Genomic DNA, 57,671 nt, shown 5'->3' with positions numbered 1-57,671 from the left:
ATATGGATTGGAATAGATGAGGATTTACTTATCCGTCAATTACACGATAAACTCGATGGGGAATTTTCCAAATTAGGTTTTGACAAGGACAGAAAATTCTCAACACACCTTACAATTGGTCGTATGAAATCCGCTAAAAACAAAAACCAGGTTAAATCAATAATTGAAGAACTTAAGGATATTGAAATTGGTGAGATGATTGTTGATAAAATCAGCTTAAAAAAATCCACACTAACACCATCAGGACCAATTTATGAAGATTTAAAAGTATTTGAATTGTGATTTCATGGACTATAATCTAATTTTAAATGAAATAAAACCAACACTTGATGAAACAAAACAAATCAATGAAGTTTCATCAAAAATAATTAATTTTTTACAAGTCTTATGTGATAAGAGCAATATCGAGGCTAAAGTTAACCTTGTAGGTTCTGTTGCTAAAAACACTGCACTTAGAGGAAAATCCGACATTGATATTTTTATAGCATTCCCGTTAAGTACAGACAAGAAATTCTTAAAAGAAACTGGTCTTGATTTAGCACATAAATGCTGCAGCGAGTTTAAAAGCACTCCAGAACATCATTTTGCATCACATCCTTATGTAACTACTCATATTGAAGGCTATGAAGTGGATATTGTTCCATGTTATGAGATAAATGATGGAAGCGAGCTTAAATCTGCAGTAGACAGAACAATATTGCACACCAGATATGTTAAAGCCAATTTAAAAGAAGGCCAGGAAGACGAAGTTTTACTTCTTAAACGTTTCATGGCAATGACTGGAACATACGGCTCTGAATTTAAGGTTGGCGGGTTTGCAGGATACTTATGTGAACTTCTAATTATTAAATACGAAACATTTGAAAACACCTTAAAATCAGCTATTAACTGGAAATATGGTCACAGTATTGATCTTGAAGATTATGGAACTTCTAAATTATTCAATGATCCGTTAATTGTAATTGATCCAACAGATATGAATCGTAATGTTGGAGCAGCACTAAGGCTTAACAAATTATCAGAATTTATCCAGTCAGCACGTAATTACATATTCTCAGATAATAAAATGGATTATTTCTATCCAATTAAGCGTGATTTAAATAAAGTTGATATAATTGAGCAGTTTAGTCAAAGAAATAGTGATATTATAGCTATTAAATTCAATATTCCAGATATTCCGTTAGATACTCTACATCCTCAGCTTAAAAAGACAACAGAAGCTCTTGAGCGTAAATTAAATGATGAGGAGTTTAATGTATTTAAGGCAGACTACTGGAGTGATGAGATTTTAAGTTGTGTAATTTTACTTGAAATGGCTTCATCAACCCTAAACAATGTTAAAGTCAATGTAGGGCCTAAAGTATTTATTACTAAGGCATGTGAAAACTTTGTTGCTAAATATGGTCGTGAAAACTGCTATATTCAGGATGATTTTTTAGTTCATATGCAAGAAAGACAGTTCAACAATGCTAAAAGCTTAATTGAGCATATTTTCACAAAACAGCATATTAGCCTTATTAAGGTAGGTAAAAACCTTAAGAAAAATATTATTGACACTTATGAATTCATTGATGTTGGCGAAATTGCAAGTGATGAATTTTTAGATGATTTCATCCACCCAGGTCAGCACATCATAAGATAAAATCTACTTTTTTTATTTGTAACGGATATTATCTTCTGTTATTTAGAAACTTTTATTATATTGATTAATCAAATAATTAATCATGTCAGAGATTGTAAAACTAACTGCAGATGTTGATGTTGAGGAGTATTTTGAAAAGTACGTTGATTTTGAGAAGTTTTCAAAACTTTGCATTGAAGAACAAGAACAAGTTGGATATAACTGGAACTATCCTCCATATGATTTTGATGTAGAGGAGTTATGGAAATCCTACAATAAACTTAAAATTATTGCATTTAAAATCGATTTTTCAAAAGAAGAACTTGAACACACATTTGAAGAAAGGGAATTAGAGTTTATTTTAAAGAGATTTGAGCGTGTAAAAGGAAGATTAATGAATGACATTTATATGCTTGAAAATGAAGATTCTCTTGGTTTATATCTCGGTAAATGTAATCTCTGTATGAGATGTACAAGAGACTTTGGCATGCCTTGTAAAATGCCTGTAAAAATGAGATATGCTATTGAAGGATTAGGTGCTGATGTAGACAGGACTATTGAAGACCTTTTCGGATATAAAATACTTTATGCTAAAGATGGGAAATTGCCTGAATACTTGATATTTGTCGGCGGTTTACTTTATGATAAAAAATAGGTGAGAAAATGATTGTAAGTATTATTGGTGGAACCGGACCTCAAGGACTTGGAATTGCTGAAAGATTAGCTATTGAAGGTGTAGAAGTAATTGTAGGTTCAAGAAAAGAAGAAAAAGCTCTTGATGTAGTACAAAAAGCTAAAGAAGAATTAGCAGACTATGACTTAAACATGACTGGTATGGCAAACGAAGATGCTGCAAAAAACGGTGATGTTTTAATTATCACAGTACCATTATCTGCTCAAAAACCAACTCTTGAAGGAATCAAAGAGTTTTGTAAAGATAAAATCGTCATGGATGCAACTGTACCTTTAGAAACTGCAATTGGTGGAAAACCATCCAGATTCATTGACTTAATGGAAGGATCAGCTGCTGAGAGATGTGCTGCTATTTTGGAAGGAACCGGTGCAAAAGTAATCTGTGCATTCTGTAACATTTCAAACTCACACTTTGCAAACATTCCAGAAGAAATCGACTGTGACTGTCTTATTGCAGGAGATGACGTTGAAGCTAAAAAAACCGCAGCAGAAATCATTGACAAAATCCCTGGAATTAAAACAATCGACTGTGGTGTTTTAGAAAAATCACGTATTATTGAAAAAATCACCCCATTATTAATTGGATTAAACATCAAATACAAATCCCATTATGGTGGATTAAGAATTACTGGAATTCCTGCACTCGACAAGGAATAAACTGATTAATATGAATTCATTTGAGGAATTAATAGGCAAAAACATAAATGATGTCTCCTTAAATGATTCATCAACTTTTTTTATTGCAACACTACCTTATTTTACAAAACACTGCGGCAAAAGATATCCTGCTTTGAAATTCAAGCTCGCAGACATAGACTATTTTAATTTAATATCTTTTGTAGATTTATTTAAATATGAATCAATCTTAATAATCTGGTATAATGAAGATGAAATAATAACAGATTTGGAGTTATATTACCTAAGTAATGATTTTGACGTGTTATTTAAGGATTATTACTTTATTAAAAAAGCTATTGATAATGGTGAGGCTCACAAACTAACTGAAGGTGACACAAAATACCTGGGAGCTGCAAGACTAAATGAAAAAGTCCCACAGCCAAACTCACAAAAAATGGCTAATAAGAGAGAATTTGTTTTAAAAAAGAAATATCTTCAAAAAATTATCAATGAATTAGGATATGATTGTAGAAAATAATCCTTTTTTTAGAAAAAATTAAAAAACTATTTTTAATCCAAAATACATATTTTATTGTAATATATAATTTTAAATTGGATTGAATAAATATGGATATTGGAAAACTAGTTGGAAATACTCCAATGATAAAAATTGATTATGAATATGAAGGAAAACTAAGAAGCATATACTCAAAATTAGAATTCTACAATTATTCTGGAAGTATAAAAGACAGAATTGCAGCACATATTATCAAAACAGAAAAAGAAAACGGCAATTTAAAAGACGGAGAAGCTATTGTAGAAGTAACAAGTGGAAACACAGGAATTGCATTTAGTGCAATGGGTGCGCTTTTTGGCCATGAAGTTCATATTTTCATGCCAGACTGGGTATCAATTGAGAGAAGAAAACTTATCCAGATGTATGGAGCTCATGTTCATCTAGTTTCAAAAGAAGAAGGTGGATTTAAAAAGGCATTGGAACTTGCAGAAGACTTTGCTATTAAAAACGATGCATACAGACCACTTCAATTTGACAATCCATTAAACGTAGAAGCTCAATTTAAAACCGGTGAAGAAATAATAAAAGATCTTCCTGATGTAGATGCATTTGTCTCAGGTATTGGAACCGGCGGAACACTTATGGGAATTGGTAAAAGATTAAAACAGCACAATCCAAATTTTAAATTATATGCTCTTGAACCATGTACATTATCAATTCTTAAAATGGGAATGGAAGAAGGAAGTCACATGATTGAAGGAATTGGAGATGACTTTATTCCTGGAATTGTTGAAGAAGATTTAATTGATGATATTGTATTAATTGATGATGTAGATGCAATTAATATGTCTAAAAGAATTGCAAAAGAGTTTGGTTTAGGAATTGGAATTTCCAGTGGAGCTAATTTCCTTGCAAGTGTATTGGTAAACAAGGATGATATTAAAGTAGCTACAGTATTTGCTGATGATAATAAAAAATACATTACAACCAAATTATCCGAACCAATCGATGATGATGAAAACTTAATATCAAATAAAGTAAAACTCATCAGTTTTGAAGTAATTTAAAAAAAATAAGTGGAGTATTTAAACTCCAGAAGATGTTAAAATAGTGATAGTTTCATTGTATAATGGAGTTGTTGATGAAGCAGAGTCAACAACTTTAAGTTCTGCTTTTACAGGCTGTGTTTTACCAAAATACATTGCTGAAATCTTATAGGTTTTTCCACTTTCAGGATGCAATTCATTCCAGCCTATTGTTGAGTCAATAATTTTTCCAGTACTGTCATAAAAATCAACATCAACAGACAAGTAATCAAAATTACTGTCTACCCTAATATCACCGTTTATTTCACCATTATAATATCCATAACCGTCATCAGTTATGTTTTGACTTATATTTCCAACACTTACTGAATTTACAGCGCTAAACTGATATAATGCTCCACCAGCCATTATAAGAACAAATATCAATACAATAGTAGCTATTGGCACAGCAAACAATTTTTTGTTATTTGCATGATGTCCTTTAAAGTATAATGTAGCAACAGCTGTAATTATAAACAATATAAGAGAGATATCACCAAATCTTGCAATAAAAATATAAATTAATCCTCCAGTTACAATAAACTCCATTGCAGCAACTAAAGGCTCATCAAATCTCTCCATTAAAACAATACCAACTACTCCTCCAATAATTCCAAGAACTATTGCAGCCATAATAGCTTCTTCACCCATTAAAATAGGGGTGGTTAATCCTTCAACACATACAATTGTGGAAATAATAGCTAAAACTAAAGGTAATTTACTAAGAAATGCACTTTTATCGGTTTTTGTTTGAACTGGAACTGATCTATTTTCTTTTGGAAGTTCTCCGTCAAGTTCAAATCCGCATGCATCACAAAACTTAACATTATCGTCAAGCTGTTTTCCACATTTCCTACAATATTGAACCATAAATTAATTCCTTCTGTTTAATTGTTTATATTTTGAGTTAAATATTAGTTTTGATAATAAGATGAGGTAATGATGTTAATTTATTAAATTTAATATATTACTTGAAATAAAATTATTATTAAAACAATTTAATATTGATGTTGTTATTTTAGATATGAAAGGTAGTAGTATGTCATCTCAAAGTGAAGCAGTATTGGAAAATAATCTTATTAAAAGATTATCTGAAAATGGATATGAAAGAGTTAAAATTAGAAATGAAAGTGAATTATTATCTAATTTTAGAACTCAATTGGATAAACTAAATAAATGCCAATTAACTGATGAAGAATTTGAAAAAGTAGTATTATTTTTAGAACAGGGTTCTATTTTTGATAAAGCAAAAAAGTTAAGGGACCATTTTTTTATTGAACGTGGAAAATGATTCTTTTTATATTAAGTTTCTAAATCAGAAAGATTGGTGTAAAAACATCTTTCAGGTGACTAATCAGATTGATATTACCTTAGAAAATAAAACAGTTTGTCTTAAAGTGTATACTTTAGCAGATGATTCTAAAATCATAACTAAAGATATTTCTGTTGATTATCTTGGTGGATCTTACTTTACTGCTCAAGTTTTAAGTGCAGACGGTCATGCAGTTGTTGGCGAGACTGTTAAATTTACAATAGCTGGAAAAACATATACCATTAAAACAGATGCAAACGGAATAGCTAAATTAAAAATTAATCTTATTCCAAATAAATACTCAATTGTCACGGAATTTAACGCTAAAAAGGTGAAAAATACAGTTACTGTAAAACAGGTGCTTAAAGTTTATTCTTTAACTGTTAAGAAAACTGCAAAATCATTTACCTTAAAAGCTAGTCTTAAAATCAACGGTAAAATGGTAAAAGGTAAAGTAATAACCTTTAAATTTATGGGAAAAACTTACAAAGTTAAAACTGACTCTAAGGGTATTGCTAAGAAAACATTAGGCAAAACTATTATTAAAAAGCTTAAAATAGGAAAAACATACACAGTAAAAGCACTGTACTGCAAAACTTCTGTTAAAACAACTTTGAAAGTTAGATAGATGATTTAATAATCATCTACTTTTTTTTATTTTTTTATCTATAATTATAAAATTCATCAAATTTTTAACCAGTTAGTATATATACTAATTAAAAACATATCTTAAATCATTAATAGATTTATTTTATTTAAATGAAGGTTTGATAATATGGTTAGATTTTCACAAACTCTTGATGATAAACACTCAAAAAGTAGGGAAAAACCTTATGTTCAAGTTAGGGAGAATCCTTATCATGTATATGAGGATAGACAATCTTACAGTGTTCAAAATCAGGATGAATTTTATAAACAACCCTCTAGACAACAAAGATATCCTGAAGAGGACTTTTATGCACAAAAAGATGAAGTTGTCTATGAAAGACCTGTTTATGAAAGAGAATCTATCCAGCATGATTATTCAAAACCTGAATTAAATTTCCCTGCTGATCAAAATATTCAGTTTGGTGTTGAATATTCTCCAAATTCAAGACCTCCTGTAATTGGTAACAACTACACAATCAGGTCAAATTCAATTATCTATAATGATGTTGTAATTGGAGATAATTTTAGAACAGGACACAATGTTGTTATTCGTGAAAATACCAATATTGGAGATGATGTTTTAATTGGAACCAATACTGTAATCGAAGGGGATGTAATTATTGGAAATGATGTTAGTATTCAATCTAATGTTTATATTCCAACTAATTCTGTAATTGAGGATAATGTATTTATCGGGCCTTGTGCCTGTTTTACTAATGATAAATATCCTGTAAGAATTAATTATGAACTTCAAGGACCTAAAATCAGACGTGGTGCTTCAATTGGTGGTAATACTACATTTTTATCAAATGTTGAAGTAGGTGAAGGAGCTATTGTTGCTGCAGGAGCTATTGTAATACACTCTGTTCCACCATTCTATTTGGCTATTGGAACACCTGCACGTATTAAACCGCTTCCTGATCACTTGAAAGTTCCAAATAAATTTTAATGAGGTTTTTTTATGGCTCAATATATGTGTAAAATCTGCAGATATGTCTTTGATGAAGATAATGTTGAAGAAGGATTAGGTATTGACAATGGAACTAAATTTGAAGACTTACCTTCCTCATTTAAATGCCCAAAATGTAAAATGTCAAAAGGCATGTTTGAAAAAATAGATTAATTTATATATTAAAATGAATATACTATTATTAATTAAATGTATTTAGGAGAATTAAATATGGCTAAATTCAAATGTAAACTTTGTGGATATGTAACTGATGAATTCGAAGAACTCCCAGAAGACTACAAATGTCCAATGTGCGGTGCAAACATCGATATGTTTGAAAAAGTAGAATAGGTGGTTTAGAATGGCTTATATTTGTAAAGTTTGTGCATTCGTTTTAGAAGAAGACGAATTACCAGAAGATTACGTATGCCCAGTTTGTGGTGTACCTGCAGCTAACTTTGAAGAACAATAAGTTCTTCAATAATATTTTATTTTTCTAAAAATTGTTTATTTTTAAATTCAACACTAATTTTTCCAAGGTATTTTTCAAAAATCTTTAAAATATCTCTATTGTCTTTTGATACAACATCATAGCTTACCTTATCACTATAATCTTTAGCAATTACTTCTAATTTATTGTTTCTAACTTCTCCATCAACTGTTTTAATGTCACTATATTCAAAATTAAGATTGTAAACATCATACTGTTCAATTTCGAGAATTTCAGCTTCTCCAATAGCTTCCATTACTGATTTTGAGTATGCTCTTACAAGTCCACCAGCACCAAGTTTGATTCCACCAAAGTATCTGGTAACAACTGCAGTAACATTATGAATCTCATTTTTTCTTAAAACATTAATCATAGGTTTTCCTGCTGTTCCACCAGGTTCTCCATCATCATCAAAGCCTTCTCCGTCACTTACAATGTATGCAGTACAGTTGTGTGTTGCATCATTGTATTTTTCATTGAATTTACGAATAACTTCCTTGGATTCAGCTTTTGTCTTAGTTGGAACTAATGAACAGATAAATTGGGATTTTTTAACATTAATTTCAATTTGAATTGCTTTTTTAATAGTTTTCATTGTATCAATATTTATTTATATTAGTGTTAACATATTATTTTTAATAATTTTATTGGAGTGATATTTTGTCTAAAAGTAAGTCTGCTGTATGTTTAGTGGTTTTTGTAGTATCAATTGTAGCTTTTTGTCTTGCTTGTGTTTGTGCATCAATGACTGGACAAATATCAATTTTACCAGATGACAATACAACTAATGAGTTTATGGACAATGTTACAAATATTACTGAGGATATGATTAATAGAGATGATAATAGTTATGATGATTATAGCTATTCAGATTCTAACGATTATTCTGATTCTCAAGTGGAGACTACTGTTGATGATAATAGTCATGATAATTCTGATTCAAAACAGGAATCTGAATCTGGGCATGATCAAGAACAGGATACTCCTCAACATGATGAAAAATCTGAAAAAACTGTTTAGAAATCTAATAACTTTTCAACATCTAAAAGTACGGAGCTAATGGCTAAATCAAAGAGTCTTTTTCCGTACTCTTCATCTATATAAACACCATTTTCTTCAACGTCTCTTGCACCTGCTTCAATGTTAGGGTCATCATGGCGTGCTTGTTTAAAACCATATAGGCCAATCTCTTCATATTTGTTAACATCTGACTGATTTTTAAGTTCTTCTTCATTAACAATACCTAAGACTTTTGCCATTGACAACTCACCGCTTCCACCGTGAGGGCCTTCTGAAGAAATCACTTTATTGTTAAATACAACATACATGTCAGTTCTATCTTCGATATCCCATAATTCATGCATTAAAGGAATATTTCCACCATGTGAATTAACAATGATTACTTTTTCAACATCTAAAAATTTTTTAGCATTAATTAGTGTTTTTACAACTTCTTCTTTTAGTGTTTCAAGAGAAACATGCACTCCATGGTCAATTGTATCCAATTCATGAGCAGGATACATAATTCCTAAAAATTTAGCTCCACTTTGAAGTGCTGATTGAAATGCAATGTGTGCTCCGATTTTAGCATCAGTATCGATTGGAAGAGCTGGTCCATGGTTTTCTAAATGTGATCCAAGTGCAATTATTCCAATTTTATGAACTTCAGGATTTCTTATGTTTCCAGCTCTGTATCTTAATTCAGCCATACTATCACGTTATAATTCAAAGTTCCAGATATCATCACCAACATAATGTTTGGTTTCAACTGCTTTTCCAGAATCATTTTCAACCATTTCTTCACCGGAAAGTAAACTTACTCCAATAGCTAATGGTTTTCCATGTGTTTCATCGATAATTAAGACAACATCTCCTGCTTCAACGCCTTTAGATGCATCTACAATTCCAGGACTCATAATATCTGCACCATTGGTTACAAATCTGATTGCACCCATGTCTACAGTTACGGTTTTGGATTCAATCTCATTTGCAAGTGCTGCTTTGAGTGTTGGGAATGGTTTTCCATCAATTAATATAATATATGGTTCACCATCAACTAAAATAAAAGAATTTGGTTCTGCTTCAAGTATTTCAACATTTTTCTTTCCTTGAAGTAAATTTCCGTATTCGCCTAATTCTGCTTTTATTTCTTTAATCTTTTTCTTTTTTAAAAAATTTCTTTTTTTAACTTTTACAACCATATTAATACCATTAACTGTTTATTTAATAATAATTATTATTTTTAAAATAAATAAATTTTTGTCTTAATTACTTTTTAATAAAAGAATAGTTGTCATTTCTACAAAATACATATCTGTAATCTATAACATCTCCAAAATCTGCAATATGTAATGGAGGATCTTTTATTGCATATTTTGTTATTGTACTTGCGTTATTTTCACTTAATTTATCAATTGATTTGTTGATTACTCCAAGCTCATCTATGCTAAATTTAAACTGAGGGATAGTTGTAAGGTAGTATCTGTTTATGATTCTGTGATAATACTGCTCTTTTCTTAAAAATAACTTCTTATTTGCGATTAATTCATTTGTAACTTCATTGAAATGCTTAGGTTTTATGCCCGTTTTTGATTTAATATAGGTTTCATTGGTTAGAAATGTCCCGTAGAGCTCATAATAGTTAAAATCAATGAAATACAGTATGCTGCACAGTACGGTTTTTCCCAAATTAGGTTTTGAGTAGCATTTAATAAGAATATACATTATTATGTCAATATATTTTTCACGGTTGAAATTCATGGTATGGCCTATGATGGTTGGTTAGAGTTAGTTATGTTCTTGTTTATTTTTAAGAAAAGTCTAAGAGCATTTGAAAAATAATTTAAATAGTAGTTTACTTAATATTTAGTATGACTATTATTTTTTAATCTTTTTTATGGAATTAAAGTAACATTTATATAGTAGATAAACTATAATTAATAGTATTAGTTTTAATTAGGTTTTGTCTTATCTTAACTTGATTATATTATGTCTAAAATGAGTATTTAACTCAATTCATATTAAAAACTATAAAAATTGTAATAATATAAGGTGATATAATGAGCGGACAAAATGTTCAAAGACCACTTGACGCATTAGGAAAATCTGTGGATGCTCCTGTTTTAATCAAACTCAAAGGAGATCGTGAATTTAGAGGCATACTTAAGAGCTTTGATTTACACATGAATTTAGTTCTTAATGATGCAGAAGAGTTACAAGACGGAGAAGTTACTAGAAGACTCGGTGTTGTGCTCATTAGAGGAGACAATATTGTTTATATTTCACCATAAATATTATTCAATACTTTCTAGATTATAATTTTATGATAAATAAGGGGAGGTGTATCAATGTCAAAGGGAACTCCATCAATGGGTAAAAAGAATAAAAAGACCCATATCAGATGCAGAAGATGTGGTAGAAACAGTTACCACATACGTAAAAAAGTCTGTGCTTCTTGCGGATTCGGTAAATCCAAAAAGATTAGAAGATACAGCTGGCAAAACAAAAAACCTACTACTAGACAAAGATTAGTATAGGTTTTTATCCATGTACTTTTAATAGTACTTTTTAAATTATTTGGGATAATAAACGCATATTATCTCAAAAATCTCAACTATTTTTAAAAAAAATATTATTTATAATTTTTAATTTGGATTCTAATTGCTCAATATTTAACCTAGTTAACTACATTTCTTTTTTCATTATTAAGATATGCTTTAAGGTTTTTTGAAACTTCACTTACAAGTCTTTTTCTTGCATCAACACTTGCCCATGCCATGTGAGGTGTTATTATAATGTTTTTAGCATTAAGTAAAGGATTATCTTCTACCATAGGTTCTTCGCAAATTACATCAACTCCTGCAGATAATACCTTTCCACTGTTTAGTGCATCTGCAAGATCCTGTTCATTTACTAGTCCACCTCTAGAAACATTGATTATTCTAACTTCATCTTTCATTTTGTCAATGTTTTGTTTTCTTATGATTTGCTTTGTATCTTCGGTAAGTGGGCAGTGAAGTGTAATAATATCTGATTTTGCAAAAAGTTCATCTTTTTCAACAAAACTAATCTCATCGGCGTATTTTTCAGGATGTGCAGTATTTACAATAACATCCATTCCAAAGCCTTTAGCAATATTGGCGACTTTTCTTCCGATATTTCCATATCCAATAATACCTAAGGTTTTTCCTGCAAGTTCAGTAATTGGTTTTAACCAGTAGCAGAATGTTTCAGACTTTATCCAGTCTCCTTCTTTTACGCTTTTATCATGAAGGCTTAAATTACAGGTTTGTTCTAAAATAAGTGCCCATGTAAGCTGAACAACACTGTCTGTACTATATGCAGGTACATTTGTAACAGTAATATTTCTTTTTCTTGCAGCTTCTATATCAACAACATTGTATCCTGTAGCACAAATTCCAATATATTCAATATTCGGACATTTTTCAAATACTTCTTCATCCATTATAATTTTATTGTCAAATATAATCTGTGCATCACCAATATGCTCATATTTGTCTTCTTCGGTTGTATTTTCATAGATTGTCAAATCAACATCCTGTGAAAGTTCACTTAAAGATATATCTCCGTTGTTAATTGCTCCTGCTTCAAGTAGTACTGCTTTTAATTTCATAATATTCACGCAAAAAAATAGTTTTTTAAAAAAATATATTGTAGATGGTATTTAAACCATCTTAAAAAATTAGTCTAATAAATCGGTTACTTGACCAAGAAGTGTTTCAAAGTTTACTCCACGATCTTGGAAGTTTGGTTGTTTTGAAGATACAATTATTGCATCATGAGTAATGTTACCTGCAAATTCAACAGCACTTGCCATGTCTTTACCAACCATGACTGCTGCTAAAAGGGAACTTGCGTATAAATCTCCGGTACCGTGTAACATGTATGGTAAAAATTCATTGGATGCTTCTGTAATTTCCATGTCTTTACCACCTACAAAGTTACGGATGATGCCATCTTCTCTTTGAATACCTTTTAATACAACGTATTTAGCTCCAAGGTCTAAAAGAGCGTTTAAAATACGGTGTGCTTCTTCATCATCAATATTGGAACCTCCCCATTCATCACCGATTGGTTCTCCTAAAATAATAGCTGCTTCGGTAAGGTTAGGAGTAAGAATGTCAGCATCACATGCAAGACTTGCCATTGCTTGGCATAATTCTTCGGTATATGTTGGGTATACTTGACCATGGTCTGCCATAACTGGATCTACGATTTTAAGAGCATTAGGATATGTTTCGTAAACACTTCTGATAATGTCAACTTGCTCCTCTGAACCTAAAAATCCTGAGTATATTGCATCAATATCAACATCAATTCCTTTCCATGCGTTTAAGTAATCATTGAGAATTTCTGTTGTGTCATGCATATGCCATTCAGGAAATGCAGTGTGATTTGAGAATAATCCTGTAGGAACAGGACAAACGTCACATCCTGCTGCAGATAATACTGGAATAGCTACTCCAAGGGAACATTTTCCGTATCCACATAAATCATTGATTGCTGCAATACGAGGGATGTAATCTTTTTCTCTGTTGTAAAGAACTATTTCGTTGTTAGTCATATTTTTTACCTCTAATTAGTTTTAATGTAATTCTTATATTAAATATTTTGTTAAATTATATTTCATTGGATTTGACCAATAATGATAATGCAAGTATTGTAATTATAATTCCAATCATATTAAGGATACTTGGATATTCTGCAAAAATTAATGCTCCAAATATAGTAGCCGCAATAGGCTCAGCACCGCCGTATAATATTGTAGCTTCTCCATTATCCATGTATTTTAATGCATAATTAAATAAGAAATATGGAAGCACTATTGTAATTATTGCATAAAAAACAATACCCAGTATATTCTCTAGTGTATTTGTAGCAGTATATGTTATAAATAAATCCCACTGTGTAAATGGTATTAGAAATACGGAACATATAAAGAAATTGTAAAAGAGAATTGTTAATGTAGAATAATTCTTTTTAATAGCTATTTTTGAGAATACTCCATAAATAGCCCATGTTAGTGCAGATAAAAGCCCTGCTATAATTCCCCATCCTGACCATTTAAATCCTGATGTTTCCAATACTCCACTTACAAATAAACAACCAATTAGTGCAATAACCAAACAGAATATTTTTCTTGAAGTTAGTTTTTCTTTAAATAATACTACTGATATAATTAGTGCAAATACTGGAGAAAGACCCAGTAATAATGCAGCTAGTGAAAGAGAAACATTAAGTAATGATTCATTATAAAATACACTAGATGGTAATGTTGCAATCAAACCGGTTCCAATAAACACCCAAATATCTTTAATATCAATTTTTAGTGATTTTTTATCATAAATCAATAGCATAATAAATAATAATATTGTAGCAGGAATTACTCTTGATGCGAAAATTGAAAGAGTGTGAAATCCAAAATCATTGAATGCTCTTACAAAAATTCCACCAGATCCCCATAAAATTCCAGCAATTACTGGAAAAAATACTATTAATTTCTTATCAAATCCCATGTATTATATTTTATTTTTTCATCAATAAAAATTATATTCTTATTTGTCAATATAATAGTAATAATGGTGATTTTATGTTGAATTTTGGGCTTTCAGATTATATTACATTGACTAGAACTAGAACAAATGATTCTATCAAATTAGATCAAAGAAATGTTAAAATTAGAGAAAATGAAAATGGGTTGATGGCTATAAGTTATATTGCTCCAATATTTGAAATAAGTGATATTGAAAACTTTTTTGATGATGTTATTTCATCTGAGAAAATAATGATGGATATTGGACAAACAGGAGAATTTCGTGTAAGTTTTAGAGGAATAATTGATGGTAAGGGAAAAAATTATCCTCAAAATATAGACCATAAAATTATTCTATTACAACAACCTACCTGTTTGGATAATAGGATTAACGTCCAGGAAACCGGTTTTTCAAAGTTTGTATTGAAAAAATAGCTTTTTTAAAGCTCGTCTTCAACAGCATCCCATAAATCAACAGCCCATGTGCTGGTTCCGTCAATTACCATATCAAGTAATCTTAATTTACCATCTCTAATACGAAATAGTCTGTAATCCTGTTGTACTTTTCTTCCATTTTTTTCTTTATTACAGTCAAGATATAATCCTTCATCGTATTCTTCTTCATAATCACCTGCTTTTACAAAGTCACCTACAAGTGAGTATCCGTTTTTAACACTTTTGTCTAATTCTTCAACTGTTTTTAACCATCCGCCTTCAGCTCTAAATTTCATTTCAGGGTCGATTTTTTTCATTTCTTGTTTCCAATTAATAATCATGCTATCTAATCCTCTTTTATTTTTAATTTGGTTCTAATTAACATATAAATAAAGTGAGGGAGCATTTGAAAACAAATAATTAGTTATGTATATATAACTAAAAAATCATAACTAATTATGTTATTAACTTAATTTGGGATTTATCTATGAATTTGTTTGAAAAATTTGGCATAAAAACAGATAATAAGATTTTATATGAAACTGCATTTTCTCATGGTTCATATTCAACAATACATGGTTTGGATTATAACTATGAACGTTTGGAGTTTTTAGGTGACTCTGTTTTAAGTGTCATTGTTTCAGAATATCTTTATGAAAAATACCCTCAGTATGGTGAAGGTAAATTAACAAAATTAAGAGCAAATTACGTTTGTCAATTTGCATTAATCCATTATTCTGAAGAATTGGGCCTTGATGAGTATTTACACGTCTCTGCTCAGGAATCAAACCTTACAAAAAATGAATTGATGTCTATAAAAGCAGATATTGTTGAGTCATTTTTAGGTGCAATGTTTTTAGATCAGGGTTGGGATTTTGTAAAGAATTTTGTTGCTGAGAATATATTTAAATTCATTGATAAAAAAGTAGTTTTCTTTGCTGATTACAAGTCAACCATGAAAGAATATGGTGATGCAAACGAAATGGACGTATCATATGAAATATTAGAGGAATATGGAGTTCCTCACGATAAGACATTTATCATTGCAATAATGGTTGATGGTAAAGAAATGGGTGTTGGAAAAGGTAGAAATAAAAAAGAAGCAGAACAAGCAGCTGCAAAAATAGCTATTGAAAAATTGAATATAAAAGGGGTATAAATGAATAAAGAATCTGTTGGTATTGTTGAGACAAAATACCTTGATATATCCGATCCAATTGTATTAGATAGTGGAAAAACTCTTGAAGAAGTTACTGTAGCATATGAAACCTATGGTGAGCTTAATAAAGAAAAATCTAATGCTATTTTAATTTGTCATGCATTAACTGGTGATGCTCATGCTGCTGGATGGCATAATGGCGATAGAAAACCAGGATGGTGGGAAATGGTAATAGGTCCTGGAAAAGCATTAGATAGTGAAAAATACTTTATAATATGTTCCAATGTATTAGGTGGATGTAAAGGAACTACTGGTCCAAGCTCAATCAATCCTAAAACCGGTAAAGAATACGGTTTGGATTTTCCTGTAATTACTATTAATGATATGGTTAAAGTTCAAAAGAAATTAGTTGATTCTTTTGGAATTGACCAATTAGCTGCCGTTGTTGGTGGGTCAATGGGAGGAATGCAGGTCCTTGAATGGATTGTATCTTATCCTAAAATGATGAAAAAGGCTATTGCAATAGCTACTACTGGAATGTCTTCACCTCAACAAATTGCATTTAATGCAGTAGGTCGCCAGGCAATATTTTCAGATCCTAGTTGGAATGATGGAAATTACTATGATTCTTGTGAAATTCCAAGTAATGGATTGTCCATTGCACGTATGATTGCACATATTACTTATTTAAGTGATGAATCAATGGATATCAAATTTGGACGTGGCCTTCAGGACAAAGACGAAATTAGTTATGACTTTTCAGTTGATTTCCAGGTTGAAAGTTACTTAAAACACCAAGGAGAATCATTTGTAAAACGTTTTGACGCTAATAGTTATTTATTCATCACAAAAGCAGTTGATTTATTTGACTTATCTGTTAATGACTCATTAATTGATGGATTTAAAGATGTTGAAGCAAATGTGAAGATTATTTCTGTTGATACGGACTGGTTATATCCAACAGATCAATGTATGGAAATTGTAACTGCTCTTAATGCAAATAATGTTGATGTTTCATTTTCAGAAGTAAAATCCAACTATGGACATGACGCATTTTTACTTGAAAAAGGCCAGCTTAATTATATTTTTGCTAATTTCCTATCAGAAAATGTTGTTGATGATTTAATGATGGAAAAAATAGCTAAAATTAAAGAAGGTTCTGATGTTGTAGAAGCAGCTAAATTAATGTTGGATAAAAATGTAACTCATATTCCAGTTGTTAGTGATGATGATAAACTTATTGGTATTGTTACAAGCTGGGATTTATCTAAATCTATCGCAACAGGTACAAATCGTCTAAAAGATATCATGACAAAAAATGTTGAATATTGTCATGCAGATGATGCAATTGAAGAAATTGCACGTAAAATGCGTAAATTAGACATTTCCTGTCTTCCTGTGGTTGATGAAGACATGAAAGTCTTAGGTCTTATTACTACAGACCAAATAAGTAATTTACTTAGTTAAATTACTTCTTATTTTAATTTTTTGAGGTTGTTATTATTTCAAGAAAAGCTAAATTTATTGAGGGTGCTAAAAAGGGTATTCCAATTACTTTTGGATATATTCCAATGGGAATTGGTTATGCAGCAATTGCAATAAAAGCAGGTATGAGTCCATTGGAAACTGTGGCAATGTCTGTTTTTGTTTATGCAGGAGCAGGACAGTTTATTGCTGCGTCAATGGTGTTAAGCAGTGCAAGTATTATGGCAATTGTGTTGACTAACTTTGTTGTTAACTTAAGGTATTTTGTAATGTCAACCTGTGTTTTAAATCAGGTAGAAGACTCTAATTTGCCTTTGAATATCCTGGCAGCTCATACAACTGTTGATGAATCCTTTGCAATGTTTTCTTTAAGTCAGGATTCTTCAATATGGGTTTATCTTGGAATTGCTATAATTGCATGGCTCAGTTGGATTTTTGGAGCAGCAATCGGTGTTGTAGTTTTAGATTTGCTTCCGGTAATTGTGACAAACAGTTTTAATATTTCACTTTACGCTTTATTTGTAGCAATTTTAGTTCCTGCTGTTAAGGAAAACAGACAGGTTGCAGCTTTAGTAGTGATAACTGCTGTTTTAAACATTATTTTAAGCCAATTTTTAGGAAACTGGGCTTTAATTGTATCTACACTTGTAGGTGCAGCAGTTGGAATGTATATTGTTGATGATGAATACGTACTTTCAGGTGATGCTTAATGGATTATATAATGTTAGTAATTATTGGTTGTAGCCTTGCAACATTCATTCCAAGGTTAATTCCGGCTTTATTTATTGATAAACTTAATTTCTCACCAAAATTCGAGAAATTCTTAAATTTAATTCCATATACAGCATTAGCTGCTTTAATTTGTCCTGGAGTATTAACAGTAGACAATCAATTATGGTATATTGGTTTAATAGGTGCAATCGTAGCAGCAGCTCTTGCATGGAAAAAGGCTCCAATGGGTGCAATTGTTATTATAACCGTGGTTGTATTAATAACAGTTTATTCTGTTGTTCCTCTTTTTTAAAAATAGAAAATAAGGATGATTATAAACTAACATCCTTAATTTTAAAGTATCCATATGATATTACTGTACCAATTATAAAGGTTATCAATACAGTAGCTATTGGTGTTAATAATGTGCATGAATAATCAGTTATTGTGTTTGAACTGATAATATAACATGCCATCCAAGGGAAATACGGTCCCCATGGACAGCCATAACTGAATATGTTTACAAGAACCAATATGGATCCAACAATCATTGATGGCACGATATTTCTCATAATCATTGACAGGAATATAAATGGTGTCATAACCAATGTAAGTAAAAATCCACCAAATAACATCACACCATAGTATTTTAATGCCATTATTAAGGTTAAACCAACTCCACCACCTAAATAACCGAATATTATTGTTCCAATAAAGGTAACACTAAACAACATCAATGTCCAGATTATAAACACTATGTATTTTCCAGTTAAGTATTTGAAATTGGATACTGGGCTTGTTAAGACTAATTTTAATGTATGCTCTGTGTATTCTCGTCCAATCAAATAGGATATTATAACGCATAAAAGGAATACTGCAAACAGTCCTGCCATATACACATGGGTTTCAACAAACATTTGTGAGAAGTGTAAAATGAAATCAGGATGTTCTGCTTGCATTTCTAAGACTCCAACATACATTAAAAATGGAGGAACAAGTCCGCTTAATAAGCTAAATATGAACAGTTTTGAATTTTTTAACTTTAAAAACTCTGTTTGAATAAAATTAATCATTTAAATCACCTATAATCTGATGTCCTTTTGTGTTAAATGGTAGTATGTTAATCCTAATCCTGCAATGAATGTTATTGCAATTAAACCGTAAACCATACTTATATTTGATGTATATTCGACTATTTCACCTGAAGATACGATTGCTGGGAGAATCCATGGGTAAAATACTGCAGGATCGTGTCCGTATGCAAATAGATTTCCAAGTGATAATGTTGCAGCACAAATCATAGCTGGAACCATACTCTTCATAAGCATGGAAATAAACATTATAGGAGTCATAACCATAAATAATAAAACTCCTCCAATTAACATCTCACCATAATACTTTAAAATCAAATTAGCACTTATTCCTTCTACTCCAGTAATGTATGAGAATATTACGGAGCTAAAAAAGCAAACAGAGCATAATATTAAAATCCAAATCAAAAATGCAACTGATTTACCAATTAAATATTTTGATCTTGAAATTGGTGTTGGAAGTATTGATTTTAGAGTATGTTCATTAAACTCACGACTAAACATATATGATACTACAATTGTTGTAAGAAACAGGCCAAAAATAGCTAACATATACAGGTTTGTTTGACCGGATAAGAGTGCAAAAGTGATTTTTTCACCATAATCAATTCTTCCTGAAAATCCGAAATGCACTAAAAATGCAGGAGCTATTGAACCTAGTAAAATTAACAGGAATACTTTTGAGTTTTTTAGCTTGAAAAACTCCATTTCAATAAATTTAAGCATTAAACTCACCATATCTTTCTTTTTTGTCAATAATCTTGGTGAAGTATTCTTCTAAACTTTCTTCACATATGGACATTTCATTTACTTTGATTCCTGATTTTACAAATTGCTCGTTAAACTCAGCTCTTAAATCTAAATGATTGTATAAATGAATATTATTTTCATTAACTGAAAAGTCAATATTCTCTTTTAATGTAAGTTTTTCAAGAATTTTACATGCTAAATCAATGTCAGATACTTCAAATTTTACATGTTTATTTAATTTTTCATGTAACTGGTTCATTGATACTTCTTCAATTAATAATCCTCCGTCCATTACACCAATAACATCTGCAATAGCTTCAATTTCACTTAAGATATGGCTTGAAATTAATATTGTAGTGCCGTAAACTTCAGATAAATCTTTTAGAAGTTTTCTAATTTCTTTAATTCCCATTGGATCTAAACCGTTAATCGGCTCATCAAGAATTAAAATTTCCGGATTGTGCATAATAGCAGCAGCAATTCCGAGTCTTTGTTTCATACCTAATGAAAAGTTTTTGAATTTTTTATCCTTTGCATGTGTAAGAGAAACGATTTCAAGGGCTTTTTCAATATCTTCCTTATTGTAGTCTCCTCTAAGCTTTGCAAAGACTTTTAGATTGTCAAAAGCAGATAAATTTTCATAAAAACCGGGTGTTTCTATAATTGATCCTATTTTTGAGTAAACATCGTATGGATCTTGTTTGTAGTGTTTTCCAAAGAAAAATATCTCTCCATTTGTTGGTTTTGAAAGATTTAAGAGCATACACATTGTTGTTGTTTTTCCAGCTCCGTTTTTACCAAGCAAACCATAAATCTTTCCTTTTTCAATTTTCATATCAAGAGAATTTACAGCAGTTTGTTTTCCAAATCTTTTTGTAAGATTCCTTGTTTCAATAATATAATCAACCATATTAATAATCTCCAAAATATTATAATCATTAAATCGGTTTCATATAATTAGTTATGCGCATAATAATTTTTTTGAACCCTGTGCAATGTGTTAATGATATGTTACAAATGTCATCTAAACATTGCATATGTTAATAATTATTTACATACTATATGAATCTTTTGTTTGTTAATTTTTTAGTAAATTCCATTAATTTATTGTTAATATTATAAATTAAGAAAAATTAATCATATTTATTTTAAATAAGAATTAATTTAATTAATTTATTAATATAAACTTATTTTACATTTTTTTTAATTATTTAAAGTTCATATATTCATTTTCTTAAAAATAGTTAAATTTATATACTATGTAATTTAACATTAACATAAGTAATTAGTTTTTAACATAATTACTCACGTACTTAAAAATAATGTTGTGGATTATTATGAAAACCATGATTAAATATTTAAGACAAGAACTCAAGATGAGTCAAAAAGAACTTGGGGATAAAGTTGGTGTTACCAGACAAACAATAAATGCTCTGGAAAACGGTAGATATAACCCATCTTTATTTTTAGCATATGAAATAACCCAAGTGTTTAACAAAATGTTATTTAAAGGAGATAAAGAACAATATTTCGTTATGGAAGATATTTTTCTTTTAGATGAAGAGTATTATTAGGTGATAAAAATGATTTTAGACATATATAAGGATGCATTTGAGTATTCTGCAAAGGATTGGAAAGCATTAATCATATTGGGAGTAATGTGCTTATTTAGCTTTTTAATAATTCCAGCATTTCTTATTGCAGGATATGGTTATAGGGTTGAAAACACTGCAGTACACGGAATTATTAACGGAAATGATCCATTACCTGAATTTGATGACATTTTTGAAATGTTCATTGAGGGTGTAAAGGTATTTCTAGTTCAAATAGCTTATTTATTAGTTCCTATGATTTTATTCATATTAGTTGTGGCTATTGCAGGAAGCATTGATGGTAGTGTTGGAGGAGCTGTATTTATTATTGGTGGTTTAATTACTTTTGTTGTAGGAATCATTGCATGTCTTATGGCACAAATAGGAATATGTCACATGGCATATAATGATGGAGCATTCTCAAAAGCATTTGCAATAAGTGAAATAAGAGAAGTCCTTAATGATATTGGATGGTTAAAATGCCTCACAACCTATGCAGGTTTAATTATCATAACTTTAATATTGTCCTGTGCAGTTACTGCAATCATAGGAATAATATTTACTGTATTAGGAATTACTGGTGGCATGTTAGGAGCTAACGCGGGTGGAATATTCGTTTTAGGTACTTTTATTAACTCATTAGTAACTATGTTTATTGTTGGACCATACTTATCCATATTCAATACAAGATCAATTGGATTATTATACACTATGCAAATATAGGTGAAAAAAATGAGTATAACTGACTATGTTGTTGAAGGGTTAAAATACCCATTCAATGACATTAAAAAACTTTTAAGCTTTGGAGTGTTATTTGCGCTATTTAACTTAATATCTCTATTTATTAGTACAACCTCTTTGGATATATTAAGAGCATATTCTGCATTGGAAAGTACTGGAATTAATGTTGTAAATATTTCACAGCTTCCAGCATCTCTTGTAAATATGGTGATTGGTTTAATAATCATTGGTTTTATCGTTTGTCTTCTAATTATGGGATATGAATGGAAACTTCTTAAGTTTTCAATTGATGAGAAAGATGAATTACCTGGAATTTACAATGTCATTGATTTGTTTGTAAATGGAATCAGATATTTCATTGTAGTAGTAGCATATAACATGATTCCAACTATAATTTTTGTAGTTGGCGCAATGCTTGGAAATGGTTCATTTGGTATACATGTAATACTACTTTCAGGGCTATTTTACATGATTTCATATTTCGTCCTAATTATGGCACTCAATAATATGGTTGCATATGATGAAATTAAAAAAGCATTTGATTTAAGAGAAATATTTGCTAACATCTCCAATATAGGATGGATTAAATACATTGGTGCTATTGTATTCACATTTGTTGTTTATCTTATAATCTGCGCTGCTTTAAGCTTTGTTTTAATGTTTGTAACATTAATCATCGCAGGTTTCATCAATAACCAAGCTATTGTAATTTCTGCAATTTTAGCTGTAATCAGCGGATTATTTGTATCATCATATATTGGAATATTTTATAACAGAGTGTTTGGATCATTATACAACAAAGCAATTGAAAATTAAGGTGAAAATATGAGTTTAAACACTCAAATCTTTTATTTTTTTAATCACGCATTTCGAAATCCAGTATTTGACGCTATAATGCCATTCTGGACTGAACTGGGAAGTTTCGTATTTATATTCTTCTTAGTAATAGCTATTTTAATATATGCTTATATAAAAAATAATGAAACACTAAAAAATATCATGCTACTAAGTTTAATTTCATTATTACTCTCAGGATTCTTTGTAGTTTTATTAAAAAATGGATTTCAGGAACCAAGACCATTTATGAGCTTAGATAATGTACATTTACTTGTTAATGAAACAGATCCAAACTCATTTCCATCAGGACATACATCTTCAACATTTGCTGTTGTAACATTTGTTCTGTTAAATATTGGGCAGTTAGTTAAAAAACACACTAAATTAGTTAGTATATGCTTAATAATATTCGCCATATCTATTCCATTTTCAAGAATGTATGTTGGAGTACATTATCCTGGTGATGTTTTAATCGGTGGAATTTTTGGATTAGCAAGTGCATTTGTCGTTAATCACTTTAAAGAACAAATTTTAAGTATTATTAGGAAGTTAAATAATTATAATGAGGAAATATTATGAATTTTGAAGATCAAAAGTTTTGCCAATCATGTGCAATGCCATTAGGTGATGAAGAACTTTACGCAACCAATGCAGATGGAAGTAAAAATGAGGAATATTGTATTTACTGTTTCAAAGATGGTGAATTTACATCAGATATTTCCATGGAAGAAATGAGAGATTTCTGTATTAAAAAAATGGTTGAAGTAAACCCTGAAATGGACGAAAATGAAGCATCCGCGATGATGCATGAAGTATTCCCTAAATTAAAAAGATGGGCGAAAGATTAGCTTATTTAAAGCTCAATCTTCTCTTTTTTTATATAATTTTTTCTATTGTAGATTTTTTGCTTTTTTTAACCTTAAATTTTAATTAATAAGACACTCTAATTAATAATATATAATAATATATAGGAATTTTTGGATAACATGTGTTCAATAGTAGGTCTACAAGGAAATGTAAATGCACAAGATATAGTGAAAATGTTAAAATCATCTAAAAACAGAGGACCTGATTCTTCAGGCATATATTTAGATAAATGTTATAATGATATTAATTTAGATGAATTTGCAGATGATAATGATTACAAAATTGCATTTGGTCATAATTTACTTTCAATTTATGATTCAAATGACCGTTCATCAAAATCTCAGCCAATTACTAAAGATAATCTTGTTTTAGTCTTTAATGGAGAAATATATAACTTCCATACCATTAGAAATTTCTTAAAAAAAGTAGGTGTTGAAGATCAAATAACCTCAGATAGTGAAGCATTATTGCATTTAATTGAATTTTACAATAAATTGGATTTATTAAATGCAACACAAGCAGCAATTAGATTAATTGACGGTGATTATGCTTTTGCTATATGGGATGGGCAAAATTTAGCTATTTCACGTGACCAGTTAGGAGTTAAGCCATTATTTTATGGTGAAAATGGGGAAATTAAAGGATTTGCTTCAACAAGACAAGCATTAAAAGAAATTGGTATAACTGACATTAATACATTAAAACCAGAACATATCCTTTACAACTGGCAGGATGTAGCACCAACACAGCCAATATATGAAAAAGTCTTTGATGGGGACGTTTCAAAAATCGATAAAATGTTAAGATTAAGCATTATTAAAAGAGTAGATGGATTATATGAGGTTGGTGTGATATTTTCTGGAGGAATTGACAGCTCATATTTAGCATTATTGTTAAAAGAAATTTCTGAAAACACTCCTTTGAAAATTAAACTCTATGCAGTAGGTGTTGAAGGATCTAAAGATGTTGAAGCAGCAATATATGCATCAAAATTCTTAAACTTGGATTTAGAAATTTGCGAAGTCACAGAAGATATGGTACGTGAAGCACTTCCTGACGTAATTGGAGCTATTGGTGATGATAATTTAATGAAAGTTGGAGTAGGTCTTACAACATACTTTGCAACAAAAATGGTTGCTCGTGACGGCATTAAAGTTGCAATCTCCGGACAAGGTGCAGATGAGCTATTTGGAGGATATAAAAGATACTTACAAAGTTTCATTGATGGAACACTTAATTATGAGCTTAGAGATGATATATCAAACATGTATCATGTAAACCTTGAAAGGGATGATGCATGCTCAATGCTTAATGGAGTTGAATTAAGATTGCCATTTTTAGATAAAACACTTGTAGAATTGGTCTTAAACATTCCAGATAATAAAAAAATTGTTTCAATGCATGATGATATGAGAAAAAGTATCCTAAGAAAATTGGCTTTCGAAGAAGGTTTGGATTATGAAATAGCTTACAGACCTAAAAAAGCAGCGCAATACGGAACTGGTATTGACAAGATTTTAAGAAAGAAGGTCATAAAGGATACTGATATTTCTAAATTTGTATAATTTTTATATATTATCTTTGAACTTTTTTTATTTTTTACTTTATTTTATTTTTTTAATATTCACTTTTTTTAATATACAAGAGAGAAAAATAGTTTGATTTAAATAATTGATTTTCTAAAAATATATATAATATATATAATATATATACATCTCTAATTTATTAGTAATGTGATTTATATGAAAAGAATGAGTAAACTGAATATTTTAAAGGTTATATGCTTTATTAGTCTTCTAGTATTCATATCAGGGGTTTCTGCTGCTGAAGCAGATTCAAATGATACTGTTGCTTTAGAAGTGACTAATGAAGAGATAATTAGCCAGGAGCCATTAAATACACTTAATGATCCTATTGCTAATGATCAATCGGCTATATCCGTAAATATGGAAGTATATAATACGACTCTTGGAGATAAATCGAATGTTAATATTGGGGAAAATGTTACTTATTCAATTAATGTATCATTAGAGAACGGTACTGTTTATAATAACGTATCAATTAAGAACGTTCTTCCTGATGGCTTTGTTTATGGTGGTGCTGTTTATGAGAATGGTACTTCTATTACTCCTCATGTAGACGGACAAATTGTAACATTTGAATTCTTGAATGTCGATTATGAGAAATATGGTGAAAATATAGTAGTATTCTTAAATGCTACTGTGGCTAACACTCCAGAAAATATCAGAGGATCAAAATCTAATTACTTAAGTCTTTTCTCAAATGGTAATTTGATAGACGAAGTTAATTCAGATGTAAATATTGTTGAACCGAATTTTGATATTGGCATGTCTTTTGATAAAGATATTGTCCAAGGTGGAGAAAATGTTAGTTTGTTAATTGATATTATTAATAATGGTGATGCTAACATATACAATGTCACTATTAATAATTTAACTTCATTGTTTAGTGAATATGTAAACATGTCTACTTTGAGTATAATTGGGGTAGATGTAATAACTAATTTATCCAGTATTTGTGTAGGTACTATTGAACCAAATACTGATAAACAGATTATAATTAATTTTAATGTAACAAATAATGTTATTATTGGTAGTTCATATACTGGTAATGTTAATATAGCTGGGAACTCTTTACCATACATGTCTTCTCAAACAAGAAGGTATGATTATAATGATACTGTAAGTTTTACCACAATGTTACCTAGTATGGATAAAACTGTAGCTAATGATAAAGTAGCTATTGGTGATAATGTTGTTTATATTATAAATGTAACATTACCTAATGGTAAATATAATAATATAACTATTAGTGATGTGTTACCTGATGATCTTACTTATGTTAATACAACTGTAGCAGGTAATATAATAACACCTACTATTGATGGAAACACACTTACTTTTACATTCATTGATATTGATGCTGATGACTATGATGGTAATTTGGTATTATATGTAACATGTGTAGTTGATGATGTAAATGCTAATGTCGCAGGTGTTACCAAAACTAATGTTGCTACACTTGTAAGTAATAACACTTTTATTAATGAAGATGCTGTTGATGTAACTATTGTTGAACCTGTACTTGATGTTGTTATTGGGTTTAATGATACTGATGTACAAGGTGGTACTAACGTAACTCTTATCATAGATGTATCTAATAATGGTAATGGTAATGCATGTAATGTTAGTGTTAATTACAATTTATCTGATTTAATTAATAATTATATTAAAGATAAAGATTTAGCTAATGTTATTGTAACCATTGATGGTATTAAGTATACTGTTGAAGATTTGGATGCAGCTATTAACTTAGGAACTATTAGTCCGAACACTACTAAACACGTTCAGATTAATTTTGTTGTAAAAGATGATGTAATGATTGGTAGTTCATACAATACTGGTGATATTACTATTATTGGTTATTCAACACCGACTATTACAAATAACACAAGAAACTATACTAAGAAAGATTCCGCAGGATTTGCTACTGATCTTCCTACTATGGAAAAAGTTGTTTATAACAACAATGTGGCAATCGGAGAAATTGTAAATTATTATATAAATATTATTTTGCCTAAGGGTAACTATTCAAATATTACTGTTATTGATGAATTGCCTAAAGGTATTTTGTTTAAAGATGCAAAAATTAATGGAGTTCCTGCTCAATTTTCCACATCTTTAGATGATAGTAAAATAACTTTTGAATTTATAAACTTCAGTTCATATGATTATAATAATCGTATGGTGATTGATGTACGTACAATCGTAGAGAATATTAATTCTAATGTTGATGGTGTAATTTTAACAAATAACGCAACTCTTATTTCAAACAACACTGTCATCAATAAAGATAATGTAAATGTAACAATTATTGAACCTAATATCACACTTGAAAAAACTGCTTTGGTTAAAGAAGGTCAAGTTAACCGTGCTATTGTTTTCGAATTTAAAGTAACAAACAATGGTGATGCACTTGCTAAAGGAGTTTACATCTATGATGATTTAACAGGTTTAATTAATGAAGACAAGATTAAAAATGTAATTATTACATGTGATGGGTTACCTGCTGAATATAGAAATAAAGGTAAACAGTTTAAGATAATTATTGGAGATCTTGCACCTGGTGAAACTAAAGTTATTTACTTCTTCTTCTATGTTGATAAAAATGCAGAGATTTTGAAGAATTTAACTAACACTGCTTTTGCATACGGATTCTCATCTGATGATGAAGACCATGTAAGAATATATAATGACACTGCAAGTGATACTTTTATTATTAATATTACCTCATTCCCTAATGTAATTGTTACAGAATATAATGGTAAATATAAATCTGAGACACCATTAACTCCTGAAGATCCTTTGGAAGTTATTGTTGGTGAGAAATTTACTTATGCACTTGAATTTAATAACACTGGTGTAATTAGTGGTTATAATACTGTTGTTGATTTAATTGTTCCAGGATCTGTTGATAACTTTACTGCAACTTACCTCGGACATAAAGTTGCTGTTGTTAAAGGTACTAATTTAGGTAACGGAACTTGGTATGATCCAATCAATAAAGCTTATGTTGATGTTCCTGAAGGAAATACTCTTTTCATTTTACAGATTCCTGTTGGTGGTTTTACTCCAGAACACCCTCCTGCTGAAGTTGTTATTAGTGGAGTTTTAGACAAAAAACATAACAATACTGATTTGATTAATATAACTGCAATTCCATTCTTCCAATATGGTAACGATTATACTGGTTATGAAAACGCAATTAGAGGTAATGAATCTACAGGTTATATCAAACCTAAATTTGTACACGTGGATAAATCTTCTGAATTAGGTGCTAGCTCTGGTAAAGTAGCTACTGGTTATACATGGAGATTTGAATTTAGTGTATCTGTTGATTTAGTAAATGATCTTGAATACACTTTATTAGAATTAATTGATAATCTTCCATCTAACTTAAAATACATCCCTGGCACTTTAGTTCTCACAGACTCACGTGGACAAGAAGTTCCTCAAGAATTATATGATGTATCCTATCCTGACGATATGGGTGGTAAAATTGAAATTAAATTCAAAAACCCTGTTGTTGGTGGACCAAGCACTGTAGATTACAAATTTACTTACATGGTTTATGCACCAAAATATGATAACACTACTGATGATTTAAAAGAAATTATCAATAACTTAACTGGTGCTAGAAACTTAACTAGAAACGAAGCTGTTGTTACTTACAGCATTGGCGAATACGGATTTGAAGACTCAGTTAGCGATGACTTTAATGTATCATTACAATCCATCAAGATTGTTAAAGGTGTCACTGACCTTAATGGTACTAATAATGGTTATACTGGACCGGGTCATAAATTATCTTACACAATACATTATGAAATTTCAGATTACTTCACTTTCACTGAATTTGTATTAAATGATACTGTTGGTGGAAAGCTTGGTTTTGATCAAACTTTCACTGGTGAAGACTTAGTATTATACTACAATGGTCAAACTTATGTAATGAACAAATCTTATTACACAATTACTAACTTAACTAATGGTAAATGGAGGATTATGGTTTATGTTTCACAGTTCTTCAATGATACATTCGGTTCTGATGTAATTTTAAACGGAACTTCCGGTTCTATTAAATTTAATGTAACTGTAAATTCAATAAACCATGAAGGTACAGTTATTAACTCAATGGACAGATTATCCAATTCTGTTACTGGAACTGTAAAATTAGAAAGCGGTAATTATGTATCTGATTCTGATGGTGCAGGCATAGTTATTGATGCTCCTGAAGCAGACAGTAAATCAATTTCACATATTAATGGTGTGGAACAAGGAAAAGAATATTACTATGACATTTACGCTCAAGATAATGTAACTTTCCTTATTGAAATTCACGTTCCTAACTCTGTTGATAAACTTGAAATTAAAGATTATGTAACTATTCCAATTTTCTCAATTAACGGATTTGATGTTAACCCAAGTACCCCTGGAATTATTCCTGAAGCAGGACACTGGGCATTTGCTGATGAAACTTCAAAATTATATGATATTGATGGAAATGAGGTTCTTCCTGTAGTTACTTTAGATTCTAATACACGTTCTATTAGTTTTGTATATAATAAAGTTTACAAACCTGTTCAAAACGTAACAACTCTTAGAATTTATATTACTTTACAAGTTGGAACTCAATACTTAGCTGATCAATTATTCAAACCTAACTTAATCAGTATCTATTATAATGATATTGAACAGAACAATTATGATTCTGAAAAAGTAGTTTGGATGCTTCTCAACGAACCTAACATGAACATTGATAAAAATGTAAATGATACTATTGTTCAAAATGGAGATGTAGTTGAATATAATGTAACTATCTCTAACGATGGTCACGCTCCTGCATACGATGTTATTGTTGCTGATGATTTATTAGATAAATATGGTGAATGGATTAAAGATGGTACTGTAACTAACTTTAGAGCAGTTTACGGTAATGGTACTGTTATTGACATTACAATGGATTATTTCGATTCAACTAAAGGATTTGACTTTGGTACATTAAACCAAGGAGAAAATATTACTATTTTCTACACTGTAACTTTCAATTCACATGCTGTTCCAGCTAGTGTAATTGTTAACACAGCTGATGTATTAAGATATTCTTCAGTTGAAGGTGGATACAATTTCATCTTAGATAAACCATTATTCAGTAATGCAACTTTAGAAACTTACGGATTAGAATTCTCAAAAGACTTTATGGGTTCTAATGACTTTAATAAATCAGAATTATACATTGGTGAATCCGGAGTATTTAATTTAACAGTTTGGTTACCACAATTAGATGTTGTTAACTTAACCTTTGAAGATTTAGCTCCAAACTTAGGATTCTACAGATTTGAAGTTATCTACGGTGATGGTGTACTTCACGATGGTGTAGATGTAGTATCATATGTATTTAGTGTATCCAAACCAACTCCTCGTGCTGAGGCAATAGCAACTGAGCCATATGTTGAGAAAAAATACTCTGATCTTGTACATATTGGATTTAACGGTACTTTATTAGCTACAAATAATGTTACAAATTATGTAACAATATTAATGTATTATGTTGCTAATCAAACTTTCTTCAATTATGATTATGTCTTTGATGATGTAAACGATGCTAAAGTGTACTATAACTGTTCATTAGATTATGCATCTAAAAAAGAGTTCATATATAACATTCTTGAAAATGAAATGATTCATACAACTTACCTATCTGACCGTGCTGACTATACTATTGTCCAATCTGTTCCTAAATTGGAAAGTAAAGTAAACGTCACTTCTGTTCAAGGTGGAGACGTTGTAAAAATAACATACGATGGAAAAACTAACGGATACGGTGTTTTATTCAATACAACTATTAGTACAGATTTAGCTGATTTGATTAATAACTTCATTATTGATCAAGATGTTGCTAATATCAACATAACTGTTGTATCTGGAAACGAAACCGGAAAAGCAAAAGTATACTGGAATAATTCTGTTTTATGCATTGACTTTGGTGAAGTTGAAGAAACTAAAGACCTTATTGTAGAATTAACATTTGTTGTAAAACCAGATGTTGTTCTTGGTACAAATTACACCAATACTGCATATATTGATGCAGGTTCTATGCCTGATAACAGATACAATGAAACAAGATACTATTCAGACAATGATTCATTAGCATTCAGTACTTTAACCTACTTTGACGCAAATAAAGTTGTTACTAATACTTCTGAAGGTAATGACACTGAATTTGTTTCATACGGTGAAATCATCGACTACGCAATTGTTATCGATGTTCCAAAAGGATTTGTAAACATTACAATCAACGATATTTTACCTAATGGATTTGAATTAATTGAAGGTTCATTAGTTTTATCTGATGGTACTGTTTTAACCCGTGATAACTACACTCTTAACGGCAGACAATTAAACATCGTTTTAGATGTTGTTGTAATTGACCAACCTTTAGTTGTCAACTACAAATGTATTGTTGTAAATGATGTAGCTAAAAACCCTGTTGGACAACTCAAAACCAACGTTGCTACTGTAACCTGGTTTGATAAAGTTACCTCAAAAGCAAATGTAACTATTGTTTCACCTAACGCATACGTTACTAAAATTTATAATGTAACCACTGTTGAAGGTCTTGATGGTGTTGAATTAGTAATCAGTGCTACAAACACTGGAAATTCAGTATTATATAATGCAACTATTATTGACGATTTAACTGATTTGATTACTAAATTTGTAAACAAAGACGACTTAAATATCACAATAGTTGAAGGAAATGAAACAGGTAAATTAGTATCTTCATGGAATGGAAATGTTATCAAATTCTACATGGATGAACTTGATGCAGCTAAATCTATTGTTATCAAATTTACATTCAATGTAAAAGCTGATGTAAAAATCGGTGTTACCCATGATAATAAAGTTGATTTCTATGGTTATTCCGTAAGTGATGATACTAAATATGTCAAAAACTTCACTGATGATGATATAGACAGATTTAACACTGTCGGATTACACATTGATAAAAACATAAACAATACAAGCATTATCAATGATAAAACTCATGTAACTATCGGTGAAGAAATCGTATATGTAATTGATGTTGATCTTGCAACCGGTTCATATGACCGTCTTGAAATTAAAGATGCACTTCCAGCTGGATTTGACTACATTTTAAATTCAGTTAAAGTCTTTAAAGACGGAACTGTTAGCGAAACAACCGGATATACTATTGATTACACAAATCGTGTTGTAACAATTTCATTTAACAATGACTTTGCACAAGATGTGATTTACAACTACGATAAAAAATTCAGAGTATACCTAACAGCTATTGTATTAAACAATACTCAAAATAAAGCTTCAATCGTTCCTAAAGTAAATACTGCAACCTACTACTGGAACAACAAACAACTTTCAGACTCTGCTTCTGTTACTGTTGTTGAACCTCAAGTAGCTATTGATAAAGTTGTTAACAACACTATTGTTAAAGGTGGAGACAATGTTTATTATGACATAGTTGTCGAAAACACTGGTAATTCCATTTTATACAACGCATCTGTTGTTGATGATTTAACAAAATTCATTGGAGTATTTGTTGGAGATGCTTCTGATATTCAAATATTAGTTGATGGTGTTGAAACTGCTGGACAATGGAACGGTAGTGTATTAACTATTAACTTAGGTGATTTAAACCCAGGTGTATCTAAAAACATTAGATTAGTATTCACTGTTAAAAATGATATTTTCATTGGTAGTGTATTTAATAACATTGCTACTATCAAAGGTTACTCAATTCCTATAATAAACGGTGAAGAAAGAGCATACGTTGGAACTGACAATGCTGATATAAGAACCGAAGGTCCTTCTATTGACAAAGTCGTTGATGGTACTAACGTAACTAACAGCAAATTGTATGTAACTATTGGGGACAAAGTATACTACTTAATTACAGTAAACTTACCTGAAGGTAATTATACAGTTCTTAACATTATTGATACTCTCCCTACTGGATTTGAATTTGTATCTGCTGCCGATAAATTTGGTGCTGTTGAAAATATTTCAGTAGTTGATAATAAAGTCTTAATTAACTACACAAATATTGATTCATACACTTATGACGGTAAATTAGTCATTAATTTAACTGTTCTTGTTAAAGACATTGCTTCAAACAAAGCAGGAGTAGTTAGACAGAACAATATTGAATTAGAATACGAAGGATCCCATGATTATGACAGAGCAGACATAACTATCGTCGAACCTAAGATTACTGTTACTAAAACAGTTAATGTTACTGTAATTGAAGGTGGAGATGGTGTTTATTATGAAATCACTGTCAAAAACACTGGTAACTCTGTATTATACAATGCTTCAATATTAGATGACTTAACAAAATTAGTAAATGAATTCGCATTAAACGGTAAACAAGGAATTACAGCTAAATTAAACAATAATCCTGTTGCAATTGATTGGATTGATAATGCTGCTAAAATCAATTTAGGAGATATGAATCCTAACGAAGTAAAAGTCATTAGATTTACTTTCACTGTACGTGACGATGTTGTAATTGGTAATACTTTCAAAAACACTGTTCTTGTAAATGGATATTCTGTTCCATACGCAAGCAATGATACTAGAAGCTACATCAAAACTGCAGAGTCAAAAATAATTACTACACAAGGTCCTTCAATCATTAAAAATGTTAACAACACTAATGTAACTCAAGGTCTTGATACAGTAACTATTGGTGAAGGTATTGATTACTTAATCACTCTTGACTTGCCTACCGGTAATTACACTTACATCCAAATTGAAGATGACTTACCTGAAGGTTTAGCTTTCGTATCTGCACATTACTTAAACGGTACTGAAGTACCAGTCACAGTAATCGGTCAAAAAATCATTATTCGCTACGATAATGTTCACTCATCTGACTTTAATGGATTATTAGTGATTAACATCACTGCTTTAGTCAAAGATGAAAATGTAAACAAAGCTGGTGACTTAAAAGTAAACAGCGTAACATTTGATGTAAATGGAGCATTTGAAGGTAATGATGAAGTTACTGTAACAGTTATTGAACCTGATCTTGAAATTACCAAAACTGCGGACAATTCAAAATACAATGTAACTGAAAAAGTAGAATACACTATTACTATTGAAAACATCGGTACTTCTACAGCTTACACAATTAACCTTGCAGATGTTCTTGATAAAGGATTAATCTTTACCAACGAATATGAAACAAACTTGCCTTGGAATGTCAATTTCGATTCCGCTACAAATACATTAACTGTATCTGGAAGCGAATTAGAAGCTGGCAGCAAATTCACATTAGTCTTTAACTGTACTTTCGACCAAGACTTAGCTGATATCTTAGGTAAAGACATATACAACACTGCAGAAGTTAATTACTCATCTGTAAATGACGAAAACAACAGATCTTACACAAACTCATCCACTAACATGGTTCATGTAGTTGTATGTGACTTATCTGTTGAAAAAATAGCTACTAGTGATATCTACGCTGGTAAACAAGTAACTTACTTAATTACTGTTGAAAATAATGGTCCTGATGTCGCATATGATGTAATTCTTAAAGACATCTTTGATGGAAAATACCTCTCAAATGTACAGTACTCCTTAGATGGAACTCGCTGGAACAATTACGGTCAATCCATTTCCTTAGGATCAATTAATGCAAACTCCAAGAAATTAGTCTACATTAGAGCATTATTAAATGCTAGTGCATTAGGAATATTAAACAACACTGCTGTTGTTTCCACTTCAGTTAACGAATCAAGATATGATAACAATGTTGATGAAAACATTACTACCATTATATCTAACACTGAATTAAATGTAAATAAAGTAGATAACATTACTACTGGAGTTATCGCAGGAGAAAATATTGAATACACAATTACTGTTGAAAATAAAGGACCTGCTGTTGCATTTAACAGTACTTTAACAGACTACTATGATGTAACTCAATTACTCAATGTTGAATACTCCACTGACAAAGTTGTTTGGATGCCTTACACTAATGCTACTGTAATCAACTTAGGTGATGTAGCACCTAACGAGAAAAGAACCTTCTATTTCAGAGCTTTAGTAAACGCTTCAAGTAGAGGAATCATTGTAAATGTTGCAAACATTACAACTGATACCAAAAACACTGGAATCAATTCATCTACTGAAATTACTCCAATCATAACAGACTGTGGATTCATTATTGAAAAAGTTGCTAACGTAACTTCAGTTATTGCTGGTGATTCAATACAATATGTAATTACAGTAACTGCTACTGGACACTCTAACTCATTCAATGTCACTTTAACTGACATATTGGATGCAACTTTATTAGATGTCACAAACGCACAATACACTCTTGATGGTGTATCAAAAGGTAGTTGGACTGGTAGTGTCTATTATGGAACAATGCACCCTGGTGACTCTTTCACAATTACAATTACCGGTTTAAAAGTAAAAGAAAGTGCTGATAAAGATATTTTCAACGAAGCAAACGTTACAAGTGTGGAAGTTCCTGAAGGTGTAGTTGATAATGTAACTGTACACTTAACATCTGTTGATTTAGCAGTAACAAAAACAACTAACGCAACTAACGGACTTGCAAACTTATTCGATGAAATTACATACTACATTACTGTAACTAACAAAGGTATTGACACTTCAAATAATGTAACTGCATTTGATTTAATTGACCAAGGAGTAATCATTAAAGATATCAAATCCACTTCCGGAACTGTATATGATCAAAACACTGGAATCTGGACTATTGGTTCATTAGCTCCTGGTGAAACTGTAACTTTAAACATTACATGTAAAATCAATGCATTTGGTGTTATTCCAAACCATGTTTCAGTAAACGGTACTGGTCATGACACTAACTTAACAAATAACAATGCATCTGTAAACGTATCTGTTGCTGAATACACAATTGATAAGACTTCAGTTGATGTTTCATACATTAACAACACTATTACTTACACAATTGCTGTTACAAACACAAACAACATTGATGGAATTAATGTAAAAGTCATTGATGTATGGCAAGACGGTAAATTCGAATTTGTAAGTGCAAGTGGAAATGGAGTACATACAGATAACAAATGTGTCTGGACTATCCCAAAAATCGCTAAAGGTACAACTGAATATGTAACAATCACATTAAAAGTACTCAAAAACGGTACTTTAGTAAATAACGCTACTGTTAATAACGTAACTACTAACAAGACTATTATTGTTCCTGAAGTTACTGTTGATAAGACTGTTAACGTTGTAAACCCTAACTATGGTGACTTAGTAGAGTTCTACATTACTGTCTACAACAAATTTAACGTAACTGTTTCAAATGTGACTGTTTGGGATGTTTTACCTCAAGGTTTAGAGTTTGTAAGTGCTGATTACGGTGGAGTAAACTCTTCATTACATAATGTAAAATGGAACTTTGATCTTGGTGCTAATTCCGAGATTGTTTTAACTGTTGTTGCAAAAGTTGTTGATTATGGTAATTTAACCAATGTGGCTATTGTTAACGATAATAATGGTAAAGGTGACAATAAAACTGATAATTCTTCAGTACTTGTTCCTGAATACAGTATTGTTAAAGATACTCAAAGTACCATTGTTAAATACAATAACATAACCTACACAATTACTGTTACAAACACAAACAACATTGACGGTTATGACATTGTCGTAGTTGATACCTGGATTAAAGAACAATTAGGTGGCTCAGGTAATTACACCTGGACTATTGATCATATTGGTGCTGGCGAATCTGTTGTCTTAAACATTACTTTAACAGCTTTAACAAATGGAACTATTACAAACACAGCTACTGTTAACAATGTAACTACTAACAAGATTATTATTGTTCCTGAAGTTACTGTTGATAAGACTGTTAACGTTGTAAATCCTAATTACGGTGATTTAGTAGAGTTCTACATTACTGTATACAATGGTTTCGATGCTATTGCTTATAATGTGACTGTTTGGGATGTTTTACCTGCTGGATTAGAGTTTGTAAGTGCTGATTATGGTGGAGTGAACTCTTCATTACATGATGTGAAATGGAACTTTGATCTTGGTGCTAATTCCGAGATTGTTTTAACTGTTGTTGCAAAAGTTGTTGATTATGGTAATTTAACCAATGTAGCTATTGTTAACGATAATAATGGTAAAGGTGACAATAAAACTGATAATTCCTCAGTATTTGTACCTGAATACACAATTATTAAAGTTGCAGACGACATTTATAAAGTATATTCAGTTGGTGAAGAAGTAACTTACACAATTGTAATAGCTAATACCAACGATATTAAAGGAAATAATGTTGTTGTAATGGACAAATTTGATGAACGCTTACAATTCATCAGTTCAACCGGTCCTAATGAAGATTTAAGCCACCTTGGCGAGAATAAGATTTACTGGACTTTCGATGAAATTGATGAAGGCGCTACTGTTGAATTCAATGTTACTTTCAAATTAATTGGAGCTAATACAATTCCTAACACAGTATTTGTTAATAATGTTTCTGATACTGAAAACATTACTATTGTTAATTTAACTGTCAATAAGACTACTGTTGACGAAATTATTAACTACGATGGTATGGTTGAATTTATCCTTAATGTTACTAACCCTACTGATGGTATTGCACGTAATGTAACTATTACTGATGTTTTAGGTAATGGTTTAGAATTCCTCGATTCCAACTTTACTGCAAATATGACTGTTGTTGATAAACAAAAAGTCTACTGGATTGTAAATGTTCCTGCTGAAGGATTAGTAATTAAAGTACGTGCTACTGTTAAAGATTACGGCGTTTTAAACAACACTGTTTACGTTGATGATCATAACGGTGTCAAAAACAGTACTTCATTCGTAAAAGTTGCTAAATACGACATTGATAAAGAAGCAAACATAGATGACAAAAAATATTCACTTGGAGAACTTGTAGTTTACGAAATCATTGTTTCAAACGATAATAATATCGAAGGTAAAAACATTGAAGTAGTAGATATCTTCAATAACGCTCAGTTAGTATTTGTTAACTCAACTGGACCTAATGAAGATGCAAGTGGTAAAGATAATGGTATTATCAAATGGACTATTCCGTCCATGGCTGCTGGAGAAGTATACAAATTCAAAGTAACCTTTGTTGTAATGGCTCCTGAAACTACCGTTATTTCCAATAATGTGAAAGTAAACAACGTAACTAGTACTGAAAACATTACTGTTGTCGGTGTTACTGTTGACAAGATTGCAAATGTAACTACTCCTAACTATGGTGAGTTAGTATCATTTGACATCGTCATTGGAAACGAATACAACACTGAAATCAGAAATGTAACAGTTATGGATATTTTATCCCCTGGTTTAGAATTTGTATCTACCAACTACACTGTTGGATTTAATAATGCTACTAAATCATGGAGTAACTTAACAATCGGTCCTGATGGATTAACCATTAATGTTATCTGTAAAGTTACTAAATATGGTGACTTAAACAACACTGTAAGTGTAAATGACAATAATGGTGTATCAGATAATAAAACTGACATTGCAGAAGTATATGTTCCTGAAATCACTGTTAATAAAGATGCTATAAATAAAACATACATCATTGGTGATGAAATAACCTATACTATAACTGTTATTGGTGATAATAACACTGATGCAAATAAGGTTTTAGTAACCGATTACTTACCTGCTGAGTTAATTAATATTGAGACAGATGGTGTATACGATAAAGATAAACACATAATCACTTGGATTATCGATATTCCAGCTGGTGAATCTATTAATTTAACTGTTAAAGGTAAATTAAACGGAAGTGGCTTAATTGATAACAAAGTCACTGTCGGAAATCACACAGCTAATAAAACAATCTTTGTCGAAGACCTTTGTGATGTTGAAATCACTATAGATGCTCCTAAAGAACCTGTTAAAGTTGGAGAACCATTTGAAGTTATTGTTACTGTAACAAACCATGGTCCTTCTACTGCTAAGGATGTTGTTGCAACCTTAGACATTAAAGGTTCATACATATTACAAAAATATGATCCATCTAAAGGTGTATTCACTAATGTCTGGACTATTGGGGACTTGGCATGCAATGAAACTGTTGTACTTAGATTAACTTTAATCGCAACAGCTCCTGGTGAGATTACTATCTCAGCTAATGTAACTACTACAACTAATGAGTCAGATTATACAAACAATAATGCTTCTGCAGCAGTTGTTGCAATCCAAAGCAACAATAATGATACTCCTTATAATCCACATAATGTGGCAAATAAAGGAGCTATGTATGCTACAGGAAATCCATTGTTAGCTTTATTAGTTGTATTATTATGCATTCCAGTACTTAGAAGAAAAGAATAACTAATTCTTTTCTTTTTTTAAATGAAACACTATAAGTGGCATTTATCTTTGTATAAATGTCACTTATTTTTTTTAACTAATTTTTAGGTAATGTTTTAGTATCATTTTAATTGAATTTTCATACTTTTAAAATGATGTTTGTAATAATTCTATTTATTTTACTTTGATGTAGTTGCCATATTATGTAATGGTCACTAATTTTTAATAATTTAGAAATGATACAGCTATATCAACTATCTTAATCATTCAATTTTCATCAAAAATAGTGCTGTAATGTGATTAAAAAAACACTTAATTCACTTTTTAACAAGATGTATTATAATGTGTGAAAATTCTAAAAAATTAGATAAATTGGATTTTTTGGCCAATTAATCTTTAACTTTATTAATATTGAAGAATATAATTAGTTATATTATTAATTAATAGGAGTTTTTATTAATGACAATCGAAAAAGATGCTGAAGATATTATTGAAAAATTCTCAAAAATTTTAGAAGATATTCCAGATTCAGATGAAACCTGGTACATTACTGATAATTTAAATTTAACTCGTGAGGATAAATCTCAAGCAAAGAACCCTGAAAAAATTTTAAGAAATGCAAAAATTGACAAAGAAGGAAATCTCATAGTTAAAAAAGCAGATTGGACTAATTAAGAGGGGATTTAAATGAGGATAGATTTAGTTCTCGAACTTTTAGATGCTCCAGGACAATTGGTTAAAGCATTAGAACCAATTAGTAATTATGGTGCTAATCTAGTAACTGTTATCCATAAAAGAGACTACAAAAATGATAATGGTAACGTTCCAGTTCAGCTCACAATTGAAGGCGAACAGGAAAACCTTAAAGACATTGTAAATAAGTATGAAGAGATTGGATTTTCCATTATCGAAATGGATGGTGTTGTTAAAAAAGAAAAAATTACTACAATTCTTTTTGGCCATATTGTTGATCAGGATTTAAGAGACACAATGGATAAAATCAACGACCTTGAAGGTATTTCCATTGTTGCATTTGATATTAAATTGAATGGTGAAGAAAAATCCACCGCATTGATTAATATTGAAGCAGATGTTGGTTTAAAACAAAAAGTATTTGATAGAATTGGACAAATTGCGAAAGAAAAAGAATTACTAGTGATTAATGAAGTTTAAGTGATAATATGGATGAATGTAAAGTCATTATCATGGGATTTGGTTCAGTAGGTCAAGGGGTGGCTAACGCAATTTCCATGAAGAAGGATTTAATTAAAGATAAAACTGGAGTAGACATTAAAGTTGTTGCTGCAGCTGATTCATCTTCATCTGCAATCTCACAAGACGGATTAGATGAAGAGTTACTTGTTAAAACTAAAAAAGAAGAAGGAAAATTATCAGCATATCCTGAATTCGGTTCAGATAAAAATGGTGTAGATGTCTTGGATGCTGTTGAATATGATTGTCTTATAGAAGCAACTCCTACCAATATCGTAGATGCTGAACCTGCACTCTCATTAACATATAAAGCGTTTGAACAAGGAAAAGATGTTGTAACTTCAAACAAAGGACATTTAGCTCTCAAATTTAGAGAAGTTGTTGATGCGGCTGAAAAAGCAGGTGTAGAATTCAAATATGAGGCTACTGTTGGTGGATCAATGCCTATTATTAATTTCACAAAAGAAACCTTAGCATCATGTGAAATTAAATCAATTAAAGGTATCTTAAACGGAACTACCAATTATATATTATCAAGAATGACCTCTGAAGGTTCAGAGTATGATGTTATTCTTAGAGAATCTCAGGAATTAGGAATTGCTGAAACTGATCCTACACAGGACGTAGAAGGTATTGATGCAGCTTGTAAAACAGTAATTCTTGCAAATGCTCTTTTAGGAATTGATGCAACTTACAGTGATGTTAAAGTTGAAGGAATCTCCAATATCAATTCTCAAGCTATTGAATTAGCTAAAAAAGACGATTACTTAATTAAGTTAATAGCTGAAGTATCTCCTGATAATTTACAAGTATCTCCACGTTTAGTTAAAAGAGGAAGTTCCTACGATGTAAGTGGAACTTTAAACATGGCTACAATCAAAACAGATTTGGCTGACGAGGTATCTGTAAGCGGGCTTGGAGCAGGATCACTTGAAACTGCTTCTGCAATGTTGACTGATTTAATTAGTATTTTAAAAAATAAAAACTAATTAAATAACTTTTTTACTTTTTTTTGATAATATGAAATATGTAATTTTTATTTTAGATGGTTCTAGTGACCTTCCACTAGATGAACTTGATGGTAACACTCCTCTAATAGTAGCTAACACTCCAAACATTGATAAAATAGCTAAAACTGGTTGTGGTGGTTTAACAAATAACGTTCCTGACGGATACACACCAGGTTCTGATGTAGCTAATATGAGTATTTTCGGATACAACCCTGCAGATTACTATACTGGAAGAGGACCATTGGAAGCAGGAAGTGTAGGAATTGATACTACTCCATGTGATGTAATATTTAGATGCAACACCATTTTTGAAAAAGACGGAAAAATGGAAGACTTCAATGCAGGTCATATCACAACTCCTGAAGCTGATGTATTAATTAAAGGATTAAATGAGTACTTCCAGGAAAAATACCCTGGATTTAAAGGTAAATTCTACACTGGAATCAGTTACAGACATTTATTTGTATATTCATGTGACAGTGTTGAAGATGCTGAAATCTTAGCAAATATAAAAACAATGCCTCCTCACGATATTTCCGGAGAAAATCTCGTTGATAATTTATTTGGAGACTGTGAACTTGCACAAGAAATCCAAAATATCATGTTTGAGTCAAAAGAATTCTTAGAATCTCAGGAAGTTAACCAAAAAAGAGAAATTCCAGCAAACATGGTATGGTTATGGGGACAAGGTGTAACTCCAAAATTACCAAGTTTCAAAGAGACTTATGGTCTTGATGCAGCAGTAATTACTGGTGTTGACTTACTTAAAGGAATTGGAGTATTTGCAGGAATGGAAATTGTTGATGTGCCTGGAGCTACCGGATTTTTCGACACTGATTATGAATCAAAAGGAAAATGCGGAATTGAAGCATTAAAAAACAATGATGTCTTATTTATCCACATTGAAGCACCTGATGAAGCAGGTCACGCCCAACTTCTCGATGAAAAAGTTAAAGCTATTGAACAAATCGATAAATTCATCGTAGGACCAATTGTGGAAAGCTTAGAAGGAGAAGACTTCAAAGTAGCAATTTTACCAGACCATCCAACTCCAATCGATGTTGGAACCCACACACGTGATGATGTTCCTGTTATTATGTATTCATCTGACAAATCCGCAGATGAATGTGAAGGATTTAACGAAGTAGCAGTATTGGATGGATGTATTGCTAAAAAAGAAGGTTACAAATTAATGCAAAGATTAATTGACGGAGATTTTTAAAATGAAAGTTTTATTAGTTAACGGAAGTCCAAATAAACAAGGTTGTACCTACACTGCATTATCTGAAGTTGCAAAAACATTAAACGAGTATGATATTGAAACAGAAATATTCTGGATTAAAACAAAACCAATAACTGGTTGTATTGCTTGTTTAAAATGTGGTGAATTAGGCAAATGTACTTTTGACAATGATGTTGTAAACGAATTCGTCGAAAAAGCATATGAGGCAGATGCATTCGTATTTGGATCTCCTGTTTATTATGCAAGTGCTAACGGTTCAATGGTATCCTTTTTAGACAGAGCATTTTACTCCAACTCTCATGGAACTGGTGGGGAAGCTTTCAAACACAAACCAGGAGCAGTAATCTGTTCTGCAAGAAGAGGTGGAACAACTGCAACCTATGATCAATTGATTAAATACTTAGGAATCTCACAAATGCCTATTATTTCATCATTCTATTGGAATATGGTTCACGGAAACACTCCAGAGGAAGTCCTTCAAGATGAAGAAGGATTAGGAACTATGAGACAATTAGCACACAACATGGCATTTTTCTTACAATGTCTTGAAGAAGGTGCTAAAAACGGTTTAACTGTTAAAGAAGAACCAAAACCTCGTACAAACTTTATAAGATAAATTATGAATATTTTCAAAACTCCTGAAGGATATTTATATTCAAATAAAGCATTACTTGCTTTATTTATTCCTATTTTAATCGAATATACTTTTGAATTTAGTGTAGGATTTGCAGATTCAATAATGGTTGCATCACTTGGTGAGGCTGCAATTTCAGGAGTTTCTCTAGTTGATTTTTTAATGCAAATCCTTATTTTTTCATTTTCTGCTCTTGCAACAGGTGGTGCAGTAGTAGCAGGACAATACTTGGGAAATAAACAAATTGACCATGCTCGTCAGTCTGTTACTCAGCTATTCTGGTTTTCAACAATTGTATCTATTGTAATAATGGTCGTTGTTATTATTTTAAGACAATATATGGTTGGATTGCTGTTTGGTCAAATTGAAGCTGACGTTTGGATGAATGCAGATAAATACTTGTTTGTTGTTGCTTTATCAATTCCATTTATAGCCATTTACAATGCGGCAGCAGCAATATTTAGAACAACAAACAATGCTTATTTACCAATGAAAATACTTCTTGTTTGCGATATATTGAATCTGATTGGTAATGCATTTTGCATTTACTATTTGGGATGGGATGTTTTAGGTGTTGCAATTCCAACAGTAATTTCAAGAGCATTAGCTGCTTTGGTACTGTTATATTTTGCAGTTGATAAAAACTATAAACTGCATATTAAAAGAACTTTAAGGTATAAATTTGATAGTATAATGCTTAAAAAAGTTTTACAAGTAGGTATTCCTTATGGTATTGAAAATGGATTGTTTCAAGTAGGAAAGGTTTTTGTTTTAAGTTTGATTTCAACTTTTAGAACTGTTTCAATAGCTGCAAATTCTGTAGGTCATGCAATCGTAGTATTTTCAGTTCTACCTGGGTTTGTAATCAATTTTGGAATAACTACTGTAATTTCAAAATGTGTAGGTGCTAATGATATAATCAGGCTAAATATTATAATAAAAAATGTTTATTGATAGTTGTTATTGCTAATTGTATAGTTAATTTGGTTATTTTTGCAATATTGCCTTTAATTTTAAGAGTTTATAATTTATCTGCTCAAACAACAGATTTGATATTACAAATGGTTATCTGGCATGAAATTTTTGCTATTATCATATGGCCTCTTGCATTTACACTACCTGCTACATTTAGGGGTGCTGGAGATTCAAAATCTGTAATGTACATTAGTTTAATTGTAATGTTTTTTTGTAGAATTGTTCTTTCATATGCACTTGCTTACTGGATGGGAATAGGTGTATTTGGAACATGGATTGCGATGTTTATCGACTGGCATGCAAGAGCAGCAATTTTTATTTGCAGATATTTTTCAGGTAAATGGATGGAATATAGGGTGATTTAGCGAAATTTTAATTAGAAAAAACTTAGTATTTTAAATAAGAAATTATTATTTATAGGTGATTAGATGGTATTATTTAGAGGAGATATCAAATGTAAAAGCTTACAAAGACGTACATCAATTAGTGTAATACTGCCTGCAGACAATATTCATTTTTTAAATGATTCTGAGGATATTGTGCCTAAACCATATAAGACACTCTATTTGCTTCATGGACTGTATGGTAGTGATGATATATTCCTTGCTAATACTTCTATTCAAAAATTCGCAGAAGATCATGGAATAGCTATTGTAATTCCATGTGGTGAAAATAGCTTTTATGTAGATAATAAAAATGCTCATGCTTATTATGGAGAATATGTTGGCCAGGAGCTATTGGATATTACAAGAAACATTTTTCCACTTTCAACTAAAAGAGAAGACACCTATATTGCAGGTTTTTCAATGGGTGGATATGGAGCTATTAGAAATGGTCTTAAATACTCTAAAAACTTCTCGAAAATTGGAATGATTTCAGCAGCACTAATTACTGATGATATTGTTCACTATGCAGATGACAGCAATGTCTTAAAATCAAAATCATTTTATGAATCATGCTTTGGTGATTTGGATAAAGTTAAAAATTCTGATATGGATCCAAAATACCTGATTGAAAATACAGATAATATTCCAGATATTTTCATGGCATGTGGCAGTGATGATTTCTTATTTGATAAAAACGTTGAATTTTGCGAATTTTTAAAATCAAAAGATATTGATGTAGAATTCATACAATCTCCAGGTGAACATACCTGGGAGTTTTGTGACAAACATGTTAAAGAATTTATAAAAACATTAAATTTAAAATAATCTGATTTTTATAGAATTTTCAGATTAAAATAAAATTTTTATATATCATAAGGAACTAATGTATAATATAAGTTTTATTTATGGAGAGGATTTTTCTGACAAAGTATATTATTATAACTGGTGGGGTAGTTAGTTCCATAGGTAAGGGTATTACCTCTGCATCTATGGGTAGAATTTTAAGATCATATGGTTTAAACGTTTCAGCTATTAAAATAGACCCATATTTAAACTGGGATTCTGGAACACTCAATCCATACCAACACGGTGAAGTATTTGTAACTAGTGACGGAATGGAAACTGATTTAGACCTTGGTCACTACGAAAGGTTCTTAGACGTCGAGCTTAAAGGATTAGCTAATATTACTACTGGTAAAGTTTATGAATCTGTTATTGCTAAAGAAAGAGAAGGTGGATACTTAGGAGAATGTGTCCAAGTTATTCCACACATTACTAATCGTATTAAGGAAATGATTAGAGAAAACTCTGAAAGTGCTGATTATGACGTTGTTTTAGTCGAACTTGGTGGTACTGTCGGAGATATTGAAAGTCAACCTTTCCTCGAAGCATTAAGACAACTCAGAAACGAGGAAGGTCGCGATAATGTTATGTTTGTCCATGTTACATTTATTCCCTACCTAGATGCAGCTGGAGAATTCAAAACAAAACCTACTCAACACTCTACTAAGGAATTAAGAAGTGTTGGTATTAATCCTGATGTTATAGTATGCAGATCTCAAGAACCAATTGATGATGGTTTAAGAGGAAAAATCGCTCATTTCTGTGATGTGGACTTTGAAGCAGTTGTTAACACTCCTGATGCTAGTACCATTTATGAAGTTCCTTTAGTTTTAGATGAACACAATATTGGTGATTTAATTGTTAAAAGAATTGGTTTGGATGTAAAAGCAGACTCTTCTAAATTAAATGAATGGAGAGAAGTTGTAAAATCATTAAAAACCAAAGAACCAGTTGTAAACATTGGTATTGTAGGTAAATATGTAGAACTTGAAGATTCCTACATCAGTATCAGAGAATCATTACTTCATGCAGCTGCAAGCATTGGTGTTAAAGCTAAAATCAAATACTTCAGTTCTGATGTTGAAAAATTAGATATTGATGCAATGTCTGAATTAGATGGTATCTTAATCCCTGGAGGATTCGGAGAACGTGGTTTTGAAGGTAAATTAGATGCTATTGATTATGCAATGGAAAACGACGTACCATTATTCGGAATTTGTCTTGGTATGCAATCTATGGTAACTCAATTTGCAAGGAAAAACGGTTATCCTGAAGCAAACAGTTCTGAATTTGATGATAATTTGGATGTTCCTGTTATTGACATGATGGAAGAACAAAAGAAAATCAAAAATATGGGTGGAACCATGCGTTTAGGATCTTATGATTGTAAAATCATTGAAGGAACTAAAACTTATGAAGCTTATGGTGAAATCGATATTGAAGAACGTCACAGACACAGATATGAATTCAACAATGAATACAGAAAAGACTTAGAAGAAAAAGGATTAATCATATCTGGAACCAGTCCTGATGACTTCTTAGTGGAAATTGTTGAATTACCAAATCATCCATGGGCTGTTGGTTGTCAATTCCATCCGGAATTCAAATCAAGACCAAATAGGCCTCATCCATTATTCAAAGCATTTTTAGAAGCTATTTATGAGTATTCTAAAAATTAACTTTTTCTTTTTTTATTTTAAAATCAATTTTACACGCTTATTTTCTATTTAATTAATATTATTTAATGTTAAATAATATGATTATGATTATTAACACCATATTTTTAATTCAAATAGCAGTTACAATTTTATTTTCAATTCTGGCAGCATTTTATGATATTAAAAGTAGTATTGTTCCAAACAAGTTAAACTTTTCTTTGCTATTTTTTGGTATTGTATCAAATCTGATTTTATCAGTAATTACAAATAACATTAAATACATTTTAGCTTCATTTATTTCAATGCTGATTACTTATGTTATAACTTACATGATGTGGAAGTTAAATATTTGGGGTGGTGGTGATGTAAAATTATTTACAGCAATTGCTACAGTAATACCATCTGGCATTAATATAAATATTTTGAATATTTTTCCGCAACTGTCAATATATCCATTTTCATTTAGTGTAGTTGTAAACAGTATTCTGATTGCATTTCCGTTTTTAGTGGTCTTTGTCACATATTTAATATTTAAAAACAATATTTTTGGAAATAACATTGATTTTCTAGTTAATATTTTCAATATGGATAGTTTAAAATACATTAAGGATTCAACATTAAACAAATTTGTTCTAATTGACGATTTAAAAGAAGGAATGATTGTTAATGATTACTATTTCAATAATGAAGATATTGTTGAGCTTTTAAGAAATGAAAATGGTAATTTAAAAATATATAAATCTGCCCGTGATGATTTTAAGTTCTATTTTAAATCACAAAGTGCAGGAGGTCTGACCAGTCGTGAAGTCTGGCAGCTTAAAATTATGAATTCTCAAAATATAATCTCAGATAAATTATCTGTTAAAATAGCTTTTCCATTTACACCTGCTATTCTTTTTGGATTATTAACAGCAATATTTTACGGAGATATAATGATGATTTTTGTAAAAAACATTGTTTTGGTGGTATAATGATAAAAGAAGAGTGTGGTCAAATATCACTTGAATATATTTTGATTTTTACAATTTCTCTTATTATTTTAATGATTTTTACTCTACCACTTGCTGAAAATTCAATTAAAGATACATTGGATGTTTATGATTCATTAAATGTTAAATCGGACTTATCAAAGATATCCTGTGCAATTAAACAGGTTTATGGACAGGGTCAGGGATCAAAACAGACAGTTAAGCTTGAGAGTAAAAATAATCTTAATGTTAATGTCCAGAATAATTATATTTCAACCAGCTTTAAGCTTAAAAATAACTCAAAAAAAGATATCAAAGAATATGTTGTATCAAATATCAAAAAATCTTCACTTCACTTAACAAAAGGTGAAAATGTAATTGTTGTAGAATGGCCAATTAATTGTGAAAACATGTTAATTTATCAAGTTTAGCCATTTAATACAAAATTATTTTAACTATTTTGATTAAAATATTATAATATTACAAATATATAGGTGAATTTATGGATATTTTAACTACAATAATTTACCTCTTTTTGTTTATAATGATGATGGTATTTGTATTTTCAATAGGAATGTTGAAACAGTACATGCCAAAAAAAGAGGTACTCTTAGTTTTAGTTGTAGCTTTTTTAATCGGTTCAATTGGAGGCGCATTTTTCATAGATCCAATTTATGATGAGCTACCTAATGTTGTGGGGGTTATTGAAAAGACAATGCCCAATAATGAAGAAACATTGTATTTAGATTTATCATCTTCAACCAATATTGAGGAATTGAGGAGTAATTTGTCTTCAACTCCTGGTTTTAAGTCATTTGAAGAAAAATCAATTACAATACCTCTGTGGACGTTTAGTGATTTTGAACGTAATTATTTCCAGGAGATAGTTGGAAATATTGATTATAATTATAAAGATTATAATGTTACTAAATCTGAGATTAAAATTAATCTTACTGATAATTACACATCCACTCAAGCTTTAAAATCATTTTCAGACTGGTATCAATTAGTTTACGGCGGTACATTATCTTATGCTCAAATCCGTGCTGTATTAGTTGTTGATTCATCTGCTCTTGATACTTTTGAAAAGAATCTTCTTGAAAGAGATATAGTTGCTTCACAAATTGACGGTCCTGTACAGGATATTGTAAATAATACTAATTCCTCTATGTTATCTAACTGGGAATTCACATTAGTCTGTGGTGGAATTGGTGTTATTGTAGCGATTATGGGAATATATGTCGATTCTGTTGTACTTGCATATATGAAATTTAGAAAATTCTTAAGAGAAAAACGTAAACGGTAATTTTATGAATGTTGCAGTTTTATTTTCCGGTGGAAAAGACAGTACAATGGCTTTGTACAATGCATTAGATTCGAAAGAAGATGTTAAATATCTTCTTTCTATGAAATCTAGAAATGATGAATCATATATGTTTCATGTTCCTAACATTCATATAACTGATTTACTCTCACAGGCCTTTGATATTCCTATCATGTCTGTTGAAACTGATGGGATTAAAGAAGAGGAACTTAAAGATTTAAAGAAAGCCTTTGAAAATCTTAAAAGTTTAGGTGTTGAAGCTATATACACTGGTGCACTTTACTCACAATATCAAAAATCAAGAATTGAAAAATTGTGTGATGAAGTTGGACTTGTTGCTGTTTCTCCTTACTGGCACGTTGATGAACTTGAATACATGAGGGAAATCGTGTCTTTAGGATTTAAAATTATAATCAGTGGTGTTGCTGCATGGGGATTAGATGAATCCTGGCTTGGTCGTGTAATTGATGATGAAGCTATTGATGAATTAATTAAACTTCATGAAAAATACCATATAGATTTAGCATTTGAAGGCGGTGAAGCCGAAACATTAGCTATTGACGGACCTATTTTCAAAAAAAGAATTAAAATCTTAAAAGATAAAAAAGAATGGAATAATGATAGTGGTGTTTATATAATTGAAGATGCAGTTTTAGAAGAAAAATGAGTTTATAACTCAATTTTATCTAAAAACTCATTAATTTTATTAATATAACTTTCTAAATCACTTTCATTAATAATTATTTTATCAGAAAGTGAAATTACATCACCAATTCCGAAATCCAATTCCATTTGATCTCTATTTTTAAACTCAGCATAATCAGTTGAATCATCTTCTCTCATTCTAAGTTTTAGTCTTTCAAATCTTAAACTAGGATTTGCAAAAATTGATAATATGATGAAATCTTCAAAGTTTTCTTTAAACATATCAACTTCATGAGGGCTTCTAATTCCTTCAACAATAATTTTGCTTTCAGGATCTTCTTCTTGAAGCTTTTTAACTTTTTTGATGGTTAATTCAGAAACAATATATTGTCCAAATTCTTCTCTTAATTTTTGAGCAGTTTCTTTAGTACTTTCGCCTCTTTTTTTAGCTTCTTCACGTATGATATCTCCCATACTTACAATAACTGCTCCTCTTTTAATAGCGATTTCAGAAACTAAACTTTTTCCAGAACCTGGTAAACCGGATATTCCCATTACTTGCATTATTTTCACTCTTTTAATTTGATTTGTTGTAATGATTCTTTGAGATTTTCTTCATTATCAAAGTCGTTAACCATTTCAATTAACATTTGTTTGTCTTGGGTTTTTAAGTCAGTAGCAATTTTAGTCATAAATGGTATTGCACGAACAATATTGTCCATAATTGAAACATCAGACATTTTAGATGTTCTTGAAAGTGGATTTAAATCAATAGTAATAATGTTTTTACCACCTTTTTTCAATATTTCAGCTCTATCTCCGTCTTCAAGCGGAATTAATATTGTATCTGCTGTGTAGATTCCATCTTTACTTGCACTAGCTCTATTGTTTTTGATATCATCAATATATTGGATATCGTCATCAAGGCCACCTAGAATATTTTCATAGCCATGTTTTTTATATAATTCAGTGATTAATTTAACTCTTTTATCAGTTCTATAAAACAAATTGATTTCAATTTTAGCGTTAATGGTGTTTGCAAATTCAATTATCTCATCAATAGCAAGTGCAGTTGCATTTCCATTAACTGAAATTACAGGATTGTTTGCTAAAAGAAGTGCTGCAACAGCAACATACATTGCTCTTTTTGCAGGATATGTGGTTTTCTCACCAATTAAATAGTCAAAAGATTCTCCTCTACCATGAGCAATCAAAGCTGAATCAGCCAAATAGCCTTCTTTTGATGCATTAACCATTTTGTCTCTTAAAAGTAATGATTCGTATCTAGGATGTGATTTTGGTATCATAGTTTAATCTCCTTATTTTAAATCAATAGTCATTTGAGCTAAATATCCTAAGAATGTTGTAATTAATATAGTGCTAACTGTTATTGAAATAATATGGAGTGTTTGATTTCCAATAATGAATGTATTTTGTTGAGGAATTATGAAAAATACATAATCACAGATAAAATCAATAATAACAAATACTATTCCAACTAAAAAACCTTCAATAGTCTCGTTTTCATCAATAGTCCTTATATATAATATTCCAAAAAATCCTGTTACGAGTATTGTAATTATAGGCACTACAATGTTGAGATTACGAACATTTGTTGTAAAAAATGGATTAAATATGTCAGATAGCACGGAACTGATAATCCATATTAATACTCCGAATATTATTGCTAATTTGACTTTCATTTTAAATACCTTTTAAAATAACTGTTTATATCTTTGTTTAAAAATTAATATAAGTTTTTCTAACCTCATAAAAATAATAGTATTAACTTGGATTGTTATTTAAAAAATAGAGTTGGGATGGTTAGATAGTTAATAGTGCATAATTAACTACCTAACAACTTGTTTTAACAAGTTTTAGAGAAATGAATTTTTTTTTAAAAATTTGGCTGTTTTATATATCTATATCTCTAGGCTACATTGTAGCCAATTATACTATTTGTAAATATTCATTATATAAATGTTATTATATTTTATAAAAAATCAATTATACTTTATTAAAAAAATATATATCATGTTTTAAATACATTCTAAGTGAATGAATAATTATAGCGATCATGAAGAATATTTAAGAAATGCGATTTTAAATACAAATGAGTCTCAAAATTTAAAAAAAAGTAAAAAAACATTGTCTAGTCAATATTTCAAGGATTTAAAACAGGAGTTATTAATTAAATATGAAAACAAGACATTGGATAATGTGATGGATTGTAAAATATGCAAAACATCATTTGGAGATTCTTTTAAAATCACTACAAAACAAAAAATTAATTTTAATCTTGAAGATAATGATTTTAAAAATCAAATCAACCATAATCTTAAATTGCTTCCAAAAATAGGTCTTAAAACTGAAGAAAATCTTAAAAATAAAGGTTATCCAACAATTGAATCACTTCAAAATCATGACAGATATTCTGATATAGCAACTAAATTTCTAAATAATATCGAGGATATGTCATTTAGAGAGATTGTGGACTTATTGGACAATAACAGATATTCTAAAAAGTGCAGAGATAATTTAATCAAATGCATAAGTCTAACTGATGTTGAAAACTTTAAATTTATGGATATTGAAACTAAAGGACTTTCAAATGTTCCAATTATTTTAATAGGTGTTGCAGAAATTAAAAATGATAAAATAATTGCATCACAATACTTCTTAAGAGATTATATTGAAGAACCAAATATCATTGAATCATATATGAATCATTTGGACGAAGATTCAATTCATGTAACATTCAATGGAAAAACTTTCGATGTTCCATTTATAAAAAATAGATGTATTTACAATAGAATGGATCACAATCTAGATTTGCCTCATTTGGATTTAATGTATTTTGCAAAGAATTTATGGAAAGATATGCTTCCAAACTGTCAGCTTCAAACTATTGAAGAGGAAATATTCAATATAACTCGTATAGATGATGTTCCTGGACAATATATTCCAGGATATTACGATACTTATTTATCAACAAACAATATTGGTCCTGTTGTACCAATTATTGAACACAACTGCCAGGATATTATTTCACTTGCAAGTTTTCTTGAGAAAATGTATGAGGATGTAAATTAACATGGGATTATTTGACAGATTTAAAAAAAGCAATAAAAAAGAAAAAAAGGTAGTTCTTGACGATGTTGAAATTGAAGAGGAAGAATTACGCCTAAAAGAAATAGCTATTAATCACAAAGACAGAATTGAAAGAGCACAGGCAGCAGATAAAATTACAAATGAATATGTTGCACTTGACATGGCTAAAACAGTAAAAGACAGAGCTATTAGATTAATTGCTGTAAATAAACTAAAAGATAAAGATTTGTTAATGGATGCTGCTAAAAATTCACAGTTTTTTGATGTTAGAAGTTTTGCATGGGAAAGATTAGGTGAAAATAATAAATCCATTGCAGAAATTGTAATCAACTCAAAGAAAAGTAAACACGTAGATGCTATTTTTAACAAAATAACTGATGAAGAAACTCTTAAATGGATTGCAATCGAAGCTAATGATAAAAAATACAAAAACTATGCTGTAGATAAAATTGACAATGCTGATATTTTATATGATCTTGTTTTAAAATCAAAAGATAACTCCATTAAAAAGGCAGCTATTCAAAAAGAGTCCTTTACTAGTGAAGAAGTTCTTAAAAAAGTAGCAATTGAAGATAAGGACGAATGGGTTAAAAAGGCAGCTATTAGTAAAATAAATGATGAAAACACATTATCAGTAATTGCTCAGGTTGAAGAAAATGCAAAGGTCAGATCATTAATATTTGATAAAATAAACAATCCTGAAATCTTAAAAAATATTTTACTTGACTCAAAAAAGGCAGATGTCAAAACAGATTTGATAAGTAAAATTGATGATGAAAAACTATTGTCAAAAATAGCTATTGAAGATGAAGATAAAATTGTTAGAAGTGAAGCTGTTAAGAAAATTAACGATGAGGAAATCCTACTTGAAATTTTAAATAATGAAGAAGACAGATTTGTTCGCCAAATTGCAGTAAACAATCTAAATAATCCTCGTGAATTAATTAAAATAGCTTTAAATGATGAAGATAAGTTTGTAAGAAAACATGCTATGTCAAATGATGCTTTGGCAGATGAAGAGGATTTCAAATACTTAGCTATTAATTCAACATATGAAGATGTTGCTTTAGATGCACTTGAACATATCAATAAAGAAGAGTCATTTATTGATATATTAAAAAATGCAAAGCTTTCAGAAATTAGAAAGAAAACATTGACTAATATCACTGATTTAGAAACATTAATCCGTATTGTTCTTGAAAATAAGGATGAAGAATTCTCACTTAAAGCATTGGGAAAAATTAAAAATCAAAAATGCTTAATTAAGATATATGAACAAAATATATCTGAAAATATCTCAGTTAAAGCAGTTTCAAAAATAACCGATCAAAAATACTTAGGTAAAGTTGTTCTAAATGACTCTTCATGGAAGGTTCGTGAAGCAGCTGTTAAAAAATTAGTCAGTAAAAAAGTTTTAAAAGAAGTTGCAAATAATGATGACGATGAATATGTAAGAAAAATGGCTAAAAAGAAATTGAATTTATAAATAATATTCAACTTCTTTTCTTTGGCTGTTTGCACTTTCAAATTCAGGTTTTTTAGCCTCAAATGCTTCTCCAGTAAAACTTCTTGCATTTTCTGGACAGAAATGAATACATGCTGTACATCTTGAACATGAATCAAGGTCAACATCTGCAGGATCATCATCAGGAATAGCTTTTTCAGGACAGATTGTAATACATTCACAGCAGAATATACAAATGCTTTCATCACAATTTAAGATAAATGGGAGCTGTTTGTAATCAACATATGGTTTATTTCCAGGAATTTCAGATTCAATTGATTCTCCGGATTCGATTTTTTCCATACATTTTTTACTAAATTCGTTAATTTTTTCTATATCTTCACTGTCAGGTCTGCCAACTGCAACACCATCAAAAATGGAGTGATGACTAACAGTAGAAATAGCTGCTATTACATTAAAGTTATTTTCACCTAAAACATCAACTAATTCAAGTAATGCGTCCCCTACTTTTGCATTTCCGTAATTAGCAACAGCAATAGCTTTAGTATTGTTTCCTGTTAATTTGGATAATCTGTCACGTGCTGTTTTTGGAATTCTTCCAGCAAAAACAGGCATTCCTACAATAACAACATCATCTTTTGTAAACTTATAAGATGAATCAAAATGCATTAAATCTCTTATTTGGCTTTCACATTCAAAATTACTAGCTATTTGCTCAACAACTTTTTTTGTTGTCCCTGATGGGCTGAAAAATATTTTGGTTATCTTCATAAAAATCACCTAACTTATTATAATTTAATTTTTTATTATTATTTAAAAGTTTATCAAATAAGAAATAGAAATTAATTAATAACAATTAAATTATAAATTTATTTGGTGATACGATGGAATTAATGAAAGAATTATCTTTAGCACCAGGTGTATCTGGTTCAGAAGAAAAAATCGCTGAAATAATTACCCGTGAATTAAAAGATGTCGCGGATAAAATCGAAACTGACAGTATGGGTAACATCATTGCAACCAAAAAAGGTGAAAAGAAAGCTCCTACTGTAATGCTTGCCGCTCACATGGATGAAATCGGATTGATGGTAAGATACATTGATGATAACGGTTATATTAAATTCTCAAATATTGGTGGAATTAACGATCAAATGTTAATGAACCAAACTGTTACTGTTCACTCTTCAATTGGAGAGCCAATCGTTGGAGTAATCGGTTCAAAACCACCTCACGTAACCACTGCTGAGGAAAGAAACAAAGTTGTTAAAGCTACTGATATGTTTATTGATATTGGTGCAAAAGACAAAGAAGAAGCAGAAAAAATGGTTAGAATTGGAGACAAAATGACCTTTAATTCTTTATTTGTCGAATATCCTAACAATTTAATTATGGGTAAAGCATTAGACAACCGTGTAGGTTGCTATGTAATGATGGAAGTTTTAAAAAGAGTAAACACCAGAGCTACTGTTTATGGTGTAGGTACTGTTCAAGAAGAAGTAGGTCTTAAAGGAGCTAAAACTTCTGCATTCAAATTAAACCCAGATTTAGCTATTGCACTTGACGTAACCTTATCCGGTGACCACCCAGGAATCAAACCTGAAGAAGCACCTGTAGTAATCGGTAAAGGTCCAGCTATTATCTTAGCAGATGCAAGTGGTAGAGGTATTTTAACCCAACAATCAGTTAAAGACTTGCTTATTAACGCTGGTGAGGAAAACGAAATTCCATATCAATTAGAAGTAAGTGACGGTGGAACAACTGATGGAACTGCAATTCACTTAACCCGTGAAGGAATTCCAACTGGTGTTTTATCTGTTCCTACCCGTTATATCCACACTCCAGTAAGTGTCTGCAGTATGGACGATATTGAATCAACCATTCAGTTAATTACTGAAGCTATTAACAATTTGTAAGTATTAATTACTTACTTTTTTTACTTTTTTTTAGGCTTTGTAGAAATCCTATTTGATTTTTGCAAAAATTTTTTAATAATTCTATTTTTTTATATTTTTGCTTTAATTTTGTTAAAAACATTTTAAAAGTTTGTAATCTAATTTTACAGTTGAAATTACACATTGATTAAAAAA

General features: G+C 30.4%; 59 protein-coding genes (1 of these 59 running past the window's edge). 43 read left to right on the top strand and 16 right to left on the bottom strand.

What is annotated here, in order from left to right:
- From thpR to PUD86_05605, 6 genes are all read left to right on the top strand, one after another.
- Positions 1-282, top strand: partial view of an RNA 2',3'-cyclic phosphodiesterase gene (thpR, locus tag PUD86_05630; GenBank protein ID MDD6776754.1) — the 3' portion only. The gene continues 276 nt to the left of window position 1, outside the view; the window shows 282 of its 558 coding nt (coding positions 277-558); the start codon falls outside the window, past its left edge; the stop codon is at positions 280-282.
- 4 nt (positions 283-286) lie between these two features.
- Positions 287-1,642, top strand: coding sequence for a CCA tRNA nucleotidyltransferase (gene cca, locus PUD86_05625; protein ID MDD6776753.1), 1,356 nt, complete (start codon positions 287-289; stop codon positions 1,640-1,642).
- Between the two features lie 82 nt (positions 1,643-1,724).
- Complete coding sequence (locus tag PUD86_05620) at positions 1,725-2,276, top strand: DUF2284 domain-containing protein (protein MDD6776752.1); 552 nt, start codon at positions 1,725-1,727, stop codon at positions 2,274-2,276.
- A gap of 8 nt (positions 2,277-2,284) precedes the next feature.
- Positions 2,285-2,971, top strand: a complete 687-nt coding sequence (gene npdG / locus PUD86_05615; GenBank protein MDD6776751.1) for an NADPH-dependent F420 reductase — start codon at positions 2,285-2,287, stop codon at positions 2,969-2,971.
- A 10-nt stretch (positions 2,972-2,981) separates the two neighbouring features.
- The gene (locus PUD86_05610) at positions 2,982-3,470 is read left to right on the top strand and encodes a hypothetical protein (protein ID MDD6776750.1); all 489 of its coding nucleotides are present in this window, start codon (positions 2,982-2,984) and stop codon (positions 3,468-3,470) included.
- An 89-nt stretch (positions 3,471-3,559) separates the two neighbouring features.
- On the top strand, positions 3,560-4,516 hold the full coding sequence (locus PUD86_05605; protein ID MDD6776749.1) for a cysteine synthase family protein: 957 nt from the start codon (positions 3,560-3,562) through the stop codon (positions 4,514-4,516).
- An 18-nt stretch (positions 4,517-4,534) separates the two neighbouring features.
- On the opposite strand, the gene PUD86_05600 is transcribed toward PUD86_05605, so the two are convergent.
- Positions 4,535-5,404, bottom strand: coding sequence for a zinc ribbon domain-containing protein (locus PUD86_05600; protein MDD6776748.1), 870 nt, complete (start codon positions 5,402-5,404; stop codon positions 4,535-4,537).
- 154 nt (positions 5,405-5,558) lie between these two features.
- Between PUD86_05600 and PUD86_05595 the strand changes: the two genes are divergently transcribed.
- From PUD86_05595 to PUD86_05570, 6 genes are all read left to right on the top strand, one after another.
- Positions 5,559-5,825: a hypothetical protein gene (locus PUD86_05595; GenBank protein MDD6776747.1), complete on the top strand. Its 267-nt coding sequence runs from the start codon at positions 5,559-5,561 to the stop codon at positions 5,823-5,825.
- Positions 5,826-5,880: 55 nt separating this feature from the next.
- A complete protein-coding gene (locus tag PUD86_05590) occupies positions 5,881-6,474 on the top strand; it encodes a hypothetical protein (GenBank protein MDD6776746.1) in 594 nt (197 codons plus the stop codon).
- 381 nt (positions 6,475-6,855) lie between these two features.
- The gene (locus PUD86_05585; GenBank protein MDD6776745.1) at positions 6,856-7,443 is read left to right on the top strand and encodes an acyltransferase; all 588 of its coding nucleotides are present in this window, start codon (positions 6,856-6,858) and stop codon (positions 7,441-7,443) included.
- A gap of 12 nt (positions 7,444-7,455) precedes the next feature.
- Entirely contained in the window at positions 7,456-7,617 is a 162-nt protein-coding gene (locus PUD86_05580) for a rubredoxin (protein ID MDD6776744.1), read from the top strand.
- A gap of 57 nt (positions 7,618-7,674) precedes the next feature.
- Positions 7,675-7,794 (top strand): rubredoxin, encoded by a 120-nt coding sequence (locus PUD86_05575; protein MDD6776743.1) that lies wholly within the window; start codon positions 7,675-7,677, stop codon positions 7,792-7,794.
- A 10-nt stretch (positions 7,795-7,804) separates the two neighbouring features.
- Positions 7,805-7,915 (top strand): rubredoxin, encoded by a 111-nt coding sequence (locus tag PUD86_05570; GenBank protein ID MDD6776742.1) that lies wholly within the window; start codon positions 7,805-7,807, stop codon positions 7,913-7,915.
- Positions 7,916-7,931: 16 nt separating this feature from the next.
- On the opposite strand, the gene PUD86_05565 is transcribed toward PUD86_05570, so the two are convergent.
- Positions 7,932-8,528, bottom strand: coding sequence for a YigZ family protein (locus PUD86_05565; protein MDD6776741.1), 597 nt, complete (start codon positions 8,526-8,528; stop codon positions 7,932-7,934).
- Positions 8,529-8,593: 65 nt separating this feature from the next.
- Between PUD86_05565 and PUD86_05560 the strand changes: the two genes are divergently transcribed.
- The gene (locus tag PUD86_05560) at positions 8,594-8,953 is read left to right on the top strand and encodes a hypothetical protein (GenBank protein ID MDD6776740.1); all 360 of its coding nucleotides are present in this window, start codon (positions 8,594-8,596) and stop codon (positions 8,951-8,953) included.
- On the opposite strand, the gene arfB is transcribed toward PUD86_05560, so the two are convergent.
- The 3 genes from arfB to PUD86_05545 all read right to left on the bottom strand — a co-directional run bounded on the left by arfB (position 8,950) and on the right by PUD86_05545 (position 10,693).
- A complete protein-coding gene (gene arfB / locus PUD86_05555; GenBank protein MDD6776739.1) occupies positions 8,950-9,642 on the bottom strand; it encodes a 2-amino-5-formylamino-6-ribosylaminopyrimidin-4(3H)-one 5'-monophosphate deformylase in 693 nt (230 codons plus the stop codon). The two genes, PUD86_05560 and arfB, sit on opposite strands and share 4 nt — an antisense overlap.
- Before the next feature lie 9 nt (positions 9,643-9,651).
- On the bottom strand, positions 9,652-10,134 hold the full coding sequence (locus tag PUD86_05550; GenBank protein MDD6776738.1) for an RNA-binding protein: 483 nt from the start codon (positions 10,132-10,134) through the stop codon (positions 9,652-9,654).
- Positions 10,135-10,201: 67 nt separating this feature from the next.
- The gene (locus tag PUD86_05545; protein ID MDD6776737.1) at positions 10,202-10,693 is read right to left on the bottom strand and encodes a DUF4065 domain-containing protein; all 492 of its coding nucleotides are present in this window, start codon (positions 10,691-10,693) and stop codon (positions 10,202-10,204) included.
- Positions 10,694-10,992: 299 nt separating this feature from the next.
- On the opposite strand from PUD86_05545, the gene PUD86_05540 reads away from it, so the two are divergent.
- Together PUD86_05540 and PUD86_05535 are read left to right on the top strand one after the other, a co-directional pair.
- Entirely contained in the window at positions 10,993-11,223 is a 231-nt protein-coding gene (locus PUD86_05540) for an LSm family protein (protein MDD6776736.1), read from the top strand.
- Positions 11,224-11,280: 57 nt separating this feature from the next.
- Complete coding sequence (locus PUD86_05535) at positions 11,281-11,469, top strand: 50S ribosomal protein L37e (protein ID MDD6776735.1); 189 nt, start codon at positions 11,281-11,283, stop codon at positions 11,467-11,469.
- A 140-nt stretch (positions 11,470-11,609) separates the two neighbouring features.
- On the opposite strand, the gene PUD86_05530 is transcribed toward PUD86_05535, so the two are convergent.
- The 3 genes from PUD86_05530 to PUD86_05520 form a co-directional block, all read right to left on the bottom strand.
- Entirely contained in the window at positions 11,610-12,566 is a 957-nt protein-coding gene (locus PUD86_05530; GenBank protein MDD6776734.1) for a D-2-hydroxyacid dehydrogenase, read from the bottom strand.
- 69 nt (positions 12,567-12,635) lie between these two features.
- A complete protein-coding gene (locus PUD86_05525; protein ID MDD6776733.1) occupies positions 12,636-13,517 on the bottom strand; it encodes a bifunctional hydroxymethylpyrimidine kinase/phosphomethylpyrimidine kinase in 882 nt (293 codons plus the stop codon).
- Between the two features lie 55 nt (positions 13,518-13,572).
- Positions 13,573-14,469 carry an EamA family transporter gene (locus PUD86_05520; GenBank protein ID MDD6776732.1) on the bottom strand — a complete coding sequence of 299 codons (897 nt, stop codon included), beginning with the start codon at positions 14,467-14,469 and terminating at the stop codon, positions 13,573-13,575.
- Positions 14,470-14,543: 74 nt separating this feature from the next.
- Between PUD86_05520 and PUD86_05515 the strand changes: the two genes are divergently transcribed.
- A complete protein-coding gene (locus tag PUD86_05515; protein MDD6776731.1) occupies positions 14,544-14,921 on the top strand; it encodes a hypothetical protein in 378 nt (125 codons plus the stop codon).
- A gap of 5 nt (positions 14,922-14,926) precedes the next feature.
- On the opposite strand, the gene PUD86_05510 is transcribed toward PUD86_05515, so the two are convergent.
- Entirely contained in the window at positions 14,927-15,262 is a 336-nt protein-coding gene (locus PUD86_05510) for a hypothetical protein (protein MDD6776730.1), read from the bottom strand.
- 146 nt (positions 15,263-15,408) lie between these two features.
- On the opposite strand from PUD86_05510, the gene rnc reads away from it, so the two are divergent.
- The 4 genes from rnc (at position 15,409) to PUD86_05490 (ending at position 18,589) form a co-directional block, all read left to right on the top strand.
- A complete protein-coding gene (rnc, locus tag PUD86_05505) occupies positions 15,409-16,080 on the top strand; it encodes a ribonuclease III (protein MDD6776729.1) in 672 nt (223 codons plus the stop codon).
- Positions 16,081-17,547: a homoserine O-acetyltransferase gene (locus PUD86_05500; GenBank protein ID MDD6776728.1), complete on the top strand. Its 1,467-nt coding sequence runs from the start codon at positions 16,081-16,083 to the stop codon at positions 17,545-17,547.
- 83 nt (positions 17,548-17,630) lie between these two features.
- Entirely contained in the window at positions 17,631-18,275 is a 645-nt protein-coding gene (locus PUD86_05495) for an AzlC family ABC transporter permease (protein ID MDD6776727.1), read from the top strand.
- Positions 18,275-18,589 carry an AzlD domain-containing protein gene (locus tag PUD86_05490; GenBank protein MDD6776726.1) on the top strand — a complete coding sequence of 105 codons (315 nt, stop codon included), beginning with the start codon at positions 18,275-18,277 and terminating at the stop codon, positions 18,587-18,589. Before PUD86_05495 ends, PUD86_05490 begins: the two co-directional genes overlap by 1 nt.
- Positions 18,590-18,608: 19 nt before the next feature.
- Here the strand turns inward: PUD86_05490 and PUD86_05485 are convergent, their stop codons facing one another.
- The 3 genes from PUD86_05485 to PUD86_05475 are packed head-to-tail and all read right to left on the bottom strand — an operon-like array spanning position 18,609 to position 21,027.
- On the bottom strand, positions 18,609-19,349 hold the full coding sequence (locus tag PUD86_05485; GenBank protein MDD6776725.1) for an ABC transporter permease: 741 nt from the start codon (positions 19,347-19,349) through the stop codon (positions 18,609-18,611).
- A 9-nt stretch (positions 19,350-19,358) separates the two neighbouring features.
- Positions 19,359-20,093 carry an ABC transporter permease gene (locus PUD86_05480; GenBank protein ID MDD6776724.1) on the bottom strand — a complete coding sequence of 245 codons (735 nt, stop codon included), beginning with the start codon at positions 20,091-20,093 and terminating at the stop codon, positions 19,359-19,361.
- Positions 20,086-21,027 (bottom strand): ABC transporter ATP-binding protein, encoded by a 942-nt coding sequence (locus PUD86_05475; GenBank protein MDD6776723.1) that lies wholly within the window; start codon positions 21,025-21,027, stop codon positions 20,086-20,088. The genes PUD86_05480 and PUD86_05475 overlap by 8 nt, the downstream gene beginning before the upstream one ends.
- Before the next feature lie 412 nt (positions 21,028-21,439).
- Between PUD86_05475 and PUD86_05470 the strand changes: the two genes are divergently transcribed.
- The 20 genes from PUD86_05470 to PUD86_05375 all read left to right on the top strand — a co-directional run bounded on the left by PUD86_05470 (position 21,440) and on the right by PUD86_05375 (position 51,030).
- Positions 21,440-21,691: a helix-turn-helix transcriptional regulator gene (locus PUD86_05470; protein MDD6776722.1), complete on the top strand. Its 252-nt coding sequence runs from the start codon at positions 21,440-21,442 to the stop codon at positions 21,689-21,691.
- 9 nt (positions 21,692-21,700) lie between these two features.
- Complete coding sequence (locus PUD86_05465; GenBank protein ID MDD6776721.1) at positions 21,701-22,432, top strand: DUF4013 domain-containing protein; 732 nt, start codon at positions 21,701-21,703, stop codon at positions 22,430-22,432.
- Between the two features lie 9 nt (positions 22,433-22,441).
- Complete coding sequence (locus tag PUD86_05460) at positions 22,442-23,266, top strand: DUF4013 domain-containing protein (protein MDD6776720.1); 825 nt, start codon at positions 22,442-22,444, stop codon at positions 23,264-23,266.
- A gap of 78 nt (positions 23,267-23,344) precedes the next feature.
- Entirely contained in the window at positions 23,345-23,866 is a 522-nt protein-coding gene (locus PUD86_05455) for a phosphatase PAP2 family protein (protein MDD6776719.1), read from the top strand.
- Positions 23,863-24,135 (top strand): zinc ribbon domain-containing protein, encoded by a 273-nt coding sequence (locus PUD86_05450; GenBank protein MDD6776718.1) that lies wholly within the window; start codon positions 23,863-23,865, stop codon positions 24,133-24,135. Before PUD86_05455 ends, PUD86_05450 begins: the two co-directional genes overlap by 4 nt.
- 138 nt (positions 24,136-24,273) lie before the next feature.
- Entirely contained in the window at positions 24,274-25,719 is a 1,446-nt protein-coding gene (locus PUD86_05445; GenBank protein MDD6776717.1) for an asparagine synthetase B, read from the top strand.
- A 177-nt stretch (positions 25,720-25,896) separates the two neighbouring features.
- The gene (locus PUD86_05440) at positions 25,897-40,131 is read left to right on the top strand and encodes an isopeptide-forming domain-containing fimbrial protein (protein MDD6776716.1); all 14,235 of its coding nucleotides are present in this window, start codon (positions 25,897-25,899) and stop codon (positions 40,129-40,131) included.
- A 438-nt stretch (positions 40,132-40,569) separates the two neighbouring features.
- Positions 40,570-40,785: an Asp-tRNA(Asn) amidotransferase subunit GatC gene (gene gatC / locus PUD86_05435; protein MDD6776715.1), complete on the top strand. Its 216-nt coding sequence runs from the start codon at positions 40,570-40,572 to the stop codon at positions 40,783-40,785.
- Positions 40,786-40,797: 12 nt separating this feature from the next.
- Complete coding sequence (locus PUD86_05430) at positions 40,798-41,283, top strand: amino acid-binding protein (protein ID MDD6776714.1); 486 nt, start codon at positions 40,798-40,800, stop codon at positions 41,281-41,283.
- A gap of 8 nt (positions 41,284-41,291) precedes the next feature.
- A complete protein-coding gene (locus PUD86_05425) occupies positions 41,292-42,311 on the top strand; it encodes a homoserine dehydrogenase (protein ID MDD6776713.1) in 1,020 nt (339 codons plus the stop codon).
- A 31-nt stretch (positions 42,312-42,342) separates the two neighbouring features.
- Positions 42,343-43,554 carry a cofactor-independent phosphoglycerate mutase gene (locus PUD86_05420; GenBank protein ID MDD6776712.1) on the top strand — a complete coding sequence of 404 codons (1,212 nt, stop codon included), beginning with the start codon at positions 42,343-42,345 and terminating at the stop codon, positions 43,552-43,554.
- Position 43,555: 1 nt separating this feature from the next.
- Positions 43,556-44,191, top strand: coding sequence for a flavodoxin family protein (locus PUD86_05415; protein ID MDD6776711.1), 636 nt, complete (start codon positions 43,556-43,558; stop codon positions 44,189-44,191).
- 3 nt (positions 44,192-44,194) lie between these two features.
- Entirely contained in the window at positions 44,195-45,163 is a 969-nt protein-coding gene (locus tag PUD86_05410; protein ID MDD6776710.1) for an MATE family efflux transporter, read from the top strand.
- Positions 45,160-45,549, top strand: a complete 390-nt coding sequence (locus tag PUD86_05405; GenBank protein ID MDD6776709.1) for a hypothetical protein — start codon at positions 45,160-45,162, stop codon at positions 45,547-45,549. Before PUD86_05410 ends, PUD86_05405 begins: the two co-directional genes overlap by 4 nt.
- A 63-nt stretch (positions 45,550-45,612) precedes the next feature.
- A complete protein-coding gene (locus PUD86_05400; protein ID MDD6776708.1) occupies positions 45,613-46,395 on the top strand; it encodes an alpha/beta hydrolase-fold protein in 783 nt (260 codons plus the stop codon).
- Between the two features lie 80 nt (positions 46,396-46,475).
- Positions 46,476-48,092, top strand: coding sequence for a CTP synthase (locus tag PUD86_05395; protein MDD6776707.1), 1,617 nt, complete (start codon positions 46,476-46,478; stop codon positions 48,090-48,092).
- Positions 48,093-48,169: 77 nt separating this feature from the next.
- Complete coding sequence (locus tag PUD86_05390; protein ID MDD6776706.1) at positions 48,170-49,042, top strand: A24 family peptidase; 873 nt, start codon at positions 48,170-48,172, stop codon at positions 49,040-49,042.
- Positions 49,042-49,470, top strand: a complete 429-nt coding sequence (locus tag PUD86_05385) for a class III signal peptide-containing protein (protein ID MDD6776705.1) — start codon at positions 49,042-49,044, stop codon at positions 49,468-49,470. Before PUD86_05390 ends, PUD86_05385 begins: the two co-directional genes overlap by 1 nt.
- 71 nt (positions 49,471-49,541) lie before the next feature.
- Entirely contained in the window at positions 49,542-50,345 is an 804-nt protein-coding gene (locus tag PUD86_05380; protein MDD6776704.1) for a hypothetical protein, read from the top strand.
- Between the two features lie 4 nt (positions 50,346-50,349).
- Positions 50,350-51,030, top strand: coding sequence for a TIGR00289 family protein (locus PUD86_05375; GenBank protein MDD6776703.1), 681 nt, complete (start codon positions 50,350-50,352; stop codon positions 51,028-51,030).
- A 2-nt stretch (positions 51,031-51,032) separates the two neighbouring features.
- On the opposite strand, the gene PUD86_05370 is transcribed toward PUD86_05375, so the two are convergent.
- The 3 genes from PUD86_05370 to PUD86_05360 are packed head-to-tail and all read right to left on the bottom strand — an operon-like array spanning position 51,033 to position 52,711.
- On the bottom strand, positions 51,033-51,572 hold the full coding sequence (locus PUD86_05370; GenBank protein MDD6776702.1) for a nucleoside monophosphate kinase: 540 nt from the start codon (positions 51,570-51,572) through the stop codon (positions 51,033-51,035).
- Positions 51,573-51,577: 5 nt separating this feature from the next.
- Positions 51,578-52,315 carry a phosphopantothenate/pantothenate synthetase gene (locus PUD86_05365; GenBank protein MDD6776701.1) on the bottom strand — a complete coding sequence of 246 codons (738 nt, stop codon included), beginning with the start codon at positions 52,313-52,315 and terminating at the stop codon, positions 51,578-51,580.
- Between the two features lie 12 nt (positions 52,316-52,327).
- On the bottom strand, positions 52,328-52,711 hold the full coding sequence (locus PUD86_05360; protein ID MDD6776700.1) for a hypothetical protein: 384 nt from the start codon (positions 52,709-52,711) through the stop codon (positions 52,328-52,330).
- A 355-nt stretch (positions 52,712-53,066) separates the two neighbouring features.
- On the opposite strand from PUD86_05360, the gene PUD86_05355 reads away from it, so the two are divergent.
- Positions 53,067-54,101, top strand: coding sequence for a ribonuclease H-like domain-containing protein (locus PUD86_05355; protein ID MDD6776699.1), 1,035 nt, complete (start codon positions 53,067-53,069; stop codon positions 54,099-54,101).
- A gap of 1 nt (position 54,102) precedes the next feature.
- Positions 54,103-55,605, top strand: coding sequence for a HEAT repeat domain-containing protein (locus PUD86_05350; protein MDD6776698.1), 1,503 nt, complete (start codon positions 54,103-54,105; stop codon positions 55,603-55,605).
- Here the strand turns inward: PUD86_05350 and PUD86_05345 are convergent.
- Entirely contained in the window at positions 55,600-56,355 is a 756-nt protein-coding gene (locus PUD86_05345; protein MDD6776697.1) for a flavodoxin domain-containing protein, read from the bottom strand. The genes PUD86_05350 and PUD86_05345 overlap by 6 nt on opposite strands.
- A 113-nt stretch (positions 56,356-56,468) precedes the next feature.
- Here PUD86_05345 and PUD86_05340 point away from each other — a divergent pair, with 113 nt between their 5' ends.
- Positions 56,469-57,497 carry a M42 family metallopeptidase gene (locus PUD86_05340; protein ID MDD6776696.1) on the top strand — a complete coding sequence of 343 codons (1,029 nt, stop codon included), beginning with the start codon at positions 56,469-56,471 and terminating at the stop codon, positions 57,495-57,497.
- Positions 57,498-57,671: the final 174 nt, after the last annotated feature.

This window comes from Methanobacteriaceae archaeon (assembly GCA_029219465.1).
Lineage (GTDB): Archaea > Methanobacteriota > Methanobacteria > Methanobacteriales > Methanobacteriaceae > Methanocatella.
Note: the sequence above shows the minus strand (reverse complement) of the source record. Positions and strands in the feature narration are given on the sequence as shown.

What these genes read in the sequence shown, in the direction of transcription:
- PUD86_05350 (MDD6776698.1), top strand. Translation starts at nt 54,103, where the DNA reads ATGGGATTATTTGACAGATTTAAAAAAAGCAATAAAAAAGAAAAAAAG.
- npdG (MDD6776751.1), top strand. Translation starts at nt 2,285, where the DNA reads ATGATTGTAAGTATTATTGGTGGAACCGGACCTCAAGGACTTGGAATT.
- PUD86_05425 (MDD6776713.1), top strand. Translation starts at nt 41,292, where the DNA reads ATGGATGAATGTAAAGTCATTATCATGGGATTTGGTTCAGTAGGTCAA.
- PUD86_05610 (MDD6776750.1), top strand. Translation starts at nt 2,982, where the DNA reads ATGAATTCATTTGAGGAATTAATAGGCAAAAACATAAATGATGTCTCC.
- PUD86_05595 (MDD6776747.1), top strand. Translation starts at nt 5,559, where the DNA reads ATGAAAGGTAGTAGTATGTCATCTCAAAGTGAAGCAGTATTGGAAAAT.
- arfB (MDD6776739.1), bottom strand. Translation starts at nt 9,642, where the DNA reads ATGGCTGAATTAAGATACAGAGCTGGAAACATAAGAAATCCTGAAGTT.
- PUD86_05420 (MDD6776712.1), top strand. Translation starts at nt 42,343, where the DNA reads ATGAAATATGTAATTTTTATTTTAGATGGTTCTAGTGACCTTCCACTA.
- PUD86_05520 (MDD6776732.1), bottom strand. Translation starts at nt 14,469, where the DNA reads ATGGGATTTGATAAGAAATTAATAGTATTTTTTCCAGTAATTGCTGGA.
- PUD86_05370 (MDD6776702.1), bottom strand. Translation starts at nt 51,572, where the DNA reads ATGCAAGTAATGGGAATATCCGGTTTACCAGGTTCTGGAAAAAGTTTA.
- PUD86_05390 (MDD6776706.1), top strand. Translation starts at nt 48,170, where the DNA reads ATGATTATGATTATTAACACCATATTTTTAATTCAAATAGCAGTTACA.
- PUD86_05400 (MDD6776708.1), top strand. Translation starts at nt 45,613, where the DNA reads ATGGTATTATTTAGAGGAGATATCAAATGTAAAAGCTTACAAAGACGT.
- PUD86_05605 (MDD6776749.1), top strand. Translation starts at nt 3,560, where the DNA reads ATGGATATTGGAAAACTAGTTGGAAATACTCCAATGATAAAAATTGAT.
- PUD86_05570 (MDD6776742.1), top strand. Translation starts at nt 7,805, where the DNA reads ATGGCTTATATTTGTAAAGTTTGTGCATTCGTTTTAGAAGAAGACGAA.
- PUD86_05575 (MDD6776743.1), top strand. Translation starts at nt 7,675, where the DNA reads ATGGCTAAATTCAAATGTAAACTTTGTGGATATGTAACTGATGAATTC.
- PUD86_05430 (MDD6776714.1), top strand. Translation starts at nt 40,798, where the DNA reads ATGAGGATAGATTTAGTTCTCGAACTTTTAGATGCTCCAGGACAATTG.
- PUD86_05515 (MDD6776731.1), top strand. Translation starts at nt 14,544, where the DNA reads ATGTTGAATTTTGGGCTTTCAGATTATATTACATTGACTAGAACTAGA.
- PUD86_05440 (MDD6776716.1), top strand. Translation starts at nt 25,897, where the DNA reads ATGAAAAGAATGAGTAAACTGAATATTTTAAAGGTTATATGCTTTATT.
- cca (MDD6776753.1), top strand. Translation starts at nt 287, where the DNA reads ATGGACTATAATCTAATTTTAAATGAAATAAAACCAACACTTGATGAA.
- PUD86_05455 (MDD6776719.1), top strand. Translation starts at nt 23,345, where the DNA reads ATGCCATTCTGGACTGAACTGGGAAGTTTCGTATTTATATTCTTCTTA.
- PUD86_05465 (MDD6776721.1), top strand. Translation starts at nt 21,701, where the DNA reads ATGATTTTAGACATATATAAGGATGCATTTGAGTATTCTGCAAAGGAT.
- rnc (MDD6776729.1), top strand. Translation starts at nt 15,409, where the DNA reads ATGAATTTGTTTGAAAAATTTGGCATAAAAACAGATAATAAGATTTTA.
- PUD86_05365 (MDD6776701.1), bottom strand. Translation starts at nt 52,315, where the DNA reads ATGATACCAAAATCACATCCTAGATACGAATCATTACTTTTAAGAGAC.
- PUD86_05530 (MDD6776734.1), bottom strand. Translation starts at nt 12,566, where the DNA reads ATGAAATTAAAAGCAGTACTACTTGAAGCAGGAGCAATTAACAACGGA.
- PUD86_05535 (MDD6776735.1), top strand. Translation starts at nt 11,281, where the DNA reads ATGTCAAAGGGAACTCCATCAATGGGTAAAAAGAATAAAAAGACCCAT.
- PUD86_05395 (MDD6776707.1), top strand. Translation starts at nt 46,476, where the DNA reads ATGGAGAGGATTTTTCTGACAAAGTATATTATTATAACTGGTGGGGTA.
- PUD86_05445 (MDD6776717.1), top strand. Translation starts at nt 24,274, where the DNA reads ATGTGTTCAATAGTAGGTCTACAAGGAAATGTAAATGCACAAGATATA.
- PUD86_05470 (MDD6776722.1), top strand. Translation starts at nt 21,440, where the DNA reads ATGTTGTGGATTATTATGAAAACCATGATTAAATATTTAAGACAAGAA.
- PUD86_05490 (MDD6776726.1), top strand. Translation starts at nt 18,275, where the DNA reads ATGGATTATATAATGTTAGTAATTATTGGTTGTAGCCTTGCAACATTC.
- PUD86_05550 (MDD6776738.1), bottom strand. Translation starts at nt 10,134, where the DNA reads ATGGTTGTAAAAGTTAAAAAAAGAAATTTTTTAAAAAAGAAAAAGATT.
- PUD86_05475 (MDD6776723.1), bottom strand. Translation starts at nt 21,027, where the DNA reads ATGGTTGATTATATTATTGAAACAAGGAATCTTACAAAAAGATTTGGA.
- gatC (MDD6776715.1), top strand. Translation starts at nt 40,570, where the DNA reads ATGACAATCGAAAAAGATGCTGAAGATATTATTGAAAAATTCTCAAAA.
- PUD86_05500 (MDD6776728.1), top strand. Translation starts at nt 16,081, where the DNA reads ATGAATAAAGAATCTGTTGGTATTGTTGAGACAAAATACCTTGATATA.
- PUD86_05525 (MDD6776733.1), bottom strand. Translation starts at nt 13,517, where the DNA reads ATGACTAACAACGAAATAGTTCTTTACAACAGAGAAAAAGATTACATC.
- PUD86_05450 (MDD6776718.1), top strand. Translation starts at nt 23,863, where the DNA reads ATGAATTTTGAAGATCAAAAGTTTTGCCAATCATGTGCAATGCCATTA.
- PUD86_05380 (MDD6776704.1), top strand. Translation starts at nt 49,542, where the DNA reads ATGGATATTTTAACTACAATAATTTACCTCTTTTTGTTTATAATGATG.
- PUD86_05340 (MDD6776696.1), top strand. Translation starts at nt 56,469, where the DNA reads ATGGAATTAATGAAAGAATTATCTTTAGCACCAGGTGTATCTGGTTCA.
- PUD86_05600 (MDD6776748.1), bottom strand. Translation starts at nt 5,404, where the DNA reads ATGGTTCAATATTGTAGGAAATGTGGAAAACAGCTTGACGATAATGTT.
- PUD86_05355 (MDD6776699.1), top strand. Translation starts at nt 53,067, where the DNA reads ATGAATAATTATAGCGATCATGAAGAATATTTAAGAAATGCGATTTTA.
- PUD86_05345 (MDD6776697.1), bottom strand. Translation starts at nt 56,355, where the DNA reads ATGAAGATAACCAAAATATTTTTCAGCCCATCAGGGACAACAAAAAAA.
- PUD86_05620 (MDD6776752.1), top strand. Translation starts at nt 1,725, where the DNA reads ATGTCAGAGATTGTAAAACTAACTGCAGATGTTGATGTTGAGGAGTAT.
- PUD86_05375 (MDD6776703.1), top strand. Translation starts at nt 50,350, where the DNA reads ATGAATGTTGCAGTTTTATTTTCCGGTGGAAAAGACAGTACAATGGCT.
- PUD86_05510 (MDD6776730.1), bottom strand. Translation starts at nt 15,262, where the DNA reads ATGATTATTAATTGGAAACAAGAAATGAAAAAAATCGACCCTGAAATG.
- PUD86_05460 (MDD6776720.1), top strand. Translation starts at nt 22,442, where the DNA reads ATGAGTATAACTGACTATGTTGTTGAAGGGTTAAAATACCCATTCAAT.
- PUD86_05545 (MDD6776737.1), bottom strand. Translation starts at nt 10,693, where the DNA reads ATGAATTTCAACCGTGAAAAATATATTGACATAATAATGTATATTCTT.
- PUD86_05410 (MDD6776710.1), top strand. Translation starts at nt 44,195, where the DNA reads ATGAATATTTTCAAAACTCCTGAAGGATATTTATATTCAAATAAAGCA.
- PUD86_05415 (MDD6776711.1), top strand. Translation starts at nt 43,556, where the DNA reads ATGAAAGTTTTATTAGTTAACGGAAGTCCAAATAAACAAGGTTGTACC.
- PUD86_05480 (MDD6776724.1), bottom strand. Translation starts at nt 20,093, where the DNA reads ATGCTTAAATTTATTGAAATGGAGTTTTTCAAGCTAAAAAACTCAAAA.
- PUD86_05565 (MDD6776741.1), bottom strand. Translation starts at nt 8,528, where the DNA reads ATGAAAACTATTAAAAAAGCAATTCAAATTGAAATTAATGTTAAAAAA.
- PUD86_05540 (MDD6776736.1), top strand. Translation starts at nt 10,993, where the DNA reads ATGAGCGGACAAAATGTTCAAAGACCACTTGACGCATTAGGAAAATCT.
- PUD86_05485 (MDD6776725.1), bottom strand. Translation starts at nt 19,349, where the DNA reads ATGATTAATTTTATTCAAACAGAGTTTTTAAAGTTAAAAAATTCAAAA.
- PUD86_05580 (MDD6776744.1), top strand. Translation starts at nt 7,456, where the DNA reads ATGGCTCAATATATGTGTAAAATCTGCAGATATGTCTTTGATGAAGAT.
- PUD86_05385 (MDD6776705.1), top strand. Translation starts at nt 49,042, where the DNA reads ATGATAAAAGAAGAGTGTGGTCAAATATCACTTGAATATATTTTGATT.
- PUD86_05360 (MDD6776700.1), bottom strand. Translation starts at nt 52,711, where the DNA reads ATGAAAGTCAAATTAGCAATAATATTCGGAGTATTAATATGGATTATC.